53 protein-coding genes (2 of these 53 cut by a window edge) are annotated in these 56,200 nt (G+C 58.9%); 26 read left to right on the forward strand and 27 right to left on the reverse strand.

The genetic code is table 11. From position 1 onward, the window contains the following. Positions 1-543, reverse strand: the 5' portion of a protein-coding gene (locus ACFVTJ_RS12120) for a gamma-glutamyl-gamma-aminobutyrate hydrolase family protein (RefSeq protein ID WP_386907632.1). 213 nt of this gene lie to the left of the window's left edge; 543 of the gene's 756 nt are visible here — the first part of the coding sequence; the start codon lies at positions 541-543; the stop codon falls past the left edge of the window. 294 nt (positions 544-837) lie between these two features. Between ACFVTJ_RS12120 and ACFVTJ_RS12125 the strand changes: the two genes are divergently transcribed. Further along, positions 838-1,932, forward strand: coding sequence for a TRAP transporter substrate-binding protein (locus ACFVTJ_RS12125; protein WP_386907634.1), 1,095 nt, complete (start codon positions 838-840; stop codon positions 1,930-1,932). Between the two features lie 279 nt (positions 1,933-2,211). Here ACFVTJ_RS12125 and ACFVTJ_RS12130 read toward each other — a convergent pair whose 3' ends face one another. Both ACFVTJ_RS12130 and ACFVTJ_RS12135 read right to left on the reverse strand, forming a co-directional pair. After that, on the reverse strand, positions 2,212-3,681 hold the full coding sequence (locus ACFVTJ_RS12130; protein ID WP_386907636.1) for a TRAP transporter large permease subunit: 1,470 nt from the start codon (positions 3,679-3,681) through the stop codon (positions 2,212-2,214). 32 nt (positions 3,682-3,713) lie between these two features. Further along, positions 3,714-4,253, reverse strand: coding sequence for a TRAP transporter small permease subunit (locus ACFVTJ_RS12135; RefSeq protein ID WP_386907638.1), 540 nt, complete (start codon positions 4,251-4,253; stop codon positions 3,714-3,716). 415 nt (positions 4,254-4,668) lie between these two features. Between ACFVTJ_RS12135 and ACFVTJ_RS12140 the strand changes: the two genes are divergently transcribed. Both ACFVTJ_RS12140 and ACFVTJ_RS12145 read left to right on the forward strand, forming a co-directional pair. Further along, positions 4,669-4,893 carry an aa3-type cytochrome c oxidase subunit IV gene (locus tag ACFVTJ_RS12140; RefSeq protein WP_386907640.1) on the forward strand — a complete coding sequence of 75 codons (225 nt, stop codon included), beginning with the start codon at positions 4,669-4,671 and terminating at the stop codon, positions 4,891-4,893. Between the two features lie 65 nt (positions 4,894-4,958). Beyond that, on the forward strand, positions 4,959-5,492 hold the full coding sequence (locus ACFVTJ_RS12145; protein ID WP_386907642.1) for a hypothetical protein: 534 nt from the start codon (positions 4,959-4,961) through the stop codon (positions 5,490-5,492). A gap of 15 nt (positions 5,493-5,507) precedes the next feature. On the opposite strand, the gene ACFVTJ_RS12150 is transcribed toward ACFVTJ_RS12145, so the two are convergent. Beyond that, positions 5,508-6,761 (reverse strand): NAD(P)/FAD-dependent oxidoreductase, encoded by a 1,254-nt coding sequence (locus ACFVTJ_RS12150; protein ID WP_386907644.1) that lies wholly within the window; start codon positions 6,759-6,761, stop codon positions 5,508-5,510. A 315-nt stretch (positions 6,762-7,076) separates the two neighbouring features. Between ACFVTJ_RS12150 and ACFVTJ_RS12155 the strand changes: the two genes are divergently transcribed. Next, the gene (locus ACFVTJ_RS12155; RefSeq protein WP_386907646.1) at positions 7,077-8,807 is read left to right on the forward strand and encodes a methyl-accepting chemotaxis protein; all 1,731 of its coding nucleotides are present in this window, start codon (positions 7,077-7,079) and stop codon (positions 8,805-8,807) included. Between the two features lie 77 nt (positions 8,808-8,884). Here ACFVTJ_RS12155 and ACFVTJ_RS12160 read toward each other — a convergent pair whose 3' ends face one another. The 8 genes from ACFVTJ_RS12160 to ACFVTJ_RS12195 all read right to left on the reverse strand — a co-directional run bounded on the left by ACFVTJ_RS12160 (position 8,885) and on the right by ACFVTJ_RS12195 (position 18,634). Next, positions 8,885-10,195 (reverse strand): LLM class flavin-dependent oxidoreductase, encoded by a 1,311-nt coding sequence (locus ACFVTJ_RS12160; protein WP_386907648.1) that lies wholly within the window; start codon positions 10,193-10,195, stop codon positions 8,885-8,887. 13 nt (positions 10,196-10,208) lie between these two features. Next, the gene (locus ACFVTJ_RS12165; protein ID WP_386907650.1) at positions 10,209-11,555 is read right to left on the reverse strand and encodes an MmgE/PrpD family protein; all 1,347 of its coding nucleotides are present in this window, start codon (positions 11,553-11,555) and stop codon (positions 10,209-10,211) included. A gap of 4 nt (positions 11,556-11,559) precedes the next feature. Continuing rightward, positions 11,560-12,360 (reverse strand): amino acid ABC transporter ATP-binding protein, encoded by an 801-nt coding sequence (locus tag ACFVTJ_RS12170; protein WP_386907652.1) that lies wholly within the window; start codon positions 12,358-12,360, stop codon positions 11,560-11,562. Between the two features lie 12 nt (positions 12,361-12,372). After that, the gene (locus tag ACFVTJ_RS12175; RefSeq protein WP_386907654.1) at positions 12,373-13,155 is read right to left on the reverse strand and encodes an amino acid ABC transporter permease; all 783 of its coding nucleotides are present in this window, start codon (positions 13,153-13,155) and stop codon (positions 12,373-12,375) included. Beyond that, positions 13,152-13,895 (reverse strand): amino acid ABC transporter permease, encoded by a 744-nt coding sequence (locus ACFVTJ_RS12180; protein ID WP_386907656.1) that lies wholly within the window; start codon positions 13,893-13,895, stop codon positions 13,152-13,154. The genes ACFVTJ_RS12175 and ACFVTJ_RS12180 overlap by 4 nt, the downstream gene beginning before the upstream one ends. A 252-nt stretch (positions 13,896-14,147) precedes the next feature. Continuing rightward, positions 14,148-14,987 carry a transporter substrate-binding domain-containing protein gene (locus tag ACFVTJ_RS12185; RefSeq protein ID WP_386907658.1) on the reverse strand — a complete coding sequence of 280 codons (840 nt, stop codon included), beginning with the start codon at positions 14,985-14,987 and terminating at the stop codon, positions 14,148-14,150. A 224-nt stretch (positions 14,988-15,211) separates the two neighbouring features. Beyond that, positions 15,212-17,500 (reverse strand): NADP-dependent malic enzyme, encoded by a 2,289-nt coding sequence (locus ACFVTJ_RS12190; RefSeq protein WP_386907660.1) that lies wholly within the window; start codon positions 17,498-17,500, stop codon positions 15,212-15,214. A 159-nt stretch (positions 17,501-17,659) separates the two neighbouring features. Next, complete coding sequence (locus ACFVTJ_RS12195) at positions 17,660-18,634, reverse strand: LysR family transcriptional regulator (protein WP_386907662.1); 975 nt, start codon at positions 18,632-18,634, stop codon at positions 17,660-17,662. A 325-nt stretch (positions 18,635-18,959) separates the two neighbouring features. Between ACFVTJ_RS12195 and ACFVTJ_RS12200 the strand changes: the two genes are divergently transcribed. Together ACFVTJ_RS12200 and ACFVTJ_RS12205 are read left to right on the forward strand one after the other, a co-directional pair. Continuing rightward, positions 18,960-21,389: a glucose/quinate/shikimate family membrane-bound PQQ-dependent dehydrogenase gene (locus tag ACFVTJ_RS12200; RefSeq protein ID WP_386907664.1), complete on the forward strand. Its 2,430-nt coding sequence runs from the start codon at positions 18,960-18,962 to the stop codon at positions 21,387-21,389. Positions 21,390-21,667: 278 nt separating this feature from the next. Continuing rightward, entirely contained in the window at positions 21,668-23,098 is a 1,431-nt protein-coding gene (locus tag ACFVTJ_RS12205; RefSeq protein ID WP_386907666.1) for a mannose-1-phosphate guanylyltransferase/mannose-6-phosphate isomerase, read from the forward strand. Here ACFVTJ_RS12205 and ACFVTJ_RS12210 read toward each other — a convergent pair. Further along, positions 23,022-23,396: a type II CAAX prenyl endopeptidase Rce1 family protein gene (locus tag ACFVTJ_RS12210; protein WP_386907668.1), complete on the reverse strand. Its 375-nt coding sequence runs from the start codon at positions 23,394-23,396 to the stop codon at positions 23,022-23,024. The genes ACFVTJ_RS12205 and ACFVTJ_RS12210 overlap by 77 nt on opposite strands. 118 nt (positions 23,397-23,514) lie before the next feature. On the opposite strand from ACFVTJ_RS12210, the gene ACFVTJ_RS12215 reads away from it, so the two are divergent. The 6 genes from ACFVTJ_RS12215 to ACFVTJ_RS12240 all read left to right on the forward strand — a co-directional run bounded on the left by ACFVTJ_RS12215 (position 23,515) and on the right by ACFVTJ_RS12240 (position 29,798). Next, entirely contained in the window at positions 23,515-24,747 is a 1,233-nt protein-coding gene (locus tag ACFVTJ_RS12215) for an ABC transporter substrate-binding protein (RefSeq protein WP_386907670.1), read from the forward strand. Between the two features lie 143 nt (positions 24,748-24,890). Then, positions 24,891-25,793: a carbohydrate ABC transporter permease gene (locus ACFVTJ_RS12220; RefSeq protein ID WP_386907672.1), complete on the forward strand. Its 903-nt coding sequence runs from the start codon at positions 24,891-24,893 to the stop codon at positions 25,791-25,793. After that, on the forward strand, positions 25,786-26,727 hold the full coding sequence (locus ACFVTJ_RS12225) for a carbohydrate ABC transporter permease (protein WP_386907674.1): 942 nt from the start codon (positions 25,786-25,788) through the stop codon (positions 26,725-26,727). Before ACFVTJ_RS12220 ends, ACFVTJ_RS12225 begins: the two co-directional genes overlap by 8 nt. A 5-nt stretch (positions 26,728-26,732) precedes the next feature. Next, complete coding sequence (locus tag ACFVTJ_RS12230) at positions 26,733-27,821, forward strand: ABC transporter ATP-binding protein (RefSeq protein ID WP_386907676.1); 1,089 nt, start codon at positions 26,733-26,735, stop codon at positions 27,819-27,821. A 56-nt stretch (positions 27,822-27,877) separates the two neighbouring features. Beyond that, positions 27,878-28,642: a sugar phosphate isomerase/epimerase family protein gene (locus ACFVTJ_RS12235; protein ID WP_386907678.1), complete on the forward strand. Its 765-nt coding sequence runs from the start codon at positions 27,878-27,880 to the stop codon at positions 28,640-28,642. Between the two features lie 22 nt (positions 28,643-28,664). Next, on the forward strand, positions 28,665-29,798 hold the full coding sequence (locus ACFVTJ_RS12240) for a Gfo/Idh/MocA family protein (protein WP_386907680.1): 1,134 nt from the start codon (positions 28,665-28,667) through the stop codon (positions 29,796-29,798). Positions 29,799-29,894: 96 nt separating this feature from the next. Here the strand turns inward: ACFVTJ_RS12240 and ACFVTJ_RS12245 are convergent, their stop codons facing one another. Next, on the reverse strand, positions 29,895-30,065 hold the full coding sequence (locus tag ACFVTJ_RS12245; RefSeq protein WP_386907682.1) for a hypothetical protein: 171 nt from the start codon (positions 30,063-30,065) through the stop codon (positions 29,895-29,897). Beyond that, the gene (locus tag ACFVTJ_RS12250) at positions 30,058-30,195 is read right to left on the reverse strand and encodes a hypothetical protein (RefSeq protein WP_386907684.1); all 138 of its coding nucleotides are present in this window, start codon (positions 30,193-30,195) and stop codon (positions 30,058-30,060) included. The genes ACFVTJ_RS12245 and ACFVTJ_RS12250 overlap by 8 nt, the downstream gene beginning before the upstream one ends. A 222-nt stretch (positions 30,196-30,417) precedes the next feature. Between ACFVTJ_RS12250 and queC the strand changes: the two genes are divergently transcribed. From queC to queE, 3 genes are read left to right on the forward strand one after another with little or no spacing between them, the layout of a single operon-like run. After that, entirely contained in the window at positions 30,418-31,128 is a 711-nt protein-coding gene (gene queC / locus ACFVTJ_RS12255) for a 7-cyano-7-deazaguanine synthase QueC (protein WP_386907686.1), read from the forward strand. Continuing rightward, a complete protein-coding gene (gene queD, locus ACFVTJ_RS12260; protein ID WP_386907688.1) occupies positions 31,128-31,484 on the forward strand; it encodes a 6-carboxytetrahydropterin synthase QueD in 357 nt (118 codons plus the stop codon). Before queC ends, queD begins: the two co-directional genes overlap by 1 nt. Further along, positions 31,481-32,236, forward strand: a complete 756-nt coding sequence (gene queE, locus ACFVTJ_RS12265) for a 7-carboxy-7-deazaguanine synthase QueE (RefSeq protein ID WP_386907690.1) — start codon at positions 31,481-31,483, stop codon at positions 32,234-32,236. The genes queD and queE overlap by 4 nt, the downstream gene beginning before the upstream one ends. Before the next feature lie 242 nt (positions 32,237-32,478). On the opposite strand, the gene ACFVTJ_RS12270 is transcribed toward queE, so the two are convergent. The 6 genes from ACFVTJ_RS12270 to ACFVTJ_RS12295 all read right to left on the reverse strand — a co-directional run bounded on the left by ACFVTJ_RS12270 (position 32,479) and on the right by ACFVTJ_RS12295 (position 38,562). After that, a complete protein-coding gene (locus ACFVTJ_RS12270) occupies positions 32,479-33,528 on the reverse strand; it encodes a Gfo/Idh/MocA family protein (RefSeq protein ID WP_386907692.1) in 1,050 nt (349 codons plus the stop codon). A gap of 18 nt (positions 33,529-33,546) precedes the next feature. Beyond that, on the reverse strand, positions 33,547-34,332 hold the full coding sequence (locus tag ACFVTJ_RS12275; RefSeq protein ID WP_125146908.1) for a ThuA domain-containing protein: 786 nt from the start codon (positions 34,330-34,332) through the stop codon (positions 33,547-33,549). Positions 34,333-34,389: 57 nt separating this feature from the next. Next, positions 34,390-35,418, reverse strand: a complete 1,029-nt coding sequence (locus tag ACFVTJ_RS12280) for an ABC transporter ATP-binding protein (RefSeq protein WP_386907695.1) — start codon at positions 35,416-35,418, stop codon at positions 34,390-34,392. Positions 35,419-35,428: 10 nt separating this feature from the next. Beyond that, positions 35,429-36,262, reverse strand: coding sequence for a carbohydrate ABC transporter permease (locus ACFVTJ_RS12285; protein WP_046801356.1), 834 nt, complete (start codon positions 36,260-36,262; stop codon positions 35,429-35,431). Further along, entirely contained in the window at positions 36,259-37,233 is a 975-nt protein-coding gene (locus ACFVTJ_RS12290) for a carbohydrate ABC transporter permease (RefSeq protein ID WP_386907698.1), read from the reverse strand. The genes ACFVTJ_RS12285 and ACFVTJ_RS12290 overlap by 4 nt, the downstream gene beginning before the upstream one ends. A 63-nt stretch (positions 37,234-37,296) precedes the next feature. Beyond that, positions 37,297-38,562, reverse strand: coding sequence for an ABC transporter substrate-binding protein (locus ACFVTJ_RS12295; protein WP_386907700.1), 1,266 nt, complete (start codon positions 38,560-38,562; stop codon positions 37,297-37,299). A 268-nt stretch (positions 38,563-38,830) separates the two neighbouring features. On the opposite strand from ACFVTJ_RS12295, the gene ACFVTJ_RS12300 reads away from it, so the two are divergent. The 3 genes from ACFVTJ_RS12300 to ACFVTJ_RS12310 all read left to right on the forward strand — a co-directional run bounded on the left by ACFVTJ_RS12300 (position 38,831) and on the right by ACFVTJ_RS12310 (position 40,598). Continuing rightward, positions 38,831-39,844 carry a substrate-binding domain-containing protein gene (locus ACFVTJ_RS12300; RefSeq protein ID WP_386907701.1) on the forward strand — a complete coding sequence of 338 codons (1,014 nt, stop codon included), beginning with the start codon at positions 38,831-38,833 and terminating at the stop codon, positions 39,842-39,844. Positions 39,845-40,017: 173 nt separating this feature from the next. Further along, positions 40,018-40,215 carry a hypothetical protein gene (locus ACFVTJ_RS12305; protein ID WP_020011889.1) on the forward strand — a complete coding sequence of 66 codons (198 nt, stop codon included), beginning with the start codon at positions 40,018-40,020 and terminating at the stop codon, positions 40,213-40,215. 224 nt (positions 40,216-40,439) lie between these two features. Further along, on the forward strand, positions 40,440-40,598 hold the full coding sequence (locus ACFVTJ_RS12310; protein WP_386907703.1) for a hypothetical protein: 159 nt from the start codon (positions 40,440-40,442) through the stop codon (positions 40,596-40,598). A 27-nt stretch (positions 40,599-40,625) separates the two neighbouring features. Here ACFVTJ_RS12310 and ACFVTJ_RS12315 read toward each other — a convergent pair whose 3' ends face one another. After that, positions 40,626-41,201 carry a DNA-3-methyladenine glycosylase gene (locus tag ACFVTJ_RS12315; RefSeq protein WP_386907705.1) on the reverse strand — a complete coding sequence of 192 codons (576 nt, stop codon included), beginning with the start codon at positions 41,199-41,201 and terminating at the stop codon, positions 40,626-40,628. Between the two features lie 96 nt (positions 41,202-41,297). On the opposite strand from ACFVTJ_RS12315, the gene ACFVTJ_RS12320 reads away from it, so the two are divergent. From ACFVTJ_RS12320 to ACFVTJ_RS12335, 4 genes are all read left to right on the forward strand, one after another. Continuing rightward, entirely contained in the window at positions 41,298-41,681 is a 384-nt protein-coding gene (locus ACFVTJ_RS12320; RefSeq protein WP_386907706.1) for a hypothetical protein, read from the forward strand. 2 nt (positions 41,682-41,683) lie between these two features. Beyond that, complete coding sequence (locus ACFVTJ_RS12325) at positions 41,684-42,463, forward strand: SDR family oxidoreductase (protein ID WP_386907708.1); 780 nt, start codon at positions 41,684-41,686, stop codon at positions 42,461-42,463. A gap of 172 nt (positions 42,464-42,635) precedes the next feature. Next, complete coding sequence (locus tag ACFVTJ_RS12330) at positions 42,636-43,691, forward strand: L,D-transpeptidase family protein (protein WP_386907710.1); 1,056 nt, start codon at positions 42,636-42,638, stop codon at positions 43,689-43,691. 19 nt (positions 43,692-43,710) lie between these two features. After that, complete coding sequence (locus ACFVTJ_RS12335) at positions 43,711-44,496, forward strand: L,D-transpeptidase (protein ID WP_386907712.1); 786 nt, start codon at positions 43,711-43,713, stop codon at positions 44,494-44,496. A gap of 94 nt (positions 44,497-44,590) precedes the next feature. Here the strand turns inward: ACFVTJ_RS12335 and ACFVTJ_RS12340 are convergent, their stop codons facing one another. Together ACFVTJ_RS12340 and ACFVTJ_RS12345 are read right to left on the reverse strand one after the other, a co-directional pair. Further along, entirely contained in the window at positions 44,591-46,411 is a 1,821-nt protein-coding gene (locus tag ACFVTJ_RS12340) for a methyl-accepting chemotaxis protein (RefSeq protein WP_386907714.1), read from the reverse strand. A gap of 143 nt (positions 46,412-46,554) precedes the next feature. Then, positions 46,555-47,889 carry an aspartate aminotransferase family protein gene (locus ACFVTJ_RS12345; RefSeq protein WP_386907716.1) on the reverse strand — a complete coding sequence of 445 codons (1,335 nt, stop codon included), beginning with the start codon at positions 47,887-47,889 and terminating at the stop codon, positions 46,555-46,557. A gap of 146 nt (positions 47,890-48,035) precedes the next feature. Here ACFVTJ_RS12345 and ACFVTJ_RS12350 point away from each other — a divergent pair, with 146 nt between their 5' ends. The 4 genes from ACFVTJ_RS12350 to ACFVTJ_RS12365 all read left to right on the forward strand — a co-directional run bounded on the left by ACFVTJ_RS12350 (position 48,036) and on the right by ACFVTJ_RS12365 (position 52,611). Further along, entirely contained in the window at positions 48,036-48,584 is a 549-nt protein-coding gene (locus tag ACFVTJ_RS12350) for a cupin domain-containing protein (protein ID WP_003523802.1), read from the forward strand. A gap of 619 nt (positions 48,585-49,203) precedes the next feature. Then, a complete protein-coding gene (locus tag ACFVTJ_RS12355; protein WP_386907718.1) occupies positions 49,204-49,884 on the forward strand; it encodes a sugar transferase in 681 nt (226 codons plus the stop codon). Between the two features lie 194 nt (positions 49,885-50,078). Then, complete coding sequence (locus ACFVTJ_RS12360) at positions 50,079-51,335, forward strand: polysaccharide biosynthesis/export family protein (RefSeq protein WP_386907720.1); 1,257 nt, start codon at positions 50,079-50,081, stop codon at positions 51,333-51,335. Between the two features lie 7 nt (positions 51,336-51,342). Further along, positions 51,343-52,611 (forward strand): O-antigen ligase family protein, encoded by a 1,269-nt coding sequence (locus ACFVTJ_RS12365; protein WP_386907722.1) that lies wholly within the window; start codon positions 51,343-51,345, stop codon positions 52,609-52,611. On the opposite strand, the gene ACFVTJ_RS12370 is transcribed toward ACFVTJ_RS12365, so the two are convergent. The 3 genes from ACFVTJ_RS12370 to ACFVTJ_RS12380 form a co-directional block, all read right to left on the reverse strand. Next, positions 52,608-53,102 (reverse strand): hypothetical protein, encoded by a 495-nt coding sequence (locus ACFVTJ_RS12370; protein ID WP_386907724.1) that lies wholly within the window; start codon positions 53,100-53,102, stop codon positions 52,608-52,610. The two genes, ACFVTJ_RS12365 and ACFVTJ_RS12370, sit on opposite strands and share 4 nt — an antisense overlap. Positions 53,103-53,185: 83 nt before the next feature. Then, positions 53,186-54,544, reverse strand: coding sequence for an HlyD family type I secretion periplasmic adaptor subunit (locus ACFVTJ_RS12375; RefSeq protein ID WP_386907726.1), 1,359 nt, complete (start codon positions 54,542-54,544; stop codon positions 53,186-53,188). An 8-nt stretch (positions 54,545-54,552) separates the two neighbouring features. Continuing rightward, positions 54,553-56,200, reverse strand: partial view of a type I secretion system permease/ATPase gene (locus ACFVTJ_RS12380; RefSeq protein ID WP_386907728.1) — the 3' portion only. Its footprint extends 512 nt past the window's final position; only the last 1,648 of its 2,160 coding nucleotides appear in the window; the start codon falls outside the window, past its right edge; it ends in the stop codon at positions 54,553-54,555.

Below are 56,200 nucleotides of genomic sequence, written 5' to 3' on the forward strand. Positions count from 1 at the left end.
GTGCAGAGAATTGATTTGGATTTCGCCCGACATGCCGAGATGCTGCGCAATGCAGGAGCCTTCACGCACATGCACCGGCTGGCGGATGGCGAAAGCGACGTCACGGTCGTCGTGTTCCGGCTTGCGGTGATCCCATGTTCCAGGCTGTTCCTGAATTTCGGACGCCAGCGTTCCACCAAGTGCCACATTCAGCTCCTGAATACCGCGGCAGATGGCCAGCATCGGAATGCCGCGCTCAATGGCGCGGCGGATGAGTGGCAGACTGGTGGCGTCGCGGGCCGGGTCGAAGGGGCCGTCGCTTTCCTGGGCTTCTTTTCCGTAGAGGGAAGGGTGCACATTGGTGGCGGACCCGGACACGAGCAGGCCATCCACCCGATCGAGAATGGCGTCCACCTCGTTACCGTCCTCGAAGGCCGGGACGATGAAGGACATGACGCCCGCCACCTTCAATGCGGCGGAAACATACTGGTTCTGCGCGGCGTGCCAGTCGGCTCCGGCGAAATGCCTGATGTCGGCGGGGACGGCGATAATGGGTTTTGGCATGGTGGCTCCGGGACGAATCTTCAAAATTTGTGCGACTGCCGGTGGGCCAAGTCAAGCATGTGTTTTGCATTCCGGCGGTCCCTTATGCGCCTAAAGTATAAGGTGGTGCCGGGATATTTCACTTGTAAATAAAATGGGAAGAAAAGTTCCGGAAAAGGCCGGTTTTTCCGCGGTTAATTCTTTGCGCTGGTGCTTGTCAGCTGGGCTGGAACCGTGCTTACTTCGCTACGATGCCTGAACAGCAACGAGGGGATTCAAAAGCTGCGGGCAGCGTTCATATCTGGGAGGATATAGATGGATCGCCGTTCCTTTATGAAAAAAGGTGCGCTTGCGGGAGCTGCTACAGCTCTGGCCGCGCCTGCCATTGCACAGCAGAATACCAAGATCAACTGGCGCCTGACGTCGTCATTTCCGAAATCGCTCGACACGATCTATGGCGGTGCCGAGGATATTGCCAAGCACGTCGCGGCAGCAACCGACGGCAATTTCACCATTCAGCCCTTTGCCGCCGGTGAAATCGTACCCGGCCTGCAGGCGGCCGATGCCGTGTCATCTGGCACCGTGGAAATGTGCCATACCTGCTCCTATTATTACGTTGGCAAGGATCCGACATTCGCCATCGGTACGGCGATACCCTTCGGCCTTAATGCCCGCCTGACGAACTCCTGGTTCTATGAAGGCAATGGCAACAAGCTGCTCAACGAATTTTACGCCAAGCATAATCTCTACGGCATGATCTCAGGCAATACCGGTGCCCAGATGGGTGGCTGGTTCCGCAAGGAAATCAATACCGTCGACGATTTCAAGGGCGTGAAGATGCGCATTGCGGGTCTCGCCGGCAAGGTGGTGGAAAAGCTCGGTGTCGTGCCGCAGCAGATCGCCGGCGGCGACATCTATCCGGCGCTGGAAAAAGGCACCATCGATGCGGCGGAATGGGTCGGCCCTTATGACGACCACAAGCTCGGTTTCCAGAAGGTCGCGAAGTATTATTATTATCCGGCCTTCTGGGAAGGCGGCCCGGTCATCCATTCCTTCGTCAATCTGGACAAGTGGAACAGTCTGCCGAAGAACTACCAGATGGTGTTGCAGGATGCCTGCGCTTTCGCCAACACCAGCATGATGGCGAAATACGACGCCAAGAACCCGATCGCCATCAAGCAACTGGTGTCGGAAGGCGCGGTGCTCCGGCCCTTCAGCCAGGAAATCCTGGAAGCATGCTATAAGGCGGCTCTCGAAGTTTACGCCAATATTTCGGCCACCAATCCAGACTTCAAGAAGATTTACGAGGATCAGGTCGCCTTCAAGCGTGAAGGTTACCTGTGGATGCAGCTTGCGGAATACACTTTCGATACATTCATGATGATCCAGCAACGTAACGGTAAGCTCTGATTAATCAGTGCCGGCGGCGGACCTGGCAAGGGCCTCGGAGATTTCGGTCTCCGGGGTTTTTGTTGTGCGTATGCCTTCATGTACCTGACCACAAAGGATGATTTACGATCAGGTCTGTTGTGAGCAAAAGCAGCAGGCTCCGTTACCAGCCGGAGTGTCGGCGGGGATTGGCCACGCCGACCTCGGTAGAGGCCTTGCTCTCAACTGTGGAGGCACGGGTGCACTCCTGTCTTCCACTCCGAAACTATAAATGTCTCATCCAGCCCTTGCGGACGACGGTCAAGGCCCGATCTTCGGTGGTTCGCCGAGGTTCGGCATGCCCGGCAACCCGCCCGGCTGGCCGAAATTGGGCATGGTGTTGCCGCCCTGATTACCGAAGGCGGGGATTTCGATCTTGATGGAGTTGAGGTCAACCTGCGGTGCCTTATCCAGCCAGTAGGTGACGGATTCCGGCCAAAAGATCACGATGGCGACGAGGATGAGCTGCATGCCGAGCCACGGGATGGCACCCATGTAGATATCCGATGTCTTGACCGAGCGCGGTGCAATGGAGCGCAGGTAGAACAGGGCAAAACCGAAGGGCGGATGCATGAAGCTCGTCTGCATATTGATGCAGATCAGCACGCCGAACCAGATCAGGTCGATACCGAGCGACTGGGCGATCGGCGCCAGCATCGGAATGACGATGAATGCGATCTCGAAGAAATCGAGGAAGAAGGCCAGGAAGAAGATGAAGATGTTGACGAAGATCAGGAAACCGATCGGGCCGCCCGGGATGCCCGACAGCATGTGTTCGATCCACAGCGAACCGTCCATGCCCTGAAAGACGAGGGAGAAGCAGGTGGCGCCAACCAGAATGAACACCACCATTGAGGTGATGTGCATGGTGGAATGCATACCCTGCTTGACGAGATCCCAGCTGAGGCGGCGGTGTGCCGCCGCCAGCGCCATGGCGCCAACGACGCCGAGCGCACCCGCTTCCGTCGGGGTGGCAAGGCCGAGGAAGATGGTGCCGAGCACGAGGAAGATCAGAACGATGGAGGGGATCATGCCCGCCAGCACGCGCAATACCAGCGCCCGGTTGAGTTCACCGCGCGCCTCCGGCGGCAGCGCCGGCAGGTCCTTCGGCCGTACGATCGACATCAGCAGGATGAACAGCATGAAGATCGCCACCTGCAGGATCGAGGGGCCGATCGCACCGAGATACATGTCCCCCACGGATTTGCCGAGCTGGTCGGCAAGAACGATCAACACGAGAGAGGGCGGAATGACCTGCGTGATCGTTCCCGATGCGGCGATGACGCCGGTGGCAAGCCGCGGATTATAACCATATTTCAGCATGATCGGCAGCGAGATGACGCCCATGGTGATGACGGAAGCCGCAACCGTTCCGGTGATGGCGCCGAGGATCGCGCCGACGATGATGACGGCGTAGGCGAGGCCGCCGGGAATGGCGCCAAACAGCTTGCCGGTTCCCTCAAGCAGATCCTCGGCAAGGCCACATCGCTCCAGGATCGCGCCCATGAAGGTGAAGAAGGGAATGGCGAGCAGCAGGTCGTTCGAGACGATGCCGAAGATACGCAGCGGCAGGGCCTGAAGAAAGGCCGGCGAAAAATGTTCGGTGAAGATGCCGATGACGCCGAAAACAAGGCCGACGGTGGCAAGCGAGAAGGCAACCGGGAATCCGTAAAGCATGAAGATGATCATGCCGAGGAACATCAGTGGTGGAAGAATACCATATTCAAACATGGGAAATATCCTGAAGGTTCAGATCGGCGCGATCATTGCAGGGGCTTTTCGTACTTCGTATCCAGCGCATAGAGCCCGTTGAGGGCACCGATGCGCTTGATGAGTTCGGAAAAACCCTGGAGAACCAGCAGGGCGAAACCGGCAAAGATGATGAGTTTCACCGGCCAGCGGATAAGGCCGCCGGCATTGGAGGACATTTCGTTCTGATGCCAGGACAGTGTGAACATGGGCCAGGAAAGCCAGGCGAGGTAAAAGCAGCCCGGCAGCAGGAAGAGTACGATGCCGACAATATCCACCCACAGGCGGCTGCGCGGCGAAATCGCGCCATAGATGATGTCCACCCGCACATGTTCGTTCATGCGCAGCGTATAGGATGCGCCGATCAGCACGATGAAGGCAAACATATACCACTGGATTTCCAGCCAGCCGTTTGAACTATAGTTCAAGGCGTAGCGGACCATGGCATTGCCGGCGCTGACGAGGCAGCAGATGAGCACGAGATAACCGGCAACCTTGCCCAGAGCTTCGCTAACAAGGTCTATCAGCGCGCTTAGTTTTAAAAGCGATTTCATTGCTTTCCCCTCTTCCCTTTTGCGGGCCCTTTGCGGGTTTATGGCGGAGAGCAAAGTCCGGCATACCTGCGGCGGCCGCGCCTCCACGCGCATCCGTTGCCACAGATTCCAGAGTTCCTCCCCACAGAATCCCGTGTAGGGTCAGGCGGCTGGAAAAGCAACCAAAACCGCCATGAAACAGCGCGGGGAAGCCGGCTTTTCAACCGTTTGCGAAAGAATGTGGCCATGTCGCACGCCTTGCCCGGCGAAACGGTCATGGTGCATGCCGTTGCTGCTCTTTCGCGCAGAACGCATTGCGCTTTTCGGCGACTTCATGTTACGTCTGGCTCCGGAGAATCCGACATGGACCTGTGACCGACCACGGGCAAATCGTCCCGAGCGACAGGCATGACGGATGGAGCAAAGGGGAAGCGAAATGAGCGAACATCACACGGGTCCGGTCGAAGTTGGCGCCGAGATGAACTACGCCGAGCACGAAAAGACCTATAGCGCTTTTCTGGCTATGACCAAATTTGGCACGATGCTGGTCTGCGTACTGATGCTGGCCATGGTTGCGGGTTTCTTCACATCCGCTGGCCTCCTTGGCGGCCTGGTCGTCTTCCTCGTGCTGTCAGCGGCGGGTTTCGTTCTGCTGCGCTAAATCCGTTCATGAGCGGTTTTCGAGACGGGAACCGGGCGACGCCGGATAACCGGAAGGGTCGAGCCATGAAGCGTCTGGTATATTGTCTGTTCCTTCTGGTGACGATCGCGCATCCTGTCTGGTCGCGCGATCTTTCGCCTGCCGAACAGGATGGTCTTCGCACGCAGATCGAGCGGTTCAGCTCGGCGTTGAATGCGCAGGATTTTGGAACTGTCAGCAAGACGGTGCCGCCGAAAGTCTTTGAATTCATCGCCAGCGAGGCAGGCATCACCGTGGAACAATTGCGTGGCGCTCTGACGGCGCAGATGCAGATGGCGCTCGCGGCGGTTAAGATAACCGAATTCACCATGGATACGCAGGCGATCAACCTTAAACAAACGCCTGACGGAACGCCCTATGCGCTTGTTCCGACGAAAACGGTCATGGAAGCCGGTGGCCAGACGATCGAGGCGAAATCCCATACGCTGGCACTGATGGATGGTGCGGAGTGGTATCTTCTGCGGATCAGCGACCAGCAGCAGGTCACCATCCTGCGCAAAGTCTATCCGTCCTTCTCCGAGGTGACGTTCCCTGATGATTCCATGCAGCAGGTGAAATAGGCCAGGCCCCCTACTTCAGGAAAACCGTCCCGGTCGGAACGGATCGACCGAGATTGCCGTCTCCTCGCCGCTGGCCAGTTGCGTCACCAGGCGGGCCGTGGCCGCCGATTGTGTTAACCCCAGATGGCCATGGCCGAAGGCATAGATCACGGAGGGCGTGGCACGGGCCGTGCCGATGACGGGAAGACAGTCCGGCATGGACGGGCGGAACCCCATCCATTGTTTTCCACCCTCCAGCTTCAGTCCGGGCAGGAAACGCCCGGCCTTCTTCAGCATCGCTTCGGCGCGGCGGAAATTCGGTTTCAGTTCGAGCCCCCCGAGTTCGACAGCCCCGCCGACGCGGATGCCAGTCGATAGCGGGGTGACGACGAAGCCATGATCGTTGAAATAAAGCTGGCGCGTCAGGTTGAATGCTCCAGCGGGCAGGGTGGTGTTGTAACCGCGTTCGGTTTCCAGGGGCACGATGTTGCCAAGCGTTGCAGCAAGTTTTTTCGACCAGGCGCCGCCTGCGATCACCACTTTGTCGGCGTCGATCTTGTCGCCGTTTTCAAGCGTCACGATCGTGCTCTCGCCGACGGCATCAATGCGTTCGGCCTCACCCTTGCGCAGGCTGGCGCCACGGGCAATCACCATATCGAAAATGGCACGCGTGAAATCATAGGGGTCGGAGACCTGCAAGCCATCGGGGGAGAATATGCCGTGGCGGAACTGCGGCGCGAGACCCGGCTGCAACGCATCGATTTCGTTTCGGCCGACACGTTCAAAGGTGAAGCCGGCGCTTTGTTTTTCATCCCAGTCCCTGCGAGCGGCGTTGAGACTCGCCTCGCTGTCGTAAAGATCGAGCGTTCCGGTTTTTGAAACGAGGTGCGAAAGCTCCGGCGTGGCGGCAACATGCGCCATTTCCAAGGCCGCCAGACGGTTGATTTCCGTCAGCGATTTCAGTCCGTGGCGGAAGTTCCGTTCGGCGCTGGCGCGCCAGAAACGCCATAACCAGGGTGCAATCTTGGGCGCATAGGCCGGCGGTACGCTGAGGGGGCCCAGCGGATCGAACAGCCAGCGCGGCGCTTTTTTCATAATGCCGGGTGCTGGAATGGGAATGATCTCGGGAAAAGCTAGAATGCCGGCATTGCCGGAACTCGCGCCCCGCGCAACCTCGCCACGCTCCAGAAGCACGACGTCACGTCCGGCATTCTGCAGATAGAGCGCCGCCATGGAACCGATAATGCCGGTGCCGATCACCAGCACATCGCATTTCAGGGTTTTGGTCATCGGCGCTCCTGCAATACATGTCTTTCACCCCGCCATAACAATGAATGCCGTTTCGATGAAAGGTCGGATCGCGCAGGCGACGCAGAAATATCAGCACTGTGGCAAATAAGCGGTCTTGAATAAACAGGGCGAATATTTAGGCGGCGAAGCAAGTTGGTAGTCGATTCAGGTTTTGATCGATAGTTATAAGCCATCATTAATCGCAATTTAACCGTGTCCGGCTAGTTTCGCGTCCAGGCAGATTGACCGTTCTTCATCCTTATATTTCAGGAATGAAAGGGTCCGTATATTGGTTATTGTTGGGGGTCCAAGAGTATGTCTCATTTTTCCAAATTTGGTCTGGACGCTTCTGCGGTGCTTGATGCGCTCAGCCGTTCATTGGCAATCATCGAGTTTGACCTGACCGGGAAGATTTTGAAAGCGAACGATAATTTCTGCAAAGCTATCGGCTATCAGCCGTCTGAAATCGTTGGCCGCTCCCACCGCATGTTCATGCCTCCCGAAGACCTGGCCTCGACGGAATACAAGGCGTTCTGGGCAAAGCTGTCGCGCGGCGAATATGACCAGGGTCAGTACCGGCGTCGGACCAAAAATGGCGAGGAAATCTGGATCGAAGCCTCCTATAATCCGGTGTTCCGTTTCGGCAAACCTTACAAGGTGGTCAAGATCGCAACCGATATCACCGTTATCAAGCGCAAGAGCGCCGAAGATGATGGCAAGCTCGCCGCGCTCTCCCAGGCGCAAGCCATTATCGAATTTACGCCTGGTGGAATAATCCTCGGCGCCAACGAAAATTTCCTCGCGACGCTCGGTTACACGGCGGAAGAAGTCGTCGGCAAACATCATTCGATGTTCTGCGAGCCAGCCTATGCCCAATCCCAGGATTACCGGGATTTCTGGAAGGAGCTTGGCAAGGGCCATTTCTCGACCGGGCAGTACATGCGACTTGGCAAAGATAACAAGCGGGTCTTTATTCAGGCTTCCTATAATCCCATCATCGACGACAGGGGTCGCGTCTTCAAGGTGGTGAAATTTGCTTTTGATGTGACGGACAGGATGCATGCGGTCGAGGAACTTGGGGCAGCACTCGAGCGTCTGTCCCAGTGCAATATCCGCGTCACGCTGGACAAACCCTTTGTCGGTGAATTGGAAAGGCTGCGTCTCGATTTCAACAAATCCATCGCCGAATTCCAGAAGACGCTGGAAAATGTCCTCGGCCAGACCGGCGATCTAACCCGCAGCAGTCAGGAAGTCAGCGAAGCCTCCGTCGATCTCGCCGAACGGTCGCGTGAGCAGGCGGTGGCGCTCGAGGAGACCTCGGCGGCGCTCGAAGAAATCACTGCGACCGTTCGCTCGTCGACGGAAAACATGAAAGAGACGCGCAAACTCGTTCAGAGTGCGCGGGCCTCCACCGTTGCTTCCACCGAAGTTGTGGAGCGCACGGTTGATGCCATGCAGCGTATCGAGACGGCCTCGCGGGAAATCAGCCAGATCATTGGCGTGATCGATGAGATCGCCTTCCAGACAAACCTGCTGGCGCTCAATGCCGGCGTAGAAGCCGCGCGTGCCGGCGACGCGGGCAAGGGCTTTGCCGTGGTGGCGCAGGAAGTGCGCGAACTCGCACAACGTTCCGCCAATGCCGCGAAAGAAATAAAGGCGCTGATCAACAATTCCGGCACCGAGGTTCTTGAGGGCGTCAGGCTGGTTGGCGAGACCGGTGAGGCGCTGAAGCAGATCGATGCACTGGTCCGGCATATTGACGGCAATGTCGACACGATTTCCAAGGCGGCAGACGAACAGGCCGTCGGCATCAGCGAGATCAATAAGGCGGTTAACCGGTTGGACCGGATGACGCAGGAGAATGCGGCCATGAGTGCTCGCACGACGGTCATCAGCACGACGCTGGCACAGGGTGCGGATGCGCTGGCACAGCTTGTCAGCCTGTTCAAGCTGAACCGCCGTGCGACTCAGCGTGAAGATGGATCGTCCATACGGCCCGATACGTCACCTCGGCGCGATCAGGCCTCCACAAGGGCGGCCGCATAAAGCGAGCGGCCTCGGACCGCTTTTCGTGGACAGGATTTGGTCGATGCGGATGCCTTTGATCGGGCATCCGCATGCCGTTATCCCCGCAGGGCCGGTCGCGAGATACCGAGATGGTCACGCAGCGTGGAGCCGTCGTAATCCTTGCGGAACAGGCCGCGCTCCTGCAGAACCGGCACGACCTCCTGGTTGAATTCCTCCAGCCCGCTTGGGAAGAAGGGTGGCATGACGTTGAAGCCGTCGGCCGCACCGTTTTCGAACCATTCCTGCATCCGGTCCGCCACATCCTTGGCTGTGCCCATGACGATATGGTGGCCGCGGCCGGCTGCGACGCGCAGTGCCAGTTCCCGGATCGTCAGTTTTTCGCGGCGTGCGAGCTCCGTCAGAAGTTCGGCACGGCTGCGTAGCTGGTCGGAGATCGGCAGATCGGGCAGGGGTCCGTCGAGATCGTAATCGGCAAGGCTGTGCCCGATGCGCTCTTCAAGCAGCGGCATGGCGCTCTTGATGTCGGTCCAGCGGTTCAGTTCCTTCAGTTTTTCGCCGGCCTCTTCGAAGCTACGGCCGATGATCGGCATGAACCCTGGCATGACGGCGACGCTTGCCGGATCGCGACCGAATTTCGCCACGCGCGCCTTGAGACTGGTATAGAAAGCCTGTGCTTCGGAAATCGCCTGCTGGGCGGTGAAGACGATATCGGCGGTGCGGGCGGCGAGATCCTGCCCCGGTCCCGAAGAGCCGGCCTGAATGAGAACGGGGTGCCCCTGCGGCGAGCGCGGAATGTTGAGCGGGCCCTTGACCGTAAAATATTTGCCTTTGTGGTCTAGGATATGGACCTTCTCCGGATCGACATAACGGCCTGCCTGCTTGTCCTTGACGAAGGCGTCATCGTCCCAGCTGTCCCACAGGCCACGAACGACGTTCACATATTCTTCCGCCACCGCATAACGCTCGTCATGCTCGGGATGGCTCTTGGAAAAATTAGCCGCCGTGCGGGCATAGGAGGTGGTCACGATATTCCAGGCTGCACGGCCATGGCTCAGATGGTCGATGGAGGCAAAGGCGCGGGCGGTGTGATACGGCTCGCCATAGGTGGTGGAGGCGGTGGCGGCCAGACCGATCTTGTCGGTCACCATGGCAAGCGCCGCCAGCAATGTCAGCGGCTCGAAGCGGGCGATCATTGACGGATGGGCATCAACGCCGCTGGTCAGCCCGTCGGCGAGGAATACCATGTCGAATTTTGCGGCTTCCGCCATTTTCGTGACGCGGGTGAGCAGATCGAAGTTCTCGCTGCCGGCCTCCGCATCGGGATGACGCCAGCCGGAAACGTGGTGCCCGGCGCCTTGCAGGAAAAGGCCGAGATGCATCTGTCTGTCGCGGGTCGTATTGGTCATGGGGTCATGCCTTCTATATGTCAGTTGTCAGAAGCGCTTCGAGCTTCCGGAGGTCGGCTGCGGTCTTCATGCTCCGCACCAGTGCCGGGATGCCGGCGAATTTTTCATTGCCGCCGGTGGCGTCGACGAATTTCTCCGTCGGGTCGTCAATGCCGGGCAGGCCGTCTATGCGGCGAGAGAGAACCGTACCGTCCCTTTTTGTCACGTCGATAACCACGAAACGGGTAGTCGGATCGGGCGAGAGGCGCCGCGCGGTCTCATCGTGCTGGCGTAAGACTTTTGCCGAAAGTGCGAGCAGGTCGGCACGGGCCGGGCTTTCATCGAAATGGCGGATGGTGAGTGAGCCATCCACAAGCGCTGCGGCAAAGACATATTCGGCGCTGAAGCGCGCATCGATGCCGGTGCCCGGTGTGGCCGAGCCGACCAGGGCGGCATCACCGCCGGGGGGGAAGGTGATGACGACCGTTTCGATCTCGTCGGGTGTCAGATCGTCGGCGCTGCGCAGCGCCAGCGCACCGACGGCGACGGGGTGGGCGGCAGTGCAACAGGGAAACGCCTTAAGGGTGAGGCCGGGCGAAACGATCTGCCAGGGCGCACCCCAACCGGAGAGAACCCGTTTTGGCTGCTCGGCGCCGAAGGCGAAGGCGGAGTAGAAGCCGATGGGGTTTTCCAGGAAATCCGGTGCGCCCTCGAAACCGGATCGTGCCAGCCGCGCGGCAGTGAGGCCGGCGCGTGTGGCGAGCCCGGCGTGCAGCGGCTTGGCATCGAACCCGAATTGCAAACGAAGCCCGGCCGATTGCGTGGCTGCGAGGCCGAGTGCTGTGGCCGTGGTCTGCGGATCGAATTTCAGGAGATGGGCGATTGCCGCTGCAGCGCCGATGGGGCCAAGTGTGGCGGTGGCGTGGAAGCCGTTTTCGTAATGCTTTGTGCCAAGCGACAGGCCGATCCGCGCCATGGTTTCAAGCCCGACGATATAGGCGGCGATGAAGGCATCCGCCGTTGATCCCTCTTCGACCGCAATAGCCAGCAAAGCCGGGATGATGGCGACAGTGGGGTGGCCGCGCACGCTGCCATGCACATCGTCATAGTCGAGCACATGGCCGGCATGGCCGTTGATAAGGGCGGCGGTAAAGGCGTCCGTGCGCAGATCGTGGCCGATGATTCCGGCAGCGCCTTGTGTGCCTGATGTGAAGGTATCGATCAGGGTTTTCGTGCTTCTGTCGGCAGCGCCGCCCAGCACGCAGGCAAAAAAGTCTATCAGCGCCGTGCGGGCGATCGTCACTGCCTCTTCGTCGCGTAGCGGATCGGAAGCGGCGATGGCTTCGGCAAGACGAAGCGTGAGTTTTTCCTCTGTGGTCATGGCGTCAGATTCCTTCGCCGTCATTCACCCGCGCCACCTGCCCGCCAAGACCCTTGACGAAGGCGTTGATGCGCGGATTGGTCGACTTGTAGAAGATGTGCTCCGGCGTGCCCTGATCGACGATCAGGCCGTTTTCGGTAAAGACGATATTGTCGCTGATTTCTTCGGCAAAACGCATTTCGTGCGTGACGAGAATGCTGGTCATGCCATCATTGACGAGATCGCGGATGACGGCGAGCACTTCACCCACGGTTTCCGGGTCGAGCGCGGAGGTGACTTCATCGAACAATACCAGTTCCGGCCGCATGGCAAGCGCACGGGCAATGGCCACGCGCTGCTGCTGGCCGCCGGAAAGCTGGCCGGGATAGGCATCGACCTTCTGGGAAAGGCGCACCTTCTCCAGCAATTCCCGGGCATGGCGTTCGGCGTCTGCCTTTTGCGTGCCGAGTATTTTGATCGGCGCGATGGTGATGTTTTCCATGACAGTCAGGTGCGGGAAGAGGTTGAACTGCTGGAATACGATGCCGATGCGCTTGCGCAGAGCGATGCGTTCAGCCTCGGTCTTCAGCTGGTCTACCCGGGTGCCGCCGACGGTTATCTTGCCAGATTGCGGAATGAGAAGGCCGTTGATGCAGCGCAGGATCGTGGACTTGCCGGAGCCGGAAGGCCCGATGATGGAAACGGCGTCACCTTTGTTGACCGTGAGGTCAATGCCTTTCAGAACCTGATTGTCACCGAAGGAGAGGTGAATCCCTTCGAGTTCGACAAGCGCTTTGGCAGCGGTTTGTGGTGCAGGTGCGGACATGGCTTTTTCCAATTAGCGGGAGGCGAAGCGCCGTTCCAGGCGCTGCGTGAAACGGGAGACGGGATAGCAGAACAGGAAGAATGCCATCAGGACGGTGAGATAGATCACGACGGTGAAATCATTGCGCTGCACGGCGGTGCTGGCGTCGGTCGCCGCATGCAGAAGCTCGTGGACGCCAACCAGTGAGGCGAGCGCCGTGCCCATGGTGATCGACGCATAAAGGTTCATCCATGGCGGCAGCGAGCGCTTCACGCATTGCGGCAGGATGATCCAGCGTAGCGTCTGATTGCGGGAAAAGCCAAGCCCTTGCGCCGCTTCCCATTGGGCAGTCGGAATGGACTGGATGGCGCCGCGGGTGATTTCGGCGATATGGGCGCTAGCCGGAATGGCAAGCCCGACGACCGCCTTGATCCAGTCGGGGAAGGGAATGTAATGCCCGAAAGCGACGATCTCGAAGGGGAAGATGTAGGTCGCGGCAAAAATCAGCACCAGATGCGGCGCGTTACGGAAGATTTGCACATAGGTAAGCGCCGGCGCGCGCACGAGACGATAGGGCGCAAGTTCCATGATGCCGAGCAGGACGCCGATGAAGGTACCGACGGCGATTGCCAGAATGCTGATCAGCACATTCATGGCGAAACCCTTGGCCAGATAGGGCAGCCATTGCAGCAGCACTTGACCGAGCGACGGGTCTAGGATCAGCCACAGAATGACCGATATCACCACGCCAAGCAGCAGGATGGTGCCGAAAGGCGGCTTCTTTACCGCCCGTGCTGGAGAAACCACCGCGCTCATTGGCCGAACCCCGGAACCGCAAGACGCCGCTCCAGCCAGAGACCGGCCCTTGCGACGATGAAATTGATGACGCTGAAAAACATGAGGATGACGAGCATCAGCTCGACCACATTGTCGCGCTGCGTCCAGATCAGGATCGAGGCATAGGTGATTTCACCGACCGCAATTGCAGAGCCGACCGTGGTGAGCTTCACCAGGTTGACGAGATTGTTGATGATGGAGGGCAGCGCTGTGCGGATCGCCAGCGGAAATTCCACGTAACGCAAAATCTCCAGCGAACTGAAACCGATAGCGCGCGCCGCCTCAATGGTCGTGGCCGGCACCGCCTCGATGCCGCCGCGCAACGCTTCCGCATGAAAAGCGGCAACGTGCAGACCGGTGATGGCAACGACCCAGAAAAAAGGCGTCAGCGGGTTGTTCTGCGCGCCGCCCAGCGCATTGGAAATCAGCATGTTGAGCACGAGGAACCCGCACATCAGTTGCACCAGCGTCGGCGTGTTGCGTGTCAGTTCAACATAGGCGCGCACTGGCCCCGCGAGCCAGGTCTTGCCCGATGTCAGCATGGCCGCGAAAATGAAGCCGAAGACGAGGCTGAGCGGCAAGGTGACGGCGACGAGGATGAGCGTCATCTTCATGCCATCTAGCCAGATCTGAACCTCGTAACCGCTGTTCAGAAAATCATAGTTGAGGCCCAGATGCGCGGCGAGTTCAATGAAGCGCGCTGTAAAAGAATCCTGCATCGGAAATCCATGCTGTTATTGCTGATGTCGCCCGGCGGGCGACGCCAGAATGGCCTGCCTTGTTATAAAGCAGAAAAGAAGCGCGGATGCACCCCGCTTCCGTCATTCCGCCTTGGGCCGGAGTCCAGACGATACGCTTTTTCGCAGCGCAACGAACCCCGTCAGGCCATGGATCCGGGCTGGTTGGATGCCGGCTCAAGGCCGGTATGACGGCAGTGGAACACGCAAGCGCCGCACTGCCGCGCCGCGCCTTTACTGCGCGGCGGAAAGCTTCTTCTTCTGCTCTTCCATGTAGCCGATGCTTGGCAGGCGGTTGGCCTTGGCGAACTCGATCATCTTGCCGGAAGCGTGCAGCTCCTTGACGATCTTGTCGAGAGCGGCCTGCGTGTCAGCTTCGCCCTTGCGTAGCCAGATCACGGAGTCGGAGGGAATGAGGTCGGTGGGGATGAGGATGCCATAATCCTTCCACTCATCGGCGCGGTCCTGAAGCATCAGGCTCAGCGTGCCGTTGACGTGAACGGAGACATCGCAATTGCCGCCCTTGAGCGCCAACAGCGATTCCGGCTGGCTTGGCAGTGCCTTCACCTGCGCGCCGTACTGCTCAATGAGTGGCTGGGTGTAGTTGGAGCCCTGCGAAACGCAGGCGATCTTGCCCTTCAGGTCCGGCCAGTCCTTGATTCCGCTATCCTTGCGGCCGATGGCAGCGCCACCCTGGCGGTCATAGGGGGTCGGGATGTAATCGAGCGTTTTGGCGCGCTCTTCCGTGTATTGCATGTTGGCGATCAGAATATCGACCTTGCCCTGCTGCAGGAACTGCACGCGGTTGGGCGGGGTCACAGTTTCTGTGACTAGTTCAACGCCGAGACCGGCGGCCAGCGCCTTGGCGACATCGATGTTGAGGCCCTTCTGCTCCTGCGTCTTCGGATCAATGAAGCCGAATGGCGCGCCGGACAGGATCACGCCGACGGTGAGCTTGCCGCGACCCTTGATCCGGTCAAGCGTCGCATCCGCGTGAGCGGCGCTCGCCATAGACGCGATGAGGACGGTTCCGGCGATGAGTTTTGCGGCGAATTTGGGGAGGGAGAGGGCCATGGGTATTTCCTTTTGCTTGTGGCTGGAACCTACATGACGCACTCGCAGAGAGCGAGAATTGGCATTGCGCAAAAAATACTATGAATAGAAACGAGTTCCAATAATGTTGTCAGACAGAAAAAATATCCTAAGAATTTAAAATCGTAGAATCTTGTTCTTTAGGTCTTAGCTGGGTGCGGCTTGGTTCAACCAAGAGGCGAGAAGCAAGCCGCACTGCCTGTCAATTATCGTCCGGCATTATAGGCCGCGATTGCTGCCATGTTGACGATGTCGCTGTCTTTCGCACCCATCGAGGTGATCTGCACCGATTTGTCGAGGCCGACGAGAAGAGGGCCGATCACGGTAGCACCGCCCAGTTCCTGCAACATCTTGGTGGAGATGGAGGCGGAATGGATGGCGGGCATGACCAGCACATTAGCGGGGCCGGAAAGGCGCGCGAAGGGATACTGGCTCTGCATTCGGTGATGGTTCAGCGCCACATCCGCCGACATTTCGCCATCGACCTCGAAATTGACGTTGCGCTTGTCGAGGATTTTCACCGCGTCACGCACCTTGTCGGACCGTTCGCCGACCGGCTGGCCGAAGGTGGAATAGGCGAGCATCGCGACGCGCGGTTCATAACCGAAACGGCGGGCGAGGCCGGCTGCTTCTTCGGCGATATCGGCAAGGTCTTCCGCATTCGGCATGTCATGCACGGCGGTATCTGCCACGAAGACGGTGCGGTTGCGCGACACGACCAGCGAAACGCCGATAACGCGGTGGCCGGGTTTGGTGTTGATGCAGCGGCGGATATCTTCAAGCGCCGTGGAATAATTGCGCGTCACGCCTGTCACCACCGCGTCCGCATCACCCATCGCCACCATACAGGCGGCGAAATGGTTGCGGTCGTTGTGGATCAGGCGCTGCACGTCGCGGAGCAGGAAGCCGCCGCGCTGCAGCCGCGCATAGAGATAATCGACATAGGCCTCGACGCGGCTGGAGAGGCGGGCGTTGGTGATCTCTATATTGGCGCGGTCCAGATCGATGCCGGCGCGCTCCGCATTCGCCTTGATGATATCGTCACGACCGAGCAGGATGGCGGTGCCAAGCCCTTGAGCGGTAAACGAAATCGCCGCGCGCATGACCTGTTCTTCTTCCGCCTCGGCAAAAACGACGCGCTTGGGCGAGCGGCGGACCCGCTCGTAAAGACGCTGTGTGGTCGAGGCCATCGGGTCACGGCGGGCGGAAAGCTCGCGGGCATAGGCGTCGAGATCGGGTATTTCGCGCTGGGCGACGCCGGTTTCGATGGCGGCTTTTGCCACGGCGACCGGAATGGCCGAGATCAGGCGCGGATCGAACGGAACCGGAATGATATATTGCGGCCCGAAACGCGGGCGGTTGCCTTGATAGGCGGCGGCCACATCGTCAGGCACGTCCTCACGAGCAAGATCGGCCAGGGCCTGCGCGGCGGCGATCTTCATCGCATCGTTGATCTGGCGCGCACGCACATCGAGCGCGCCGCGGAAGATATAGGGAAAGCCGAGGACGTTGTTGACCTGGTTCGGATAATCGGAACGTCCAGTCGCCATGATGGCGTCGTCGCGGATGCGCGACACTTCTTCCGGCGTGATCTCCGGGTCGGGATTGGCCATGGCGAAAATGATCGGCTTCGGCGCCATGGAGCGGATCATTTCTTCGCTGAATGCGCCCTTCTGGGAAAGGCCGAAGACCACGTCTGCACCCTTCATCGCTTCTGCCAGCGTACGATTATTGGTCTTGACGGCGTGGGCGGATTTCCACTGGTTCATGCCTTCGGTGCGGCCCTGATAGATCACGCCCTTGGTATCGCAGAGCGTGATGTTTTCCGGGTTGAAACCCATGGCCTTGATGAGGTCCATGCAGGCAATCGCCGCAGCGCCGGCACCATTGCAGACCAGCTTCGTGGTCTTGAAGTCGCGGCCGGTCAGTTCGATGGCGTTGATGAGGCCGGCGGCGGCGATGATGGCGGTGCCGTGCTGGTCGTCATGGAAAACGGGAATGTCCATCAGCTCGCGTAGGCGGCTTTCGATGATGAAACATTCCGGCGCCTTGATGTCTTCGAGATTGATGCCGCCGAAAGAGGGGCCGAGATAACGCACGCAATTGATGAATTCATCTGCGTCTTCGGTATCGACTTCAAGATCGATGGAATCGACATCGGCGAAGCGCTTGAAGAGGACCGATTTGCCTTCCATGACCGGCTTGGAGGCCAGCGCGCCGAGATTGCCCAGCCCGAGGATGGCGGTGCCGTTGGAAATGACGGCCACCATGTTGCCGCGCGTCGTATAATCGTAAGCGCTCGCCGGATTTTCGGCGATGGCTTTCACCGGCACAGCCACACCGGGCGAATAGGCAAGCGACAGATCCCGCTGTGTTGCCATCGGTTTCGTCGGGGTGATTTCCAGTTTGCCCGGCCTGCCCTGCGCGTGAAAATCCAGGGCTTCCTGATCCGTAACCGATGTTCTTGTGCTAGCGGGCTTTGTCGTGTCGGACATGGGCTGAGTGTGCTTTCCTGTCGTTATCAGTATAAAAATATTCGTTGTTGTTAGGGTATTTTTTGCACGCCTGCCAAGCCTTGAATGTTGTTCAGTGCAGCAAATTTAAGCGTGATGAAATCTGCGGCCGATTCAATCGATTAAGTCCGCGTTTCCCTGTCATAGGCTTGGCTGGTAAGCTTGGCGGACCATATTCACGAAGGCATCGACGTGGAGAGCAAACGGGCCTCGCCTGACGACCAGAACGCAGTCAGACCATGCATCGGCGCTGTCGATCGGCACGCCGGCAATGCCCCGTGTGGAGCGCACGGTGCTTTCCGGCAGGATGGAAATTCCCGCACCCGCTTCCACCAGCGCAAGGATGGTATTGATGTTGGCGATACGCATGCCGATTTGCGGTTCGCAACCGGCATCCTCGAAAAGCGTTAGCGCGTTGCTGCTGAGGCCGAGACCGATCTCGTCGATCGGCAGCAGCAGTTTTTCCCGCGCGATATCGTTCACCGAAACTCGCGAGCGGCTGGCAAGTGAATGCTGTTCCGGCAGGGCAACGCAAAGCCTTGAGCGATCGAAGGGCATCGCGCGCAAAGTCTGCGGCAGCGAGGGAAGAGGGGAGCGGATGAATGCAACGTCGGTCTTGCGGTTCGCCACCTGCTCGATCAGCTGTTCCATTGTCATGCCGGGCAACAGTTCGAGCGTCACATCGGGGTGTTCATCGCCATAACGGGTAATCAGCTTCGGCAGTTTGCGTTCCGCCATGACACTGGTGCCGTATCCAATGCGCAATGTGCCGAGCTGGCCGCGCCTGATCTGCTGCGCCTTTTCCAGCGCGCCTTTGGTGCGGGCAATGATCTCTTCCGCCTCGATGAGCATGGACTGGCCAGCCGGCGTGAGTTCTACCCCGCGATTGATGCGATGAAAAAGCTTGAAGCCCAAATTTTCCTCCAGCTGACGGATACGCTGGGTCACGGCGGGCTGGGCGATGCCGAGCTGCACGGCGGCGGCGCGAAAGTTTCTGGCCTTTGCGGCTTCCACGAATATGGTAAGTTGGCGAATATCCATCGGCGGACCGGTCTTTGGGTTGTCGGGCTTGGTGTGATATAAGTAAAGCTTATCAAAATTGACCATCTTGCGCATTGTCATCTTGTCGCAGGCGACGTTATACCGCAGCCAGTGTTTCGCTCGTTTTTGCCGCTTATGCAGGCTTTTGCGATGCGGACCGGGGAGGATTTGTTCAAGCATCTCGTCCGCCGTCCATAGGGCCGGCGGTTACTGCAGTGAATGGGTCAAAAATGACAGTCACGACGGAAGTCTTCCCCACCATAGTTCCCCGTTCAGCCGCGCCGCCTCCGGCGCCCCTTCGCCTGGCCGCAGTGGCGGCGGACTGTCCGGGCTATGCCGGACACTGAACGATCATCGGGCTCAAGCCTTCTGGGCAGCTCTTCCAACCGGACATTTCTTCATGAGTAATCCAGCAAATTCACTATCGCTTCCAGCCAGATTATGGCTGTTGGTGCTCGGCGCGGTCATCGTCGCTGCGGGCCTGTTCTTCGCCATTGGCGGCGGCCAGCTCGTCGCCCTCGGCGGCAGCCTTTATTTCATTGTGGCGGGTATCGCGCTGATAGCCTCCGGCCTGCTTATCCTGCTGCGCAAGCCCACCGGCGCATTGATCTTCGGCCTTGTCGTCATCCTTAGTGGCGTGTGGGCCGTCTGGGAGGCCGGGTTGCACTTCTGGCCCCTTATCTCGCGCCTGCTGGCATTAGGTGTGGGTGCAACGGTCGTCGCGCTATCCTATCCGTTGCTGCGTCGCGCGGCTGGCAAAACGCCGGCCTATGGTACGTCCTTTGCCCTTGCCGCCGTTCTGGCCATTGCGTCTGGTGCCGGTTTTGCCGGCATGTTCGTTGCGCATCCGACCGTCGCGTTTAATGGTGAGGTTGCAGCGCTGACGCCGGTAACCCCGGAAAAAGAACAGAAGAACTGGGAACATTACGGTAACACGGCTGGCGGCAGCCGTTTCGTGGCGCTTGATGAAATCACCCGCGACAACGTCAAGAACCTCGAAGTCGCCTGGACCTACCACACCGGTGATACCCCGATCAGCCCCGGCGCGAATGGTGCGGAAGATCAGGAAACCCCGCTGCAGGTTGGTGATACGGTGTTCCTGTGCACGCCGCACAACAATGTCATCGCTCTTGATGCCGATACCGGCGCAGAGAAGTGGAAGGCGGAAATCAACGCCAAATCCTCCGTCTGGATGCGTTGCCGCGGCCTCGCTTACTTCGATGCCAAGGCGCCGTTGAAGCAGCCGACTGCGCCGGGCTCCACGCCCGTCACGCCGGCGGTGGTGGCCGAAGGCGCGCTTTGCCAGCGCCGTATTCTGATGAACACCATCAATGCGGAACTCATCGCGCTTGACGCTGACACCGGCGCATTTTGCCCCGATTTTGGCACCAATGGCCGCGTCGATCTGAAGATCGGTATGGGTGACGCGCCTGATCCGCAATATGTGCTGACATCGGCACCCACGCTGGCCGGCACGACTGTCGTTGTCGGCGGCCGTATCGCCGACAATGTGCAGGTGGACATGCCCGGCGGTGTGATGCGCGGTTTCGACGTGGTGACGGGCGAGCTTCGCTGGGCTTTCGACCCCGGCAATCCTGATATCACCAAGCTGCCGCCCGAAGGACAGACCTATACGCGTTCCACGCCGAACGTCTGGGCATCCATGTCCTACGATCCGGACCTGAACACCGTCTTCATGCCCGTCGGTAGCCCTTCGGTCGATCTTTATGGGGCGACACGTACGCCACTGGACCATAAATATGGTGCCTCAATGCTGGCGCTTGACGCCACGACCGGTCGCGAAAAATGGGTTTACCAGACGGTTCATAACGACCTCTGGGACTTCGACGTTCCAATGCAGCCGAGCTTCGTCGATTTCCCGAAGGCTGACGGGACGACTGTCCCGGCGCTCGTCTTCGGCACCAAGGCAGGGCAGATCTACGTGCTTGACCGCGCGACGGGCCAGCCGCTGACCAAGGTGGAAGAGGTTCCCGTTAAGGCCGGCAATATTCATAACGAGCCCTATGCTCCCACACAGCCGCGTTCCGTTGGCATGCCGCAGATCGGTGCGCAGACACTGACGGAAGCCGATATGTGGGGTGCAACCCCATTCGACCAGCTTTTGTGCCGCATCGCCTTCAAGGGCATGCGTTATGAAGGCCTTTATACAGCGCCCGGCACGGATCTCTCGCTCGCCTTCCCGGGCTCGCTCGGCGGCATGAACTGGGGCGGTCTTTCGACCGATCCGACCACCAATACCATCTTTGTTAACGACATGCGTCTTGGTCTGTGGATCGAGATGAAGGAAGCCGCCCCCACCAAGGCCGTTGCCAGCGGTGGCGAAAGCGTCAATACCGGCATGGGCGTCGTTCCGATGAAGGGCACACCCTATGCGGTGAACAAGAACCGCTTCCTGTCGGCTCTCGGCATTCCGTGCCAGGCGCCGCCCTATGGCACCATGACCGCGATTGACATGAAGACCCAGCAGATCAAGTGGCAGGTGCCGGTTGGCACGGTCGAAGATACGGGTCCGCTCGGCATCAAGATGGGTCTGCCGATCCCGATCGGCATGCCGACGCTCGGCGGTACGCTCGCCACTCAGGGTGGGCTGCTCTTCATCGCCGGCACGCAGGATTATTATCTGCGCGCCTTCGATACGGCGACCGGCAAAGAAGTCTGGAAGGCCCGCCTTCCGGTCGGCAGCCAGGGCGGTCCGATGAGCTACAAGTCACCGAAGACCGGCAAGCAATATGTCGTCATCTCGGCCGGCGGCGCCCGCCAGTCTCCGGATCGTGGCGACTATGTCATCGCTTATGCGTTGCCGAACTGATCCTTGTGGTTCAACACTTTGAAAAAGAAACCCCGGGAGATGATTCCGGGGTTTTTCTTTGTCTGCGTTCAGGAGAGCCGCCTTTTGCGCGGAACCTCGCCATCATCCTCGCGTTAGGAAAACAGGCCTGCCGGCAACACGCCGCCATTCACCAAGCTTTCACAAGGCGAATTTATGAGCTTGAACTTGTCCGCCCGTGAACCGATGATGGCGGTATTTCGAAATATGTATATTGTCCGGCGCGCCGGGAAATTTTTTGAAGTTGGAAAGGTTTTGTCGTGAAGGAACAATCTCGAAAGATCACGCCGGTTCTTCTTGCTGGCGGAGCTGGCTCGCGGCTCTGGCCGGTATCGCGCGATCAGTTGCCCAAGCAGTTCCAGCCGCTGGTCGGCAATCTTTCGACCTATCAGCAGACGTTGAAGCGGGTCGGTGACAAGAGCCTTTATGCAGAGCCGCTGGTGATCACCAACGAGGATTTCCGTTTCTTCGCCCGCCGTCAGGCAGAAGAGATCGATCTGCCCGCGACTGTGGTGCTTGAACCTGCCCGCCGCGACAGCGCCGCCGCCATGGCCGCAGCCGCCGTGCTGGCCGAGCGGCGCGAGCCTGGATGTCTGGTTCTGGCGCTTGCCGCCGACCATGTCGTGCTCGATCCCGACGCCTTTTCAGATGCCGTGAAGCTCGGGGCGAAAGCTGCCGATCAGGGCAACATCGTCGTTTTCGGTCTCGTGCCGACCGAACCTCGGACCTCCTACGGTTATATCAAGCCGGGTGATGCGATCGACGGCGAAAAAGACCTCAGCACCGTCGATGCCTTCGTGGAAAAGCCTGATGTGAAGACGGCAATCTCCTATCTCGAAAAGGGTTATCTGTGGAACTCCGGCAACTTCCTGTTCCGTTCTGATGTGATGATCGCCGAGCTGAAGGCTTTTGCACCGGAGATTCTGGCGGCGGTAACGCAGGCGGTCGAGCAATATGAAAGCGACCTTGGTTTCGTGCGCCTGCATCAGGCAAGCTTCGAAGCTTCCCCGAAGAATTCCATCGATTATGCTGTCATCGAAAAGACCAAGCGCATGGCTGTCGTGCACGGCCATTTCCGCTGGTCGGATATCGGCAGCTGGGACGCGATCTGGGAAATCGCCGATAAGCACGACAACGACAACGCGCTTGAGGGCGACGGCGTCTTCATCGATTCCGAGGGCTGCCTCATTCACTCCACACAATTGCTGACAACGGTGGTTGGCGCCAAGGATCTGGTGGTGGTGGCCACCAAGGATGCAGTTCTGGTGGTGCCCAAGAACCGGGTGCAGGATGTGAAGGGACTGGTGGAAAAGCTGAAAGCCAGCGACCATGCACCGCAGACGCAAAGCCACAAGCGCGTCTATCAACCGTGGGGCTTCATTGAACACATGTATGTGGACGAGCGCTACCGGGTCGGTCACATCACCGTCGATCCCGGTCATCGTATCTCGTTCCAGAAACATTATCACCGCTCGGAACACTGGATCGTCGTCAAGGGAACGGCAACCGTGACAATGGGGGACGAGACTCGGCTGCTGACGGAAAACCAGTCGGTCTATATCCCGATCGGCCAGCCGCACCGGCTTGCTAATGAGGGCCAGATCCCGCTTGAGCTCATCGAAATCCAGACCGGCGCCTATATCGGCGAGGATGATGTGATCCGCATCGAGGATGATTACAGGCGGCAATAACTGCCACTTCTGGCGAAACGGCATGATGAAGGCGAGGCGGATGACGATCCGGCTCGCCTTTTCCGTTTTTGGAGATGAGCTCGTTCACGCAATGGGCAAAGGCATGGGAAAACATCGCCGCGTCCAGCTCTCGCCGCCAGAACAGCCAGCCGAACAGCAGGCCGGGGATGAAATTGGCAAGCAGGATCGCAATGATCAATAATGGTTGTGGCCGCGAGATAATCGCAAACAGAATTGGCACGTGACCAGCTGCGAAGAGAACAGCGGCCATGATGATGGCGGTCCATAACAGGACCATTTTTCGACCGTTTGAAAGGCTTCACGAAGCGGGGTGGAGATTCGTATTTTAGGCGGTTGCCTAATCAAAAATCTTCGCATAGGTTCCAACTGTAACGTTTCAGTGAGGGAGGAGACTCATGCGAATGCGTGTTATTTCTGCGGCCTTTTTGGCAAGTGTCATGATTCCGGCGGGTATTGCCGGGGCTACTGATCTTGAGGTGACCCATTGGTGGACATCAGGCGGTGAGGCCGCTGCTGTTGCCGAGCTTGCCAAGGCTTTTGATGCCACGGGCAACAAATGGGTGGACGGCGCGATTGCCGGTTCGGGCGGCACGGCCCGGCCGATCATGATCAGCCGCATCACCGGCGGCGACCCGATGGGCGCCACTCAGTTCAACCACGGCCGGCAGGCCGAAGAGCTCGTCCAGGCAGGCCTGATGCGTGATCTTTCCGATGTTGCCGCAAAGGGCAACTGGAAAGACGTCATCAAACCGTCCAGCCTGCTCGACAGCTGCACCATCGACGGCAAGATTTATTGCGCGCCGGTGAATATCCACTCCTGGCAATGGCTGTGGCTTTCCAATGCGGCCTTCAAAAAGGCGGGTGTCGAGGTTCCGAAGAACTGGACGGAATTTGTTGCAGCGGCACCGGCGCTGAAAAAGGCCGGCATCCAGCCGCTCGCGCTCGGTGGGCAGGCATGGCAGGCCAACGGCCTGTTCGACACGCTGACGCTTTCGATTGGTGGCAAGGACCTTTACCAGAAGGTCTATGGCGACAAGGATGCCGAGGCTGCCGCCGGCCCGGAAATGGCAAAAATCTTCGCCGCTGCCGTCGAGGCTCGCGATATGGCCAAGGGCACGAACGTTCAGGACTGGAATCAGGCGACCAACATGGTCATTACCGGCAAGGCCGCTGGCCAGGTGATGGGCGACTGGGCACAGGGTGAATTCCAGCTCGCCAACCAGAAAGCCGGCACGGATTATTCCTGCCTTCCCGGCCTTGGTCTCAGCGAATATCTCACCACCGGCGGCGATGCTTTCTATTTCCCCGTTCTTAAGGACGAGGCGAAAACCAAGGCGCAGGATGTGCTTGCCGCAACTATCGTCGATCCAAAAACGCAGGTTGCCTTCAACCTGAAGAAGGGCTCACTGCCCATCCGTGGCGACGTGGACCTCAATGCGGCCAATGACTGCATGAAGAAGGGTCTCGCAATCCTCGCCAAGGGCAATGCGCTGACCAGCACAGACCAGCTGATTTCCGCCGATACGCAGAAACAGAAGGAAGACCTTATGGCGGAATTCTTCGCCGGCTCGATGTCGGCGGAAGATGGCCAGAAGCGCTTCGCGGGCATTATCGGTTCGGCTGACTGATTTGTGATCTCTCCGGGTTGGGAGCGGTTTACCGCTCCCCTCTCCAACGTCCGGTCTGTGCGATGGCTACACGCGCAGGCAGGGGTTTCATGCGGTAGGGTTTTTCCTTGACCGTTAACTGTAACGTTACAGGAGGAGGTAACATGGCGGGTCAAGCGCGCTCCGGGCGCCCCAACCAGCTCTTTCGCAATCTGAATTCCAAGATTGCCTCCATTCCCATGATATTGACCGCAGTGGTGATCTTTCTCGGCGGGACGATCTGGACGGTCGTTTATTCCTTCACCAATTCCAAGCTTCTGCCACGTGCGAGCTTCATCGGTTTCGATCAATATGAGCGGCTGTGGGCCGCGCCGCGCTGGATCGTTTCTATCCAGAATCTGGCGATCTACGGCATCTTGTCGTTGATCTTCAGCCTCGTCATCGGCTTCGTGCTGGCGGCTCTGATGGACCAGAAAATCCGCTTCGAAAACACCTTCCGCACCATTTTTCTTTATCCATTCGCCTTGTCCTTCATCGTGACAGGTCTTGTGTGGCAATGGCTGCTGAACCCGGAATTCGGCATTCAGTCCGTGGTGCGCTCGATGGGCTGGGAAAGCTTCACTTTCGATCCGCTCTATAATTCCGAAATCGTCATCTACGGCATCCTGATTGCGGCACTCTGGCAGGGCACCGGGCTCGTCATGTGCCTGATGCTGGCCGGTCTTCGAGGTATTGATGAGGACATCTGGAAGGCGACGCGGGTTGACGGTATTCCCATGTGGAAGACCTATATCCTCATCATCATTCCCATGATGCGGCCTGTCTTCATCACCACCCTCGTCATTATCGCCAGCGGCATCGTCAAGGTTTACGATCTTGTCGTGGCGCAGACCAGCGGCGGGCCAGGCATCGCGTCGGAAGTGCCGGCGAAATATGTCTATGACTACATGTTTCAGGCGCAGAACCTGGGGCAGGGCTTTGCCGCCTCGACCATGATGCTGCTTACCGTCGCGATCATCGTCATCCCATGGGCCTACCTCGAATTCGGAGGCAAGAAGCGTGGCTAATATCAGCACATTAAATACGGTCGTCGCCGCCACGGATGCGGTCACCAAAGACCTTGCCGGCCCGCGCGGCAAAAAGCCTAGAAAAACCTTTTCTCGCCGCAACATCATTCTGTACGGCACGCTGTTCGTCGCCGCCGCCTATTACCTGCTGCCGCTTTACGTGATGGTCGTTACCTCGCTCAAGGGCATGCCGGAAATCCGTCTGGGCAACATCTTTGCGCCGCCGGTGGAAATCACCTTCGAGCCATGGGTGAAAGCCTGGGCCAATGCCTGCACAGGCCTGAACTGCGACGGGCTTTCGCGTGGCTTTTGGAATTCGGTGCGCATTCTCGTGCCTTCGGTGGTGATCTCGATCATCGTCGCTTCCATCAGCGGTTACGCCATGGCCAACTGGAAGTTCAAGGGGTCAGAGCTGTTCTTCTCGATCCTCATCATCGGCGCCTTCATCCCCTATCAGGTGATGATCTATCCGATCGTCATCGTGCTGCGCGAACTGGGCATTTACGGCACGCTGAGCGGCCTTGTCATCGTTCACACCATCTTCGGCATGCCGATCCTGACGCTGCTGTTCCGCAATTATTTCGCCTCACTGCCGGAAGAACTGTTCAAGGCGGCGCGTATCGATGGTGCCAATTTCTGGCAGATTTATTTCCGTATCATGCTGCCCATGTCGCTGCCGATCTTCGTTGTGGCGATGATCCTGCAGGTGACCGGCATCTGGAACGACTTCCTGTTCGGCGTGGTGTTCACGCGGCCGGAATATTACCCGATGACGGTGCAGCTCAATAATATCGTCAACTCCGTGCAGGGCGTGAAGGAATACAACGTCAACATGGCCGCCACCCTTCTGACCGGGGCCGTGCCGCTGATCGTCTATTTCGTTTCCGGCAGGCTATTCGTGCGCGGCATTGCCGCTGGCGCAGTAAAAGGTTGAGTTATATGAACAAAAGCGTTTCTATCCGCGATCTTTCCCTGTCCTTCGGTGCCGTTACCGTGCTGAAAGACCTCAATCTCGATATTTACGACGGCGAATTCCTTGTGCTGCTCGGCTCGTCCGGCTGCGGCAAGTCGACCCTTCTCAACTGCATTGCCGGGCTTCTGGAGCCGACCGACGGGCAGATCTTCATCAAGGATCGCAATGTTACCTGGGAAGAACCCAAGGACCGAGGCATCGGCATGGTGTTCCAGTCCTATGCGCTTTATCCGCAGATGACGGTGGAGAAAAACCTGTCTTTCGGCCTTCAGGTCGCAAAGATTCCGAAGGACGAAATCGATCGGCGCGTCAAAAGGGCGGCGGGCATTCTGCAGATCGAGCCACTGCTGAAGCGCAAGCCTGCCGAGCTTTCCGGCGGCCAGCGCCAGCGTGTGGCCATCGGCCGGGCGCTGGTGCGGGATGTGGATGTTTTCCTGTTCGACGAGCCGCTTTCCAACCTCGACGCCAAGCTGCGCTCGGAACTGCGTGTCGAAATCAAGCGGCTGCACCAGTCGCTGAAGAATACCATGATCTATGTGACGCATGACCAGATCGAGGCGCTGACGTTGGCGGACCGTATCGCCATCATGAAAAGCGGCGTTATTCAGCAGCTCGCCGATCCCGTCACCATCTATAACAAGCCTAGGAACCTCTTCGTTGCCGGTTTCATCGGTTCACCATCGATGAATTTCCTGCGTGGTGAGCTGATTGAAAAGGACGGCAAGGTCGTCTTCACCACCAACGGCGTCACCTTCGCGCTGGACGGTTATCAGGCGGAAACGCCGCTCGACGCCGGCCGCGCCGTGGTTCTGGGTGTCCGCCCCGAACATGTGCGTGTCGATGCCGATATCGTCGGCGGCGAGGTGCATGAGGCGATCGTTGATATCGAGGAACCGATGGGGGCCGACAATCTGATCTGGCTGAAACATGCCGGGCATACCATGTCCGTCCGCGTCGGCGGCCACAGGCGGTTTTCGCCGGGCACCAAGGTTCGCCTCGGCCTCGACATGGCGATGGCCTCGCTGTTCGACGCGCAAAGCGAAGAGCGGCTTTAGACGCCGCAACTATTCCCCCACACAATCCCAAGCCCAGTATCTCTATGGAGGAGACAATGACAGAACTCGGTTTTCAGCTTTACAGCGCCCGCAATTTCCAGCCTTTTTCCGATATTCTGAAGAAGCTTTCGGCGGCGGGTTACAGCCAAGTTGAAGGTTATGGCGCCATGTACGCCTCTCTGGATGATGCCGGGTTGAAGGGCCTGCGCGCTGAACTTGACGCCAACGACCTGACCATGCCGACCGGCCATTTCGGCCTCGACCTTCTTGAGGGTGACCCGAAAAGGGCGTTGAATATTGCCAGCGTTCTGGGCGTTGAGGCGATCTATTGCCCTTATCTGATGCCCGATCAGCGCCCGACAGATGCGGCCGGCTGGTTCGCCTTCGGCAAACGTCTCCAGGAAGCAGGAAAGCCCTTCGTGGATGCCGGGCTGACCTTCGGTTGGCATAACCACGACTTCGAGTTCAAGGCGCTTGCCGATGGTTCCACCCCACAGGAGCAGATTTTTGCCGGTGGCCCGGACCTGAAGTGGGAAGCGGATATCGCCTGGATTATCAGGGGCAATGCCGATCCGCTCGCCTGGATCGAAAGCTACGGCAAGCGCATCACCGCCGTGCATGTCAAGGATATCGCGCCGGTGGGTGAGAATGCGGATGAGGACGGCTGGGCTGATGTCGGCCATGGCACCGTCGACTGGAAGGGCCTGGTGGCCGCTCTCAAGGCCAAATCCGCCACGAAACATTTCGTGGTCGAGCATGACAATCCCAAGGATATCGACCGGCTGATCACCCGTTCGATCGCATCGTTCAAAACCTACTAAGTCTCAATTTCGGAGTTTCATCATGGCCAGAGATCTTGGCGTCGGCATCATCGGATGCGGCAATATCTCGTCTGCTTATTTTTCGCTGGCACCGCTCTTCAAGGGCATCAAGGTGCTGGCCTGCGCCGATCTCAACCGCAATGCGGCGGAACTGAGGGCGGAAGAATTCGGTGTTGTCGCGCAGTCCATCGAGGAATTGCTCGCCAACCCGGAAATCGACGTGGTGGTAAACCTCACCATCCCCGCCGCGCACTTTCCGGTGTCAAAAGCAGCCCTAGAGGCGGGAAAACACGTTTATTCGGAAAAGCCGCTGGTGCTTTCGCTGGAAGAGGGCGAGGAGTTGCGGCGCATTGCTCGCGAAAAGAAGCTTTCCGTTGGCTGTGCACCGGATACCTTCCTCGGCGGTGCGCATCAGCTTGCCCGGCAATATATCGATGACGGCAAGGTCGGCCGCATCACGTCAGGCACATGCCACGTTATGAGCCCCGGCATGGAGATGTGGCACCCCAATCCGGGCTTCTTCTTCCTCAAGGGCGGCGGGCCGATCCTCGATCTCGGTCCTTATTACGTTGCCAACCTCATCAACCTCATCGGCCCGGTAAAGCGGGTGGGCGCATTGACAAGCATGGCAAATCCCACCCGTACGGTGACTAGCCAGCCGCTGAATGGCGAGATCATTCCCGTCGAAACGCCGACCAATATCCATGCGCTGCTGGAATTCGTGAACGGCGCGACGATCACACTCTCCGCCAGCTGGGATGTGTGGTCGCACCGCCACGCCAATATGGAACTCTACGGCACGGAAGGCTCGATCTACGTGCCGGATCCGAACTTTTTTGGCGGTGTGGTCGAAGCCAGCGGCCGTGACAAGAATATCCAGCCGCTGGAAGACTGGGCGCATCCCTTCGGCATCGCCAATCAGGAAAGTCCCCATGGCCCGCGCGCCAATTACCGCACGGCCGGGCTTGCCGATATGGCGATTGCCATTCTGGAGGGCCGCGACGCCCGCTGCTCGCTGGATCGCTCCCTGCACGGGATCGACGTGATGACCTCGATCCTGAAGTCAGGCGAGGAAGGCCGCTTCATCGAGATGACGACGACCTGCACGCAGCCGGCAGCCCTCGGCATCGAGGAGGCGCAGGCGCTGCTGCGCTGAGCGCAAAGCCAATGAAAAAAGGCCCGGCGCACTGCCAGTTCGCCGGGCCTTTTCCGCTCCGCCATTGAGTGGCGAGCGTCGCGTGTTCATTCGACTTCACAGGCCGATAAAAAGACCCAGCCAGCGCGCAACGGTCCTGACCATCCAGATCAGGAACACGAACGACGCTATGCCGGTGGCGGTGACGAGCGCTGCAGAGGCGACGAGGAGGCCGGTTGTGAGATTGCGCCTGAACCGGTAACGTTTCGGCTCGAGTGCTCTATCCATGGTGGAGAGCGCCGATCAGCCCGCGAATGGTGAGCGTGATATAAAGCATACCCGCCATCGCCATCAGGATGCCGGTGCCAAGAGAGCTGAGATTACTCAGCGAAAACAGAAATGTATCAGCCGCGGCCATCGGCAAGACCCTTCAAGAACAGCAAAATTTCAGTCCGTTCTAAATCGTGCCGGTTTCCCGCATATGTCCCGATTGTTTCGTCTTGTTGCTGCCGCGGGGCGTTTTCGTGATGGCTCGGCTTTGCGCGATTTCTGCAAAGCCCTTCACAAGCCCGTCGGTTTGGTTTAAAGCCGCGCCGTATCCGGTCGCAGCCCACCCGGTCAAAACAAGGGATCCCAAACTATGAAAACCATCGTCATCTGCTCCGGCGGATTGGACTCCGTTTCGCTCGCGCATAAAATTGCGGCGGAACATGAACTTCTCGCTCTCGTTTCCTTCGATTATGGCCAGCGCCACAAGAAGGAGCTGGATTTCGCGGCCGATTGTGCCAGACGGCTCGGCGTGCCGCATCATGTCATCGATATCCGCACCATCGGTGCGCATCTCACCGGCTCGGCGCTGACGGACGACATTGCGGTGCCGGACGGACATTATGCGGAAGAGACCATGCGCTCCACCGTGGTGCCGAACCGCAACGCCATCATGCTCACCATCGCTTTTGGGCTGGCCGCCGCGCAGCAGGCGGATGCGGTGGCGATTGCCGTGCATGGCGGCGATCATTTCATCTACCCCGACTGCCGGCCGGGCTTCATCGACAGCTTCAACGCCATGCAGGCGCATGCGCTTGAAGGCTATGCTGATGTGAAACTCTTCGCGCCTTACGTCACGGTTTCCAAGGCGGCGATTGTGACCGATGGCGTGAAATACGGCACGCCGTTTGGCGAAACATGGTCCTGTTACAAGGGCGGGGTACGCCACTGCGGCCGCTGCGGCACATGCGTGGAACGGCGTGAGGCCTTTCATCTGGCCGGCGTTACCGACCCGACTGATTATGAGGACCCGGACTTCTGGGTCGCCGCCACCCACGCCTTTGCAGCGCAGGAGGTGCGCTGATGTTCCGTATCACCAAGGAATTTCACTTCTCCGCCTCGCACCAGCTGAAAAGCCTGCCGTCGGATCACCAGTGCAATCGCCTGCACGGGCATAATTACATTGTTGAGATCGAGCTTGCGGGCGAAGCGTTGAACGAGCACGGTTTCGTGCGCGACTATCACGAACTTGCACCGCTGAAACGCTATATCGACGATCATTTCGACCATCGCCACCTGAACGACGTTCTCGGCCATGACCGGGTGACGGCGGAATGCCTGGCGAAGCATTTTTATGACTGGTGCAAGGAGCGTCTGCCGGAAACCAGCGCCGTGCGGGTTAGCGAAACCGCCAAGACCTGGGCGGAATACCGGCCATGACGGCGGCTGCACACAAGATTGCAGCGAAGGACCCCACTATCCGCATCAGTGAAATCTTCGGGCCCACCATTCAGGGCGAAGGTCTGCTGATCGGTCTACCGACGGTTTTCGTACGTACTGGCGGCTGCGACTATCGCTGTTCCTGGTGCGATACGCTGCATGCGGTCGATAGCGATTATCGCGACACGTGGAAACCCATGTCGGTCGACGCGATCTGGCAAGAGGTGCGGTGGCTTTCCGGCGGCGTACCGCTGACGATCTCGCTGTCTGGCGGCAATCCGGCCATCCAGCCGCTCGGACCTTTGATCTCGAAGGGGCAGGCCGAGGGCTATCGTTTCGCGCTGGAAACGCAGGGCAGCATCGCCAAAGACTGGTTTGCCGATCTCGACCATCTTGTCCTAAGCCCCAAGCCGCCATCGAGCGGCATGGAAACGGACTGGCAGGCTTTCGAAGACTGTCTTGCCGCTGCCGGCAAGGGGCCGCAGATGGCCCTGAAGATCGTGGTCTTTGACGATGCCGATTACGCCTATGCCAAAGCGGCATCCGCGCGTTTCCCGCATTTGCCGGTTTACCTCCAGCCCGGCAACCACACCCCGCCGCCGCCGGATGACGACGATGCGCGTGTCGATATCGATGGGGTGATGGACCGAATGTTGTGGCTGGTGGACAAGGTTAGCGACGATCGCTGGTTTTCCGCCCGGGTGCTGCCGCAGCTGCATGTGCTGTTGTGGGGGAATAAGCGCGGCGTGTAGATTGTGCGGGAGTGAAATTCCACGCCGTAGTCCGCGTCTTTGAGAAAGCGCATAGCGGATTGAGCGAGCGGGTGCCACTTGCTTCTTCTCCCCGCCGGGGAGAAGGTCGCGGCAGCGGGATGAGGGGGCAACGTCAGCGATATTCGGAGAGCTTGCCCCCTCATCCGACCCTTCGGGCCACCTTCTCCCCGGCGGGGAGAAGAAATACGCGGCAACGCCGTGCCGCGTATTGTTCTTTCACATCAAGCCGAAACGGCCAGCTCGCGCCTCTCCCGATCCGCGATGATCGATAGATCGAGCACCTTCTGCAGATTAGCCGCATGACGGAAATCCGGATCGGCGGGGCCGCCTTCCATGACGGCCTTGGCGAATTTTTCGTAATTCGTTGCCACGGGGTCGACCTCGATCGTCTTCCAGATCGCCTTTTCCACATCCTCGCCGATGCAGGCACGCAGGCTTGAATAGTCGGGTGTGTGGATGACTTCGAGCGCGCCCTTGTCGCCGTGGATGCGCAAACGAAGTTCGTTGAGGTGGCCTGTCGCCCAGCGGGTGGCATGGATGACGCCCATGGCGCCGTTTTCCAGTTCGGCGGTCATGGTGAAGCTGTCATTGGCATCCAGATCGTAAGCGCCGATCTTGTTGCCCTCATATTTGTCGAAGGTCTTCAGCCGCGTGAAGATGCGTTCCACATCGCTGCCCGCGCCATAAGAGGCGAAGTCGAGAATGTGAATGCCGACATCACCCAGCACGCCGTTGGAGCCATGCTTGGTGGAAAGCCGCCACAGCCACTTGCTCTCCGTCATCCAGTCGCCCCAAGCCTTGGAAACGAGCCAGCTCTGGAGATAGGAGGCTTCCAGATGGCGAACCTTGCCGATCTTGCCGGCCAGCACCATTTCGCGCGCCGCTTGCAAGGGGGCGACGTTGCGATAGGTGAGGTTGACCATGGCGACGAGGCCTGCCTTTTCGGCGGCATCGGCCATTTCGGCTGCCTTGGCGTAGCTTTCCGCCAGCGGCTTTTCGCAGAAGACATGCTTGCCAGCCGCAAGCAGCTTCAGGCTCGTAGGGTGGTGAATCGCATCAGGTGTGACGTTTGCCGCCGCATCGAATTCACCCCAGGCGATGGCGTCGTCCAACGAGGTGAAGGAAAGCGGGATGTTGTGGCGGAGCGCAAAGCCACGCACCACCACGTCATCCACATCCACCGCCGCAACCAGTTCGACGCCAGCGATTTGCGAGAAATAAGTGGCATGGTTGTTGGCCATGCCGCCGGTTCCAAGAATGAGAAGTCTCATGCCAGTATCTCCAAGCCCTTACCTGTAACCTGCTTCGCCTGCCTGATGCAGCCGTGGGCCGCGTTCCTCGATGGGCTCCAGAGCCTTGTCGACGGGAACATTGGGGGCGTCGTGAATGCTTTTCAGGGCGCCAACCGGATTATAGGCCCATTTCACCGAATTGCTGATGACTTTCTGGACATTGGCATCGTGATAGGTGGGATAGGTCTCGTGGCCAGGGCGGAAATAGAAGATATTGCCGGCGCCACGACGCCAGGTGAGACCGGAACGGAAGACCTCACCGCCCTGGAACCAGGAGATGAAGACGGTCTCGAGCGGCTCGGGCACGGAGAACTGCTCGCCATACATCTCCTCGTTTTCCAGCTCGAAATGCTCAGGCAGACCGGCGGCAATCGGGTGGCGCGGATTGATCGTCCACAGGCGCTCGCGTTCGCCCGCCTCACGCCATTTCAGCGCGCAGGGCGTGCCCATCAGGCGTTTGAACGGCTTGGAGAAGTGGCCGGAATGCAGGACGATGAGGCCCATGCCTTCCCACACGCGCTTGGCGACGCGCTCGACGATCTCGTCCTGCACCGCGCCGTGGTCCTTGTGGCCCCACCAGACAAGAACGTCGGTCTTGTCGAGACGATCCTGCGAAAGGCCGTGCTCCGGCTCCTGCAGCGTGGCGGTGGTGGCGTTGATCTCGGGGTTCTGGTTCAGCGCGTCGGCAATGGTGTTGTGCATGCCGTTTGGATAGATAGAACGCACCGTCTCATTGATGTGTTCGTGGATATTTTCGCCCCATACAACGGTGTTGATGGTCATTGTCATGCTCCTCGGTGAAAGCCGGGACCTTGGGTGAGCCCGGCGAAAGTTGAAATTTCAGGCCGCGCCGCGCATGGGATTGCGGGCCAGCGCCTGACCTTGTGCGTCGAAACGATGGATTTGTGCCGCGTCGGCCACGAGCGTGATACGCTCACCAGCCTTGCGGTCTGTCACGCCTTCTTCACGAACGACGACGGGTTCGCTCGCGCCGATCTCGACATAGATGAAACTATCCGATCCCAGCATTTCCGAATGCACGATCTCGCCGCTCCAGCCATTCTCGTCGGTTGCGATGGTGATGTGTTCGGGGCGGATGCCGATGGTCGCAGCCCCTTCCGCCTCGGCATATTTGCCTGACAGGAAGTTCATCTTCGGCGAGCCGATGAAGCCGGCGACGAAGGTGTTGACAGGGCTCTCGTAGAGCTCGAGCGGGGTGCCGATCTGCTCGACGCGACCATCGCGCAACACGCAGATGCGGTCGGCGAGCGTCATCGCCTCCACCTGGTCGTGGGTGACGTAGATCATCGTCGTGTCATGCATCGAGCGGTGCAGCTTGGCGATTTCGAGACGGGTGGCGACACGTAGTGCAGCATCGAGGTTGGAGAGCGGTTCGTCGAACAGGAAGACCTTCGGATCACGCACGATGGCGCGGCCGATGGCGACACGCTGGCGCTGGCCGCCGGAAAGCTGCTTTGGCAGGCGCTCCAGATAAGACGTGAGTTGCAGCATCTCGGCCGCTGCTTCCACGCGCTTCTTGCGCTGTTCCTTGTCCGCCCCCGACAACTTCATGCCGAAGGCCATGTTTTCGAACACGGTCATGTGCGGGTACAGAGCATAGGACTGAAAGACCATGGCGACGCCGCGCTTGGCGGGCGGCAGGCGGTTTACCGTCTCGCCGTCGAAAGACAGCGTACCGCCGGTGATTTCTTCCAGCCCGCAGATGAGGCGCAGAAGCGTGGACTTGCCGCAGCCTGAGGGGCCGACAAAAACCATGAATTCGCCGGAGCGGATGTCCATGTCGATGCCCTTGATGACATCGAAAGCGCCGAAGGATTTGCGAAGATCGCGGAGTTGAATGGTGGTCATGATGTTTCTCCTAGCCTTTGACGCCGCCGGCGGTGAGGCCGGAGATGATACGTCGCTGGAAGATCAGAACGAGGACGACGAGCGGGGCGGTAACGATGACGGAGGCCGCCATGATCGTTCCCCAGGGTATTTCGAATTGCGAGCCGCCAGACAGGAGCGCGATGGCGACAGGCACCGTGCGCTGCTCGTTCGATGAGGTGAAGGTGAGCGCGAAGAGGAACTCGTTCCACGCCGCGATGAAGGCGAGGAGGCCCGTCGTGACGAGCGCCGGCCACATCAAGGGCATGAACACCTGGGTGATGATGACCCACGGCGTCGCGCCATCAACGATAGCCGCTTCCTCAATCTCGATGGGCAGGTCGCGCATGAAGGTTGTCAGCACCCAGACTGTGAAGGGCAGGGTGAAGATCATGTAGGAAAAGATCAGCGCGAGCGGCGTGTTGAAAATGCCCGCCCAGCGGATCAGTTCGAACAGGCCAGCGAGAACGGCGATCTGCGGGAACATCGAAACCGACAGGATGGTGAGCAGCAGCAAAGAGCGGCCACGGAAGCGGACACGAGCCAAGGCGTATGATGCCGTGACCGCAAGGAACAGCGACAATATGACGACCGAAGATGCAACGAACAGCGAATTGCCGAGATTGCGCAGAAACGTGCCGTTGCCGATGACGAAGCTGTAATTTGTCAGCGAGAAGTCACGCGGCCAATAATTGACCTGGAACAGCGCCGAGCCGGATTTCAGGCTCGTCAGGATCGCGTAATAAAACGGGAATACCGAAATCACCATGATGATGGCGACAAGCGCATAAAACGCGGTGGTTTTCAGGATGCTGGGCAGGGTCATCGCGCGGCTCCATCGGTGTTGACGCGCCCGAGCCACATGTAGATGACCGTGATCGAGGCGATGATGAGGAACAGCATGGTGGAGGCGGCGGCGCCATAGGCGAACTTGTCGAAATCGAACAGGTTCTCGCGCGCCAGCACCGACATGGTGCGGGTCTGGGCATTATTCGGCGTCAGGATGTAGATGAGGTCGAAAACGCGCATCGCATCCAGCATACGGAAGATCACCGCGACCATCAGCGCCGGACGGATCATTGGCAGGGTGACGCGAAAGAACACTTTTACGGGGTGGATGCCATCCACCTTTGCCGCCTCATACATGTCCTTCGGCACCATTTGCAGGCCGGCGAGGATGAGCAGCGCCATGAAAGGCGTGGTCTTCCAGATATCAACGATCAAGACGGCGACCATTGCGGTTTCGGGATTGGCGGTCCAGGCGATCTTGTTGGAGATCAGCCCGAGATTGAGGAACAGGTCATTCAAGATGCCGAACTGGTCGTTCAGCATCCATGCCCACATCTGTGCCGAAACGATTGTGGGAATGGCCCATGGCACGAGAATGGCGGCGCGCACCAGGCCGCGGCCTTTGAATTCCGCGTTCAGCACCAACGCAACGATCAGGCCGAGCACCGTTTCGAGACTGACAGAGACCACGGTGAATTTCAGCGTGTTGAGAACCGCACCCCACCATGCGGGATCGGCAAGTAGCCCACGATAAATGGTGCGGCCGCTGCTGAGCGTGATCCAGGTGAGGTAATTCTTGAGGCCAACGAATTGTGCGCCCTCGAGATTGGTGAGCGAAGCGTCGGTGAGGCTGAACCACACCGTGCGCACCAGCGGCCATCCGGCCACCAGCGCCAGCACCAGAAATGTGGGGGCAAGAAACAGCCATGCGGATTTCAGTCGTTCCGACTGCAGGTCGGAGCCGGTGCCGGAAGCCGCGACCGGCCTTTGAAGGGCGATGTCGTTCATGAGATATCTCGCGGTTGGGACGCGGGAGATGATCCGGTCAGACCTTCCCCCGCGCGGGCCGGATTACCAGCCGTTGCCTTTGAGATCGGTCAGTTCAACCTCGAGAAGTTCGAGATTTTCCGCCGCCGTGCCGTTGCCGGAGAGCGTGTTGTGCACGGCGCCCCAGAACTTGGCGGAAACCTCGTTATATTTCACCTTGGCCGAGGCGGAAGGACGCGGAACGGCGGTCTGGAAGATCGGCTTCCATGTCGGCATGAAGGGCTGTGCCGCCGCGACATCCTTGTCGTCGTAAAGCGAAGCGATCGTCGGCATGTTGGAGAGCTGGATCGCGCGCATCTTCTGGGTGTCTTTCGATGCCAGGAACTTCACGAGCTGGATTGCTGCTTCCTGATCGTCGGAATATTTCGAGACGGCAAGGTTCCAGCCGCCGAGTGTCGAGGCAGGGGCCTCGCCTTCCGCACCAGCCGGCAGCGGCGTGACGCCGAACTTGCCCTTGATGGCGCTGTCATCGCCGTTACCCAGGGCGTAAGCATAGGGCCAGTTGCGCATGAAGATGGAATTGCCGGTCTGCCAGACGCCGCGTGCCTCTTCTTCCTTATAGGCAAGTACGCCCTGCGGCGCGATGGTGCCGACCCAGCCCTTCGCCGTTTCGATGGCGGCGGCTGCTTTTTCATTGTTCACGGAGATATCGCCGTTGGTCTCCACGATATGGCCGCCACCGGCAGAGGCGATCCATTCCAGCGCGTTGCAGGTCAGTCCCTCATAGGCGCTGCCCTGGAAAACGAAGCCCCAGAGATCCTTCTGGCCAGCCTCACGCTCCTTGTCCTGAATTTCCTTGGCGGTTTCGCCGAGTTCTTTCCATGTCTTCGGCGGCTGCTTGCCGTATTTTTCCAGAAGATCCTTGCGGTAGAACAGCGCTGGCGCGTCCGTGAACATCGGCATGGCGACGAGCTTGCCGTCTACCGTCTGCGATGCGACGATGGAGGGGAAATGATCGCCGATGACATCCTTGGTCGCTGCGGTCAGATCCACGAACTGGTCGGCGAGCTGCGGTGCCCAGATCACGTCGGTCTGGTAGACGTCGACATCCTTGTTACCGGCGGCAAGCCATAGGCGGTACTGACTGAACTGCTCGCTTGATGATGACGGCATGGTGACGAGGTTGACCTTGTGACCGGTCTCTTTCTCGAAAGCGGCGATCCGTTCGCGGAAGAACGCGATGTTCTTTCCGGTCGAATTGGCGGCGATAGAAAGTTCGGCTGCCTGCGCCGAAACGGCGGCGGAAAATACGCTACCGCACAGGAACAAAGTCTTCATGGAAATATTCATTGTCAAACTCCTCCGTTGACGCTCCCGATTGTCCTCAAAATTGAAAGCGCTTTTGACTGGTGCGAGGCTCTCAAAAGTCATGCAATCTGTCAATACTCTTTCTAATACGCTGAAAATCGGGTGTTTTTGCCTGCAATTTCTCGGCGTTTGCCTTTCAGAATGATCAACTGTAAGGTTTCAGGTGGGAGAAAATTGAAATCGTTTTCAATTTTTGTCGGCTTGAAAAAACCGCGGCGGCAACGCATGCAGGGGCAAATTGGCAAAAAACATGAAGCTCAAGGAATTCGCAGCAAAGGTTGGGCTCTCGCCCACCACCGTCAGCCGGGCGCTTGGCGGCTACCCCGAAGTGCGCGAGGAGACACGCCAGCGGGTGATGGAGGCTGCGCTGAAATATGGCTACCGGCCCAATGCCAACGCCGTCAGGCTGGCAACGGGCAGGGCCGGCGCCATCGGCGTCGTCATGGGTCGCTCAGGCGGCGGACATTTCTTTTCGGAATTCATGGGCGGCATGGCGACCCGGCTTGAACGGGAAGAAACAGATATTCTTGTCAGCGTCACCGTCGACAATAATCTCGATGAGGAACTGGCGATTTTCAGCCGGCTGGCGGCGAGCGGCCGGGTCGATGGCATCATCGTGCATTCGCCGCGCCCGGAGGATGAGCGTATCGCGTTGCTGAACCGGTTGGGTGTGCCTTTCATCGTGCATGGCCGATCAAAGACGCCTTTCGAACATGCCTGGCTCGATATCGACAACCACGATGTGACCTATCGTCCGACGATCCATTTTCTGGAGCGCGGACACAGGCGCATCGCCCTTATCAATGGTCCGGTTGGCCGCACCTTCGTGCAGGACCGCGAGCAGGGTTTTCGCGAGGCGCTGGCGACGCACGGCATTACGCCGGATCCGCGCTTTATGATGAATGAGCACTTCAGCGAAGAAACGGCCTTTCGCTTCGCCCGCTCGCTGCTGGAACAGACACCGCGCCCCACGGCCTTTGTGGCGGGTGCGATGATGACGGCCCAGGGTGTCTATCGCGCCGCGACGCAGATGGGGTTGATGATCGGCAGGGATGTTTCCGTCATCGCCCATGACGACGTATTCCCTTACCTTACACCGGAAAGTATGATGCCGCCGCTTTCCACCACCCGCTCGTCCATGCGCATGGCGGGCATGCGGGTCACGGACCTGCTTTTGCAGATCGTTGGTGGCCGCCCTGTTCGCGAGGTTCAGGAATTGTGGCCAGTCGAGCTGATCTTGCGGGAATCGGTCGGTCCAGCCTGAGCCCGTTACCATAGCTCACTGATTCCACTCCATTTTGTGAACGTTAGTTGATAACGTTCGCCTTTCATCATCTATTCGTTAAATCAGTCTCATGTATAATCGGGTCATCACGGGTTTAATGGAACAGGGCCCGTGCCGGCGCGTTGAGGGGATGCGTCGAAGGAGGATGACTGATGTTTGAATTTTTAAAGCCGCAACAGCAGACTGTGATCGACGACGTGGAGGCGACCGGCACCTATGCCGATGCCCTTCTCAACGTTCCAAGCCCGGAACTCACCCGCTCGACTGCCCGCGAGCATGGTCATGAAGCCCATTCCCGTGACTATTGCGAAAACCGCGATATTTCTCGCAGCGCTCTCGGTTTCGCCTGAGCTACAGCAAAAACCTTCCTGAAAAACGGAACGGACCTCTCGTCCCCGCGTTTGCCTGTACGACCCGCAGGGCGGCGCAACCTACACCCAAGGGACCTTACCGGCATGTGACCGATGGGCGAATTGGATGTTGCGCCGCCTGAATGGTGACGACGCGTGCGCGTTGTCCCGAGAGATTGGAGCGTTGCCGTAATAGACCGGCGCGTTCATGTCAGGAGGCCGCAATGTCGACCATTCCCGTCGAGCCCTATCCCGAACCGCCGATGCCCGTGCCGCCGCAGCCGGATATTCCACCGGTGGAGGAGCCGCAGCCCGACCGCTTACCAGACGAGGTGCCAACGCCCAACCCCGATGAAAATGACGGGCCCCCGAAGATTCTCTAGAATCCCTCTGTTGATGCTCCCAGTGACTTAGCCATTCTCGAATTTCTTGCTGATGTAAGCCGAGCCCTTCAGCCCGAAACGCCAGGGGTAGTCCACTGCGCGGCTGATACCGATGCGTCTGCCGCTGGTGATGGCGGCGGCCTCCTTCGGCATGCGCAGGAAGAACGGCGGCGCGTTGAGCAGCGCTCCGTCCATCTCCCCGGTGATCGCGAGCGCCTGACACAGCTTGCCCGGACCCGAGCAGAGAAGTTTCAGCTTGTCAGTTCCTCGCCGCAGTTTCATCACTTTGATCCCGGTCAGCGGCTCGATGGCGCGCAGAAGCACGGCGGAGCCGGGAGCGCAGACGAAGTTGGCGCACCAGTGGATCCCATAGGACCGGTAGACATAGAGATGGCCGGCCGGGCCGAACATTGCTCTGTTGCGCGGGGTCTGCCCGTTGAAGGCGTGAGATGCAGGATCATCGCGGTGATAGGCTTCCGTTTCCACGATGATGCCGCCGGCATTGCCGACACGAAATTCCGCGCCGATGAGTGCGCGGGCCACATCAAGCGCGTCGCGCAGGAAGAAACTCTCCTGCATTTCCAGACCAAAGGCCTTGTCCATCCGGAACCCCTTCCGCTCTGCGTCGTTCTGAAGTCAGCTTCCATTTATTTCCCAGCATCGGCTTTTGCCGGTGCTTTCCAAGCCGGAGGGCATGTCATGCAACTTTCGACGACCTATGTAAAACGCAATAACGGGGTTATCTCCGTCGAGTTCGTCGGCAGCGATGGTGATCAGGTGTCTGTTCGCCTCGCCAACGGCCTTGGTGGGGTCGACGATGCCGAGGCGATAAAGCGGGCGAGTGCCGTCATGGTGCAGCTTACTGCCTTCGGGACACGCCAAGGCGTGGATGCGCCAGCGCAATTTTCCGCCCTAGGGACGGCGCAGGATGAGGCTCGACAAGGACAGGCCAGCGCCCGCACATCAAAGGACCGCGACATTCTGGAGGAAGAACTGGAAGAGGGGCTGGAAGACAGCTTTCCGGCGAGTGACCCCGTCTCGGCGACGGTGACGTCAATTGCCTCACGAAAAGGAGGGCTGTGATAGTGGCTGATCGTAAAGTCGCTCTCGTCACCGGTGCCGGCTCCGGCATCGGGCGGGCTACCGCACTGCATCTTTCTGCGGCGGGTTTTTCAGTCGGCCTCCTCGGTCGCACTGAAACGGAATTGAACGATGTCTCGAGCCAGATAGGTAGCGGGTCCGGCGCTTCGAAGGTTCTTGTTGCCGATGTGGCGGACGAAGCAGCCATGCGTCGCGCAGTCGCAGCGCTTGTCGAGGAGTTCGGCCGTCTGGATGTCGTCGTGGCCAATGCCGGTGTCAACGGCGTGTGGGCGCCCATCGATGAGTTGGAGCCCTCCGACTGGGACGATACGATCCGCATCAACCTGCGAGGCACCTATCTTACCATCCATGCCAGCGTGCCGCACCTGAAAGCGGCCGGCGGTGGATCGATCATCATCGTTTCATCAATCAACGGCACTCGCACCTTTACCTCACCGGGTGCAACGGCCTACTCGGTCACGAAGGCTGGGCAGCTTGCCATGGCCCAGCAACTGGCGCTCGAACTCGGGCGTCATCGTATTCGCGTCAACGCCGTGTGTCCGGGCGAGATCGAGACGGCAATCAACGAAAACACTGATATACACGGACGTGAAAAGACCGAGGTGCCCGTTCATTTTCCGGCAGGGGACATTCCGGTCACGGGCGGCGTTGCAGGAATGAGCGAGGATGTCGCCGAACTCATCGGGTTCCTGGCGTCGGACGCATCCCGCCACATTACCGGTACGCCGGTGTGGATCGATGGTGGCCAGGGCCTGCTCCGATAATCGGCCCCGAGCTGGCGTCATCCAGCATCACGGCCTTGTGTCCTTATGATTAACGAAAGGGTAACGTCTGTTCACGAGACTTTGTCCATGGGCGAGGTTGCCGTGTTGTGGCCACCTTCAGTAGTTAAGCGTCTGCCGGGAAGGCGGGCAAATCAGGCGGGTAGAACGATCCATGGGCATGCAGGCATTGCTGGATTTCGCGGTTGCGGAGTTGCGGCAAAAGGTTAGGGCAGGGGCAAGAATGGCTGCGATCGTCACGATCGGCGGAACCCTTGCCGCATGTACCTCAATGGGCCTCGACAGCGTCAAGAAGGATCCGCCAAAACTGTCGTCCAAGATGATGGCGCAGATGTCGGCCAAGAGCATGCGTCCCGAAAGCCCGGTTCTCGTTCGCATTTTCAAGCAGGAAAGCGAACTCGAGGTCTGGAAGGTCGACAAGACGGGAAATTACGCGCTGCTCAAGGCGTATCCCATGTGCCGCTGGTCCGGTAAGCTCGGTCCCAAGATGAAAACGGGTGACCGGCAGGCGCCGGAAGGTTTTTATCATGTCTCAGCCAGCATGCTGAACCCGAATTCGCAATATTATGTTTCCTTCAATCTCGGTTATCCCAACCGGTTGGAATCCGCGCTGGGTTACACCGGTGAGGCGCTGATGGTGCATGGTGCCTGCTCGTCGTCCGGCTGCTACGCCATGACTGACCAACAGGTAGGCGAGATCTATGCCATCGTCGCGCGGGCGTTGCAGGGCGGACAGGACCGCTTTCAGGTACAGGCCTATCCCTTCCGCATGAGCGCCCGCAACATGGTGGCGCATCGTGATGATCCCAACATGCCGTTCTGGACAACGCTGAAGGAAGGTTACGATTATTTCGAGGTGACGCGCCGCCAGCCCAAGGTTTCGGTCTGCGGCCGGCGTTACGTCTTCAACAGCGAATTTGCCGGCGGCGAACCTGCCGATCCGCTGGCGGCCTGCCCGCCGGCCGTCAACCAGCAGGATCCGCAGGTGGCGTCCAGACTGGCTGAAGAGCAACAAAAACTTGCCGCCGCGATGAGCGAGGGAACTTCTGCCCCGCTCAACGCGTATGTAGACGGCGGCATGCATCCGAGCTTCCGGGCCATTCTGAAATCAAGCGGCGCCAAGGTCATGGCATCGCAGGTTTCCGGCACGAAGTACCCTATCAGCCGCCCAGAGGCGGCGCTGGCCGACCCCTTTGCCAGCGCGAGATGATGTAAATGAGGTTTTTCAATTGAACGAGACGACGACGACCCGTCGGGGTTTCCTGCTTGGAGCAGGCGGATTGGCGCTTGCCGGCCTTGCGGGCTGCAACACCACGGCGCGTGAGGCCGCAAAGCCTGCCGCACCTGCCGAAGATGCGATGTATGCGCTGATGTACGGTCCGAAGCCGGACGAGCAGTTCCCGCTGCCGGAAATTCCCTATAAGCGCATTCCGCGCCAGTTTCTGCGGCAGATGGTGGCGAACCCGACCGGTGAGCGTCCCGGTGTCATCGTGGTCGATACCGCCAATCATTTTCTCTATCTTACATATGAAGACGGTCAGGCCATGCGTTACGGCGTCGGTCTTGGCCGTGCCGGTTTCGAATGGGCCGGTCGTGGCGTGATCCAGTACAAGCGGCAATGGCCGCGCTGGACACCGCCCGATGAGATGATCGCCCGCCAGCCGGAACTGGAACCCTATAGCAGCCGTAATGGCGGCATGGAGCCGGGCCTCAAGAACCCGCTCGGCGCGCGTGCGCTCTATATCTTCAAGGACGGCAAGGACACGATATACCGTCTGCATGGCTCGCCGGAATGGTGGACCATCGGCAAGTCGGTCTCTTCAGGCTGCGTACGCCTGCTGAACCAGGATATCGTCGATCTCTACAATCGCGTACCTGACGGTACGCCGATCGTGGTGACGGCGCTCGGTCCGGCACAGCAGGGTGTGCCGATAGGGCAGGCGGGCGTTCCGGTGGCGCAATATGGCAATGGCGTTATCGGCGACGGCCTGTCCCAGCCGACACAGGCCTATTGAGAACAGCAGCCTCGCTTCAAGGGGCTAACGAATCGAGAAATGCCGGCTAAGAGCCGGCATTTCTCTGATAGAAATTCCTTGCTTCACAATCGCTTCATGCGACCCGGCGCGCCTCTTCCCGGTTGCGGGCCGTTTCCACATCCAGATGGAAGCGCGATACGAGTGCGCGCAGCCTTGCCGTTTCGGAGGCCAGCGTTGCTGAGGCGGCGGTGGATTGCTCCACCATGGCCGCATTTTGCTGGGTGGCCTGATCCATGGCGTTCACCGCCGCATTGATTTCGGCAAGACCGGTCGACTGTTCTGTGGATGACGTGGCGATGGCATTCATATGGCGGTCGATGCCGGCGATGCGTTCGCCAATATCCTTCAGCGCCGTGCCGGTATCGAGAACCAGCTTCACACCGCTTTCCACCTCGGTGGATGATTGCCGGATGTGATCGCGGATTTCGCTTGCGGCCTTTGCCGCGCGTTGGGCGAGATCGCGCACCTCTTGGGCCACCACGGCAAAACCCTTGCCGGCCTCACCGGCCCGGGCGGCCTCAACCCCGGCATTCAGCGCCAGCAGGTTGGTCTGGAAGGCGATTTCATCGATCACGCCGACAATGCCGTTGATCTGCCGCGACGAGGCCTCGATGCGGCGCATCGCCTCTTCGGCATGCGCTACCACCTCGACCGATTTCAATGCGCTCTGATTGGCATCGGTGGCGGCGAGCCGTGCTTCGGTGGCGCGCTTGTTGGCGTTCGAGACGTTGACTGTGATTTCATCGAGTGCGGCCGCCGTCTGTTCAAGGGAAGCGGCCTGATTTTCCGTGCGGCGCGAAAGATCGCCGGCGCCGGCTGCGATTTCCCGGCTGCTGCCGTCAATTGTGCCGACGCCATCCGAAATCGCGACGAGCGTTTCGGCCAGTTGCCGGACCGAACTGTTGAAATCGTGGCGCAGGGCCTCGAACTGCGGTGCGAAGGCATCGTTCAGCTGGAAGGCCAGATCTCCGGACGCGAGCCGTTTCAGGCCGGCCGCCAGACCGGAGGTAGCGATGCGCAGCCTTTCGGAAGCCTCCTCTTCGGCCTGTCTGCGGGTCGCTTCCTGATCGGCTTCCGCTTGCCGACGGGCGGCCGCTGCCTGTTCCTCAAGTGCTCGATTTGCAATGGCTGCCTGCCGGAAGATTTCGACTGCGCCTGACATGGAGCCGATCTCGTCCTTGCGATCGATGCCGGAGGGCGTTTGTGACGTATCGCCGCCTGCGAGGATCTCCATATTCTTCGACAATTGCAGGATGGGGCGGATTATCGATTTGCGGGTGAGAAGGAAAAGGCCGGCGCAGAAAAGTGCTGCGACGATCAAAAGTCCCTTCAACACAAGGTCAATTGCCGACTTGGTCTTTTCGCTTTCGGCCGATGCTGCGTCGGAGAGTGCCTGAATTTGGTCACCTGCCGTTTCCATGGCTTTTTCCAACGCAGAGAATTGCCGCATGAATTCGGGCATCAGCTTCTTTGCTTCTTCAGGGTTGGTGCCGGCAAGTGCTACCACCGCATTGGCTGCATCCATATAGGCGAGAAGCGGCTTTTCGACGCCGTCTATAACGGTTTTGACATTGGTGCCTGATGACAGCGACTTGTTTGCCTCGATAGCCTCGCGAAAGCTGGCTTCGTGCTCGTCAAGATCTGCCTTGGCGGCCTTGAGATCGAGATTCATTCGCGCATCGGCGGAAAGAATGGCGGCAAGCACATCGGACCGCAGTGCGTCATGCATCATATCCGCCTGCATGTGGTTGCGAAGGACATCGGCCGAAAGGGCCACATATTCGCTGTTGCTGTTCAGCGTTGCTGCTGACCATATGCCGATACCGGCGGCGCTACCGGTGATGGAAAAGATTGCAATACTCGCCAATATTATTTTTGTTTGAATGGATGCCATTGGAGCGGTTCCCGCGTAAATGTTATACTTTGGGAAGATAATAGAACATGCTTAATAAATGATCTATTTTCTCTGTAGGCGTGATAAATGCAAAAAGGCTGCATTTGTTATTGCAGCCTTTTCTTTATTAGAGCTTTTTAATTTTATTGCGCGCGCTTAAGGGCGTCGCCGAGGATCGAGACGATATCGTCGAAATGGGATTTCTCGGCGATCAGCGGCGGCGAAAGGGCGATGATGTCGCCGGTGACGCGAATGAGCAGGCCGCGCTCGAAGCAATCCGTAAAGACATCATAAGCGCGTGCACCGGCAGCGCCTTCGCGTGGCTGCAATTCGATGCCGGCAATGAAGCCTATAGTGCGGATGTCGATGACGTTGGGCAGGCCCTTCAGGGAATGAATGGCGTCGTGCCAGACATCCTGCAATTCCGCAGCGCGAGTGAAAAGGCCTTCATCGCGATAAATATCAAGCGTCGCGATGCCGGCGGCGCAGGCGACCGGGTGGCCGGAATACGTGTAACCGTGGAACAGTTCGATCTGGTTTTCCGGCCCATGCATCAGCGCATCATGCACCTTGCGGCTGGTGAAGACCGCGCCCATGGGGATTGCGCCATTGGTGAGGCCCTTGGCGGTGGTGACGATATCTGGCGTAACCCCGAAATAGTTGGTGGCGAAGGTGGAGCCCATGCGGCCGAAACCGGTAATGACCTCATCGAAGATCAGGAGGATGCCGTGCTTGTCGCAGATGGCGCGCAGGCGCTCCAGATAGCCCTTCGGCGGTACCAGCACGCCGGTAGAGCCGGCCACGGGTTCCACGATGCAGGCGGCGATCGTTTCCGCGCCATGCAGGGCGACCAGCCGTTCCAGATCATCCGCAAGCTCGGCTCCATGCTCGGGCTGGCCCTTCACGAAGCTGTTCTTTGCCGGATCATGGGTGTGGCGCAGATGGTCGGCGGGGATCTGCGGGAAAACGCGACGGTTATTGACGAGGCCGCCAACGGAGATGCCACCGAAGCCGACGCCATGATAACCACGCTCGCGCCCGATCAACCGGCTGCGGGTGCCCTGGCCGATGGCGCGCTGATAGGCGATGGCAATCTTCAAAGCCGTGTCGACCGATTCCGAACCGGAGCCTGTGTAAAAGACACGATCGAGTTTCGCCCCTTCCGGGCCGGGCGCGATTTCGGCCAGCCTCTCGGCAAACTCAAAGGCAACCGGATGTCCCATCTGGAAGGAGGGCGCATAGTCCATGGTCGAAAGCTGGTGCTTGACGGCAGAGGCAATCTGCTGGCGGCCGTGGCCTGCATTGACGCACCACAGGCCTGCCGTGCCGTCCAGAACCTGACGGCCATCGTTGCTGGTGTAATACATGCCCTCGGCACTCGTCAGCAGGCGGGGATTGGCCTTGAACTGACGGTTAGCGGTAAACGGCATCCAGTAGCTGTCGAGTGAGGTGGAATTGGATCGGCTCGGGTTATCCATAACGGTTCTCCTGTTCGTTGCCGCCGATTGAAAGCTATTTTAGCAACTGAACAAGCCCTTTTCTCTCTGTGGCCAAGTTATTGAAAATGCTATAGGCGTGAAGGCATGTTTTCGATATTTCGAACAACAGCAACGGGGGCTCACGCATGTCGGTAGATATAGGGGGACGTTTGCGTCATTTGCGGCTGCGTCACAATATTTCCCAGCGTGAGTTGGCGAGACGTGCCGGCGTTACCAATTCCACGATTTCGCTGATCGAGAGCAACACTTCCAATCCATCCGTCGGCGCGTTGAAACGTATTCTCGACGGCATACCGATCGGCCTTGCCGAGTTTTTCGCGTTCGAGCCGGAAACCAGCCGCAAGGCCTTTTACCGTGCGGATGAGCTGGTGGAAATCGGCAAGGGACCGATCTCTTTCCGACAGGTCGGGGAGAATGTTTTCGGCCGCAGCCTGCAGATACTGAAGGAATGTTATCAGCCGGGCGCGGACACCGGCAAGGTTCCGCTGGTTCACGATGGCGAAGAGGGCGGCATCATCCTCTCAGGGCGTCTGGAAGTGACGGTTGACGAAGAGAGGCGGGTGCTTGGCCCGGGGGATGCCTATTATTTCGAGAGCCGCAGGCCGCACCGCTTCCGTTGCGTCGGTCCGGTGCCCTGTGAGGTGATCAGTGCCTGCACGCCGCCGACCTTCTGATTCCGCCGCATCCCGTGGGTTTTGACGCCACTGAGACGGGAAACTCCCCCCTGACCGAGAAAAACTTCCGCCAGCTACGGCATTTTTGCGAGGCTGCTATGACGGGAATGCGGTTCCTTGCCACTCTTTTGCCGTCTTTGCGCCCTTGTTGCGATTTTTACATCGCTTTTTATTGGCGCAGCGCTAATGGCGCGTAAAAAAAATCCCGGACAATATGTCAAATTTTATATGCATTGCCACAATCTTGCTGCGATGCAAAAAACTTTAATAGTCTGTCACGGACATAGCTCTTCTTTGCGTTCCTGTCCCATCTCCGCAAGTCACAAGAAACACATAAGAAAAGACTGCCAGCGGTGTAAAACCCAATACATGACGCGGCGGCACCCATGCTCTCAACACATGGCCATTGGCGTCTTTGTTGCTTTTTTATGCAACCCTTAATATTGCCCGAGCGTTGATCGGCCGCTCACGCAAGAAATCGCATAGACGGTTATGGGCAATGTGCCTTACAAAAAATCTATTAGCATCAAATTCCGAACACAGACTTGTTATCTCTTTTAGACGGAAAGACGCGCCTCCGGGCACCGACCAATCGCAAAACATAAATGGAGTTCTCTCTATGAAGTCCGCGACCCAATCGGCTGAACAGACACTCAGCAGCTCCGAAGACTTCGATGTCAGTTTCCCTATCGGGGGCATCGCAAAACGTAGCTTCGATATGACATCGGCTGCGCTTGCGCTGCTCATCTTCAGCCCGATATTCCTGTTGATCGCCGTTCTGGTGAAACTTTCCGATCCCGGTCCGATCTTTTATGGTCACCGGCGTGTGGGACATAATGGCCGCTATTTCCATTGCCTGAAATTCAGGACGATGGCGATGAACGGCGATGAGATCTTGCGGCAATATCTTGCCGCCAATCCGGAAGCCGCCGAGGAATGGCGCGCGACCCGCAAGCTCAAGAACGATCCGCGCGTTACCGCTGTTGGTTCCGTGTTGCGTAAGCTCTCCCTCGATGAGTTGCCGCAGCTTCTCAACATCATCCGTGGTGAAATGAGCGTGGTTGGCCCGCGCCCCGTCGTCGACGAGGAGCTGAGCTATTACGAAAACGCCGCCGCTTATTATCTCAGCACCCGTCCTGGCCTGACCGGCCTGTGGCAGATCAGCGGCCGCAACGACGTCTCCTATAAGACCCGCGTGGCTTTCGATACGCAATATGTTCAGAACTGGTCGATGCGCCAGGATGTGTTCATCATCGTCAAGACCATTCCGGCCGTGTGCATGTCACGCGGAAGCTACTGAAAACCGATATTGAGTTCGGCTTTATCGATCTTCGTTTCGACACGCACCCTGACCGGGATCCCAAGTCCGGTCTTTGGGTGCGTCATTGGTGCTAACAATACCGGCCGCTTTTTGCGGCGCTGCGCGACCGGCCTTGTCCGGTTACGCGACGGCCTGATCGCCCGCGCGGCGATCCGCTAACAGGGAGTTTCCCGATGAACGGCCTTTTTGCCGCCCACCGCCCATTTGTGGCTCTCGTCCTTGCCGCTTCCGTTGCCTTTGCCGCGCCTCTTTCCGCCATGGCGGCAGAAGGCGTCCAATATAAGCTCGGCACCGCAGACAAGCTGCGTATCCGCGTTGCCGAGTGGCAGCCGGCCGATGGCAGCATCCGCAACTGGGATGTCATCAACGGCGATTATTCCGTCGGCCCGTCGGGCACATTGTCTTTGCCCTTCATAGGTCAACTCGATGTTGCCGGCAAAACGCCGTCCGAAGTCAGCGAAGAGATCGGCGCGCAGCTCCAGAGCAAGTTCGCCCTTCGCAATCTGCCTTCGGCTTCCGTCGAGATCGCGCAGTTCCGGCCCATTTTCCTCAGCGGTGACGTGCAGACGCCGGGTGAATATCCCTATGCCCCCAATATCACGGTGTTGAAGGCCGTCAGCCTCGCCGGCGGCCTGCGCCGTTCCGATGCCGGTCAGCGTTTTGCCCGAGACTTCATCAATGCCCGTGGTGACGCCGCGGTCTACGACAACCAGCGGGCAAGGTTACTTGCCCGTCAGGCGCGGTTGATCGCCGAGGTCAAGGGTGATGAAACGATCACCAAGACACCGGAGATGGAAAAGATTTCCGAGATCGATACGCTGCTTGCCAGCGAGAGCGCGCTGATGAAGTCGCGCACGGAGCGCTATACACTGCAACTCAAGGCGCTGACGGACCTGCATGCGCTTTTGCAGAGTGAAGTGGAATCCCTGAAGAAAAAATCGGAAACCCAGAACCGCCAGCTCCAGCTCGCCAATGAGGATCGTGACCGCGTCAACCGGTTGAACGAGCAGGGTCTTGCACTGTCACAACGGCGTATTTCCGCGGAAGAGCGCGCGGCCGAGGTGGAATCCACCCTGCTCGATATCGACACGCAGTCGCTGCGCGCCAAGCAGGACATCAACAAGGCGACGCAGGACGAGATCAACCTACGCAACGACTGGGTGGCGCAGCGCTCCAAGGAGCTGCAGGACACGGAAGCGGAGCTAGACAAGCTCAATCTGCAGCTGACCACCAGCCGCGAATTGATGTCGGAAGCGCTGGCGCAATCGGCTGAAGCCATCCGGTTCGATCCCTCGGGCAAATCCGCCAACATCAGTTATGTCGTGGTGCGCGAGGAAAATGGCAAGCCGAAGGAGCAGAAGGTGGATGAAAATACGCTCCTCCAGCCCGGCGACGTCATCAAGGTCTCGTCTGAAATCCTGATGCAGTGAGGTTTTAATGCGGATCGCCAAATCGGCGCTGATCGATCCCGAACGCAATGAGGTTTACGGAATGGCGGCCATCGCGCTGTCATTCTTCGTTTTCGCCTATTCGTCGCGTTTCGGGCAGGTTTCGGTTCTTGCCTATTATGGCTTGTGGCTGCCGCTTGTCGTGGTCGATTACCGGCGCGTGCTCGGCAATTATCCGCGTTATCTCTGGATATTCGGCTTCGGCATTTTGACCGTGCTTTCCAGTTTCTGGTCGGAAGCGGCCTCGGTGACCATGCGCGCCTCGATCCAATATATGACCCATATCGTCTGCGCGCTGATTGCCATGCGGGTGATCTCCATCCGCACGCTGACGCGCGGCGCATTGATCGGGATCACTCTCGTTCTGCTCTATTCGCTGCTGTTCGGCATCTATCTCTTCGATGCGCTTGACGGTACCTATAGTTTTGTCGGTGCGTTTTCGTCCAAGAACCAGCTCGGCTTCTACGCCTCGCTTGGCGTTATTTTTGCCGCGTCCTCGGTGCTCGTGCTAAAGCAAAGAGGCATCTGGCTGCCGATTGCCGGCGTTACCGGGCTATTGTCGGCCTATAGTCTCGCCGCGTCTCAATCGGCCACTTCAGCCATCACCACCGCGGCGGTCGTAGGCCTTATCATCGGTTTCATTCCGATCGGCATGCTCTCGCCGGCAAATCGCAAGATGACGTTCTTTGCGCTCGGCGGCCTCGGAGCGCTGCTGGCCGTCGCCTCCCTGCAGTTCGGCCTGCTCGACGCCATTCTCGGCATTTTCGGCAAGGATTCGACGCTGACCGGCCGCACCTATCTCTGGCAGCAGGGCATCGAGGCGGCAAAACAGACGCCCATCTTCGGCGTTGGCTACCAGGGGTTCTGGGTGGCGGGTTTCGCCGATGCAGAACGGCTGTGGAACGATTTTTTCATCACCGGCCGCAGCGGCTTCCATTTCCACAACACCTATATCGAAACGGTGGTGGAAAACGGCTTCGTCGGCATGCTCCTGCTTGCCATGGTGCTCTACGGAACGCTGCTAGGGCATCTGCGCTCGGTGTTGATGCGAAAGAGCGATCCGCAGGGCGTCATCCTGTTTGCGATCTGCGCGCTGTTCGTCGTGCGCTCCTTCGTGGAGATCGATATCATCTTCCCTTATCAGATCGGCTCGTTCCTGCTTTATTTCGCGGCCGGAAAACTGTGTCTGCCGGTTAAGGCGGCGCAGTATGGGGAAACTCACCCCGCTATCGGCATGCGGTTGCAGACGAGAGCCTAGAGATAATCCGCTGAAACGTGCGGGCTGGCGTGGATGAAACTCCACATGTCCTTGCTAACGGCGACGATATCGGCAATCGATTTTTCAAGGTGTTCGATTTCCTTCTCGTCCATGCGTTCGACCTTGCCGTAACGCACCTGACTGTCATCCTCCACCAACCGCATCAACTGCGTGCTGGCGATCTCGCCTTTTTCATCGAAGGAGTAGATGCAGTGATTATATTTGTTGCGCGTCTTCGCCTCCTTCTTCAACCGCGCCATGATGGAGAGGACGGTCTTGCGATCCTTCGCATCGGTGGAGGGAAGCTTCGCCAGGCGCTCGATCAGATCCATGCGCGCCCGGGTGGTGTTCAGTGTCAGGAACACGACGATGGCCGCTTCCTTCTCCACTTTCAGAAGATGGACGATCAGATAGATCATCAGGCTTTCCGTGTTGGTCCACACGTAATTCAGCCTGCCGACCAGCAGCAATACATCCGACATCGCCGCCATGCCGCTTCTCCCGCCCTGACGAAACAGATCGTCATTGTATGTCGGCCTAGCCGGGAATGACAGTATACGCCGCTGTTATTTCTTCATCTTTCCTTGAAGGCGCGCGACATGCTGTCAGCGATCGGCTTGGTCAGATATTCGAAGAAAGTGCGCTCCGAGGTCTGGATGAGAACATCTGCCGGCATCCCGGGCACCGGGTGGAAATTATGGACCTTGGCGATTTCCTCGTCAGGTATCTGCACGCGCACGATATAGACGTCTTTCACCTGTAGCCCGGCTGCTTCTTCGATACTGTCCGCCGAGACATAAAACACCTTGCCGTTCAGAACAGGCGTGGTGCGGCGGTTGAGTGCAGAGAGGCGGATTGCGGCGGTTTGGCCCTCATGCAGCTGGTCGATGGATGTTCTGAGCACCTGTGCTTCCAGAATAAGGGGAACATGGGCGGGCAGGATTTCCATGATCGGCTTGCCTGTCGTGATGACGCCGCCTGGCGTATGGTAATAGGCGCGCACGACGGTGCCGTTGACCGGAGAGCGGATGACGGTGCGTTCCAGCACTTCGGCTGCGCCGCGCACCTGTTCGCGGACGCTGTCGAGATCGGATTCCGCGATTTCCAGCGCATCCAGTGCCGCCTGCTTGTTGGCGTTGACGGCAATGATTGCTTCCTGCTTGAATTTGGCGATCTCCGCTTCGCTCTGGTTCATTTCCCCTGTCAGCCGCGCGATATCGCCCATGGCATCGGCAATGGCGCGTTCGAGTGCCAGCATGTCGGTCTTGCGGATGACGCCATCCTTGGCGAGCCTTTCTTTGGAATCGCGTTCCTGTGTCAAAAGCGCAAGCTGCCGGTCGAAGGACTGTTTTTGTCCATCATAGCCCGTATAGCGGAACTCCAGCGACTTGATGTTCTTGTTGATCAGGTTCAACTGCTCCTCCAGCTTCACCAGCTTGCTGTGGAACACGACGTTCTGGCTCTGGATGATCGATTTGATGTCAGGATCGCTTGCCTCCTTCATGACGATGTCAGGGACCTTGAAGCTTTTTTCGCCCTGGGCTTCTGCGCGCAGGCGCGTGACGATGGTTTCGAGACGAAGGCGCCTCAACTGAAACATGCGCTCATTGGCCAGCGCCGTTGTTTTGTCGAGCGTCAGGAGAACGTCACCGACCTTGACCGTGTCGCCTTCGCTGACCATCATTTCCTTGATGATGCCGCCTTCCAGATGCTGGACAACCTTGTTGTTGCCCGTGGCGACGAAGCTGCCCTGGGCGATGATGGCGGAGGAGAGCGGCGCGGTGCCGGCCCAATATCCGAAACCGCCGAAGGAGGCGAGCAGCACCGCAAGACCGATGGAACTGTGAAGCCGTATCGACCGCGGCACCTCGCTGTACCATTCCAGCTGACCCTGGGGTTTGATTTCGGCGATGGCGTTTTTCTTCCTGAACATGATGATCCTCAACCCTCGATCTGCGGCGACTGGCTGGCCGGGCGGCCATTGCCGGAAAGCGCCTTCAGCACGTCCATCCTTTCGCCGAACATGGCGACCGATCCGTCCTTCAGCACCATGATCTTGTCGACACATTGCAGGAGCGCCGGCCGCTGGGTGATGGTGACTGTCGTGATGCCCTGTTTCTTGGCGTGCAGCAGCGCCTTGGCCAGTGCTTGTTCACCCTGCGTATCAAGGTTGGAGTTCGGCTCGTCCAGCACCACGAATTTCGGGTCACCGAAGAAGGCGCGGGCAAGGGCAATGCGCTGTTTCTGGCCGCCCGAAAGCGGTGCGCCATCGGCGGCGACCACGGTTTCATAACCCTGCGGGAAGCCTGCGATCAGTTCGTGCACATCGGCAAGCACCGCCGCTTCGTAAATCTGCCGGTCCTCGACATCGTCGCGCATGCGGCAGATATTGGCCTTGATGGTGCCGGGGAAAAGCTGCACGTCCTGCGGCAGATAACCGATGCTTTCACCGAATTGCCGCTGGTCCCAGTTGCGCAGATCCATGAGATCGAGACGGACATTGCCGGAGGTGGGCAGGATGGAACCCACCAGCATCTTACCGAGCGTCGTCTTGCCGGACCCGGAATTGCCGATGATGGCGAGCGATTCCCCCTTTTTCAGCGAAAAGGAAATGCCGTTCAAAATCACCTTCTTCTGCGGCGGCGGCACGAAAAGGATACGCTCCACATCGAGACGTCCTTCCGGATTAGGCAGGCGCAGGCGCGGGAAGTTGAGCGGCGAATTGATGAGAAGCTGCTTGATGCGGCCATAGGCGGCAGCGGATTTGTTGAACTGGTGCCAGCCTTCGATCGCGCCTTCGATCGGGGCCAGTGCACGGCCGGAAATGATGGAGGCCGCAATGACCATGCCGCCCGTCAATTCGCCTGATAGCGACAGATGCGCACCCCAGCCAAGAAGCGCTATCTGGGTAACCATGCGCGCCGCCTTTGAAACACCAGAAAACATGATGTTACGGTCCTGCGCCGCCACATGGGATTTCAGGGAACCCGCGGTTTCACGGCCCCACATCTTCACGGCTTCCGGAATCATGGCGAGCGCATTGATGATCTGCGAATTGCGCGACATGGAATCGAGATGGAAATTGGCGCGGCTGAGATAGCCCGAGGCCTCCGAGAACTGCCGTGCGGTGAAGCGCTGGTTGAGCCAGGCAATGCCGAAAAGCACTGCGCAGCAGACCATGATGATGATGCCGAGATGTGGGTGGACGAGATAGACCACCACGATGAAGAGTGGCATCAGCGGCGCGTCAAGAAAGGCGATCAGGGTTCCCGATGTCAGGAAGGAACGCAGCTGCTGAAGGTCCTGTAATGTCTGGTAATCCTTGCCGCTGCCATGGAGTGAGGCGCGGGCGGCTGCGGACAGGATCGGCGCCCCGAGCTGTACCTCGAGCTCGACAGCGGTGCGCATCAGGATGAAGCGGCGAATGGCATCCATGAAGGCCTGCAGCAGAACCGCGCCGAGAACGGCGACCGTCAGCATGACAAGTGTGTCCATGGAGCGGCTGGTGAGAACCCGATCGGAAATCTGGAAAAGATAAAGCGGTATGGCGAGCAGCAGAATGTTGATGGCGATGGTGAACAGCATCACC

It is taken from the genome of Agrobacterium sp. NPDC058088 (assembly GCF_042885035.1).
Lineage (GTDB): Bacteria > Pseudomonadota > Alphaproteobacteria > Rhizobiales > Rhizobiaceae > Agrobacterium.

Excerpts from the sequence above, each read along its gene's own strand:
- ACFVTJ_RS12155 (WP_386907646.1), top strand. The coding sequence starts at position 7,077 with ATGTCTCATTTTTCCAAATTTGGTCTGGACGCTTCTGCGGTGCTTGAT.
- ACFVTJ_RS12300 (WP_386907701.1), top strand. The coding sequence starts at position 38,831 with ATGAAGCTCAAGGAATTCGCAGCAAAGGTTGGGCTCTCGCCCACCACC.
- ACFVTJ_RS12230 (WP_386907676.1), top strand. The coding sequence starts at position 26,733 with ATGAACAAAAGCGTTTCTATCCGCGATCTTTCCCTGTCCTTCGGTGCC.
- ACFVTJ_RS12315 (WP_386907705.1), bottom strand. The coding sequence starts at position 41,201 with ATGGACAAGGCCTTTGGTCTGGAAATGCAGGAGAGTTTCTTCCTGCGC.
- ACFVTJ_RS12290 (WP_386907698.1), bottom strand. The coding sequence starts at position 37,233 with ATGAACGACATCGCCCTTCAAAGGCCGGTCGCGGCTTCCGGCACCGGC.
- ACFVTJ_RS12180 (WP_386907656.1), bottom strand. The coding sequence starts at position 13,895 with ATGCAGGATTCTTTTACAGCGCGCTTCATTGAACTCGCCGCGCATCTG.
- queE (WP_386907690.1), top strand. The coding sequence starts at position 31,481 with ATGACGGCGGCTGCACACAAGATTGCAGCGAAGGACCCCACTATCCGC.
- ACFVTJ_RS12360 (WP_386907720.1), top strand. The coding sequence starts at position 50,079 with ATGAACGGCCTTTTTGCCGCCCACCGCCCATTTGTGGCTCTCGTCCTT.
- ACFVTJ_RS12370 (WP_386907724.1), bottom strand. The coding sequence starts at position 53,102 with ATGGCGGCGATGTCGGATGTATTGCTGCTGGTCGGCAGGCTGAATTAC.
- ACFVTJ_RS12240 (WP_386907680.1), top strand. The coding sequence starts at position 28,665 with ATGGCCAGAGATCTTGGCGTCGGCATCATCGGATGCGGCAATATCTCG.
- ACFVTJ_RS12340 (WP_386907714.1), bottom strand. The coding sequence starts at position 46,411 with ATGGCATCCATTCAAACAAAAATAATATTGGCGAGTATTGCAATCTTT.
- ACFVTJ_RS12280 (WP_386907695.1), bottom strand. The coding sequence starts at position 35,418 with ATGACCACCATTCAACTCCGCGATCTTCGCAAATCCTTCGGCGCTTTC.
- ACFVTJ_RS12285 (WP_046801356.1), bottom strand. The coding sequence starts at position 36,262 with ATGACCCTGCCCAGCATCCTGAAAACCACCGCGTTTTATGCGCTTGTC.
- ACFVTJ_RS12320 (WP_386907706.1), top strand. The coding sequence starts at position 41,298 with ATGCAACTTTCGACGACCTATGTAAAACGCAATAACGGGGTTATCTCC.
- ACFVTJ_RS12165 (WP_386907650.1), bottom strand. The coding sequence starts at position 11,555 with ATGACCACAGAGGAAAAACTCACGCTTCGTCTTGCCGAAGCCATCGCC.
- ACFVTJ_RS12365 (WP_386907722.1), top strand. The coding sequence starts at position 51,343 with ATGCGGATCGCCAAATCGGCGCTGATCGATCCCGAACGCAATGAGGTT.
- ACFVTJ_RS12275 (WP_125146908.1), bottom strand. The coding sequence starts at position 34,332 with ATGACCATCAACACCGTTGTATGGGGCGAAAATATCCACGAACACATC.
- queD (WP_386907688.1), top strand. The coding sequence starts at position 31,128 with ATGTTCCGTATCACCAAGGAATTTCACTTCTCCGCCTCGCACCAGCTG.
- ACFVTJ_RS12270 (WP_386907692.1), bottom strand. The coding sequence starts at position 33,528 with ATGAGACTTCTCATTCTTGGAACCGGCGGCATGGCCAACAACCATGCC.
- ACFVTJ_RS12200 (WP_386907664.1), top strand. The coding sequence starts at position 18,960 with ATGAGTAATCCAGCAAATTCACTATCGCTTCCAGCCAGATTATGGCTG.
- ACFVTJ_RS12175 (WP_386907654.1), bottom strand. The coding sequence starts at position 13,155 with ATGAGCGCGGTGGTTTCTCCAGCACGGGCGGTAAAGAAGCCGCCTTTC.
- queC (WP_386907686.1), top strand. The coding sequence starts at position 30,418 with ATGAAAACCATCGTCATCTGCTCCGGCGGATTGGACTCCGTTTCGCTC.
- ACFVTJ_RS12235 (WP_386907678.1), top strand. The coding sequence starts at position 27,878 with ATGACAGAACTCGGTTTTCAGCTTTACAGCGCCCGCAATTTCCAGCCT.
- ACFVTJ_RS12345 (WP_386907716.1), bottom strand. The coding sequence starts at position 47,889 with ATGGATAACCCGAGCCGATCCAATTCCACCTCACTCGACAGCTACTGG.
- ACFVTJ_RS12220 (WP_386907672.1), top strand. The coding sequence starts at position 24,891 with ATGGCGGGTCAAGCGCGCTCCGGGCGCCCCAACCAGCTCTTTCGCAAT.
- ACFVTJ_RS12215 (WP_386907670.1), top strand. The coding sequence starts at position 23,515 with ATGCGAATGCGTGTTATTTCTGCGGCCTTTTTGGCAAGTGTCATGATT.
- ACFVTJ_RS12250 (WP_386907684.1), bottom strand. The coding sequence starts at position 30,195 with ATGGCCGCGGCTGATACATTTCTGTTTTCGCTGAGTAATCTCAGCTCT.
- ACFVTJ_RS12375 (WP_386907726.1), bottom strand. The coding sequence starts at position 54,544 with ATGTTCAGGAAGAAAAACGCCATCGCCGAAATCAAACCCCAGGGTCAG.
- ACFVTJ_RS12195 (WP_386907662.1), bottom strand. The coding sequence starts at position 18,634 with ATGCGCAAGATGGTCAATTTTGATAAGCTTTACTTATATCACACCAAG.
- ACFVTJ_RS12185 (WP_386907658.1), bottom strand. The coding sequence starts at position 14,987 with ATGGCCCTCTCCCTCCCCAAATTCGCCGCAAAACTCATCGCCGGAACC.
- ACFVTJ_RS12140 (WP_386907640.1), top strand. The coding sequence starts at position 4,669 with ATGAGCGAACATCACACGGGTCCGGTCGAAGTTGGCGCCGAGATGAAC.
- ACFVTJ_RS12130 (WP_386907636.1), bottom strand. The coding sequence starts at position 3,681 with ATGTTTGAATATGGTATTCTTCCACCACTGATGTTCCTCGGCATGATC.
- ACFVTJ_RS12245 (WP_386907682.1), bottom strand. The coding sequence starts at position 30,065 with ATGGATAGAGCACTCGAGCCGAAACGTTACCGGTTCAGGCGCAATCTC.
- ACFVTJ_RS12160 (WP_386907648.1), bottom strand. The coding sequence starts at position 10,195 with ATGACCAATACGACCCGCGACAGACAGATGCATCTCGGCCTTTTCCTG.
- ACFVTJ_RS12330 (WP_386907710.1), top strand. The coding sequence starts at position 42,636 with ATGGGCATGCAGGCATTGCTGGATTTCGCGGTTGCGGAGTTGCGGCAA.
- ACFVTJ_RS12305 (WP_020011889.1), top strand. The coding sequence starts at position 40,018 with ATGTTTGAATTTTTAAAGCCGCAACAGCAGACTGTGATCGACGACGTG.
- ACFVTJ_RS12310 (WP_386907703.1), top strand. The coding sequence starts at position 40,440 with ATGTCGACCATTCCCGTCGAGCCCTATCCCGAACCGCCGATGCCCGTG.
- ACFVTJ_RS12170 (WP_386907652.1), bottom strand. The coding sequence starts at position 12,360 with ATGTCCGCACCTGCACCACAAACCGCTGCCAAAGCGCTTGTCGAACTC.
- ACFVTJ_RS12145 (WP_386907642.1), top strand. The coding sequence starts at position 4,959 with ATGAAGCGTCTGGTATATTGTCTGTTCCTTCTGGTGACGATCGCGCAT.
- ACFVTJ_RS12295 (WP_386907700.1), bottom strand. The coding sequence starts at position 38,562 with ATGAATATTTCCATGAAGACTTTGTTCCTGTGCGGTAGCGTATTTTCC.
- ACFVTJ_RS12350 (WP_003523802.1), top strand. The coding sequence starts at position 48,036 with ATGTCGGTAGATATAGGGGGACGTTTGCGTCATTTGCGGCTGCGTCAC.
- ACFVTJ_RS12190 (WP_386907660.1), bottom strand. The coding sequence starts at position 17,500 with ATGTCCGACACGACAAAGCCCGCTAGCACAAGAACATCGGTTACGGAT.
- ACFVTJ_RS12210 (WP_386907668.1), bottom strand. The coding sequence starts at position 23,396 with ATGGTCCTGTTATGGACCGCCATCATCATGGCCGCTGTTCTCTTCGCA.
- ACFVTJ_RS12125 (WP_386907634.1), top strand. The coding sequence starts at position 838 with ATGGATCGCCGTTCCTTTATGAAAAAAGGTGCGCTTGCGGGAGCTGCT.
- ACFVTJ_RS12355 (WP_386907718.1), top strand. The coding sequence starts at position 49,204 with ATGAAGTCCGCGACCCAATCGGCTGAACAGACACTCAGCAGCTCCGAA.
- ACFVTJ_RS12135 (WP_386907638.1), bottom strand. The coding sequence starts at position 4,253 with ATGAAATCGCTTTTAAAACTAAGCGCGCTGATAGACCTTGTTAGCGAA.
- ACFVTJ_RS12150 (WP_386907644.1), bottom strand. The coding sequence starts at position 6,761 with ATGACCAAAACCCTGAAATGCGATGTGCTGGTGATCGGCACCGGCATT.